This is a genomic window from Streptomyces sp. NPDC006923 (assembly GCF_040635655.1).
Taxonomy (GTDB): domain Bacteria; phylum Actinomycetota; class Actinomycetes; order Streptomycetales; family Streptomycetaceae; genus Streptomyces.
On the sequence record NZ_JBEYIF010000014.1, the window covers coordinates 57,672 to 115,342 of the forward strand.

A 57,671-nucleotide genomic window follows, 5' to 3' on the forward strand; every position below is an offset into this window, starting at 1 on the left:
GGAGGGCGATGACGTTCCCCAGTGGAAGGGCATCGATGTCGGCTCGCCCTTCGAATACCGCAAACAGGGCATCCTCTATGTCGCCCGCCACCTGAACACGCCCGGCCGGGAGGGCTCGCGCGGCGACATGATGGATGAGCTGGCGGAGCTGGTGGAGGCGGCGGGTGGCCGCACGCTCGGGCTCTTCTCCTCGATGCGGGCCGCCCAGGCCGCCGCCGAGGAGCTGCGCGGCAGGCTGGACGCCCCGATCCTGTTGCAGGGTGAGGAGACACTCGGTGAGCTGATCAAGGCCTTCGCCGCCGACCCGAAGACCTGCCTGTTCGGCACGCTCTCGCTGTGGCAGGGCGTCGATGTGCCCGGTCCGAGCTCGCAGCTCGTGGTGATGGACCGGATTCCCTTCCCGCGTCCGGACGACCCGCTGATGAGCGCGCGCCAGAAGGCGGTCGAGGAAGCGGGTGGCAACGGGTTCATGGCAGTGGCCGCGACGCACGCCGCGCTGCTGATGGCACAGGGTGCCGGACGGCTGGTGCGGGCGAGCGGCGACCGGGGTGTGGTGGCGGTCCTGGATCCGAGACTGGCCAACGCGCGGTACGGCAGTTTCCTGCGTGCCTCGCTGCCCGACTTCTGGTACACGACGGACGGTGACCAGGTACGACGGTCCCTGGCGGCGATCGACGAGGTGGCCAAGGCGGACGGTCGCTAGGGCCTTTCGTTTGGAGCTGCTGGCAAGATCCAAACGAGAGGCCCTAGGCCCGGCCACTGGGTGGGATTCGCCGGGATTCGCCGGACAGGGCCCCCGTCCTGTCCGGGCCGGGCGCCGTGGTCCCCGACGGCGCGACGCGCAGCGCGGTGCCGTGTGGAGGAGCGGACCCGTGGGCACAAGAGAGCCCCGGGACCGGCGCAGTAGGTCCCGGGGCCCGGTCGGAGCCGGCGGAGTCGTCACACCCGGCGCAGGACCGCCACCACCTTGCCGAGGATCGTCGCCTCGTCGCCGGGGATCGGCTGGTACGCCGCGTTGTGCGGCAGCAGCCAGACATGGCCGTCCTCGCGCCGGAAGCGCTTGACGGTCGCCTCGCCGTCCAGCATCGCGGCGACGATGTCGCCGTTCTCCGCGACCGGCTGGCGGCGCACCGTCACCCAGTCACCGTCGCAGATCGCCGCTTCGATCATCGAGTCACCGACGACCTTGAGGACGAACAGCTCTCCGTCACCCACCAACTGGCGGGGGAGCGGGAAGACGTCCTCGACGGATTCCTCCGCGAGGATCGGTCCTCCGGCCGCGATCCTGCCGACCAGCGGTACGTAGGAGGCGGCGGGCTTGCCTGTCGTGTCCGTCTGCTGGGTGCTCGGCTGGTCCGAACCCCGCACTTCGTATGCCCTCGGCCGGTGCGGGTCACGGCGCAGGAAACCCTTGCGTTCCAGGGCCATGAGCTGATGGGCCACCGAAGAGGTGCTGGAGAGACCCACGGCCTGGCCGATCTCCCGCATGGAGGGCGGATATCCACGCCGCTGCACGGAATCGCGGATAACCTCGATCACCCGCCGCTGCCGGTCCGTGAGACCGGAGCTGTCGGCCCTGATTCCTGGAGGTCGGCCGGGCAGCGAACGGCCGGGCTTGGACCCCTCCGGGTTCGTGGCTGCGTCATTCAGATTCATTGCATGCACCGGCTCGAGTCGGCTCTGGGAGCGGTCCTGCGCAGTGATGGTGGCACTGTCTGCGGTGGTGGTCACGTCGGCCCCTCTCGAAATGTTCTCCCTGGCTGGACAACGGTAGTAGCTTTCGAAAGGTTGCGCCAAACACACGTTCGAGTGAAAAATCGAAGAGCGTCTTACGTGAGCGTCTTAGTAGGTGTATGGCCGGGCTTTATGGGCGTCGTGGCCTGCCGTCGTCACGGTACCGTTCGCCGCTGAGCCGGGGCGATCCGGGGCGGTTCCCAGTCTTCCACCGGAGGGCCCGGAATCCGGTCCGCCGCGCCCCTCCCGTGCTCTCCGGGCCGGTCCGCCGGGCCGCCGGGCACCCGCCCCCGCGCACGACACGCGCTCGGGCTTAGGATGCGGGTAAACCCCAGATCTAGTGGTTGGATTGTCGCGGCCACCCAGAAGTTGTGGTCCCCCCGTCTCTTCGGGGCAAGGCCATCGCCTATGCTGGGGCTCGCTTCGAGGGGCTCTTTCCGGGCCCTGACGGGGCTATTCAGTCGCGCTGTGAAGGAGGGTTGAGAGCCATGTACTGTCCCTTCTGCAGGCACCCCGACAGCCGTGTCGTCGACAGCCGCACCACCGACGACGGGACGTCCATCCGGCGTCGTCGCCAGTGTCCGGACTGCTCCCGCCGTTTCACGACGGTGGAGACCGCCTCGCTGATGGTGATCAAGCGCAGCGGGGTGACCGAGCCCTTCAGTCGCACCAAGGTCATCTCGGGCGTGCGCAAGGCGTGCCAGGGGCGGCCGGTCACCGAGGACGCTCTCGCCAAGCTCGGCCAGCGGGTCGAGGAAGCGGTGCGCGCCACCGGGAGTGCCGAGCTCACCACTCATGACGTGGGACTCGCGATACTGGGCCCCCTCCAGGAACTCGACCTTGTCGCGTACCTGCGCTTCGCGTCCGTGTACCGGGCGTTTGACTCACTCGAGGACTTCGAGACGGCCATCGTGGAATTGCGCGAGCGGCCGCCCTCGGAGGAATGCGGCGTCGGCCAGGGCCACGAGCCCCCCGTGCCCGCCACCGCCGCGGACTGACCGGCCGGCCCTCGCTGGGCCGCTCCGTGGCGACAAAGACCTGTCGCGGTGCTCCGAGGGGCATCCGAGGCATCAGACACACACCCCGTGCCATGGGAAGAACACGGCACTTCAGGGCGTTTTTGTACGTATATGGGAGGCGGCATGACAGAGACGACGAGCGGCCCGGCACGAGGCTCCCGAGCCAAGGGAACCAGGGTCAGCAAGGGTCTGCGTATCGAGCGAATCCACACCACGCCCGGCGTGCATCCGTACGACGAGGTGGTCTGGGAGCGCCGTGACGTCGTCATGACCAATTGGCGCGACGGCTCGGTCAATTTCGAGCAGCGTGGCGTCGAGTTCCCCGACTTCTGGTCGCTGAACGCGGTCAACATCGTTACCAGCAAGTATTTCCGCGGAGCCGTCGGCACTCCGCAGCGTGAAACCGGGCTCAAGCAGCTCATCGACCGAATCGTCAAGACGTACCGCAAGGCCGGTGAGGACTACCACTACTTCTCCTCGCCCGCCGACGCCGAGATCTTCGAGCACGAACTGGCCTACGCCCTCCTGCACCAGATCTTCAGCTTCAACTCACCGGTGTGGTTCAACGTCGGAACGCCCCAGCCGCAGCAGGTCTCGGCCTGCTTCATCCTGTCCGTGGACGACTCCATGGACTCGATCCTCGACTGGTACAAGGAAGAGGGGATGATCTTCAAGGGCGGCTCCGGCGCCGGCCTGAACCTCTCCCGGATCCGGTCTTCCAAGGAACTGCTCTCCTCCGGCGGCAATGCCTCGGGGCCGGTCTCCTTCATGCGCGGCGCCGACGCCTCCGCCGGGACGATCAAGTCCGGTGGCGCGACCCGTCGCGCGGCCAAGATGGTCATCCTCGACGTCGACCACCCCGACATCGAGGACTTCATCGAGACCAAGGTGAAGGAGGAGGAGAAGATCCGCGCCCTGCGCGACGCGGGCTTCGACATGGACCTGGGCGGGGACGACATCACCTCCGTCCAGTACCAGAACGCCAACAACTCGGTCCGGGTGAACGACGAGTTCATGAAGGCCGTCGAGGCCGGAGGCAAGTTCGGGCTGCGTGCCCGGATGACCGGTGACGTGATCGAAGAGGTCGAGGCCAAGTCCCTCTTCCGCAAGATGGCCGAGGCCGCGTGGGCCTGTGCCGACCCGGGCATCCAGTACGACGACACGATCAACCGCTGGCACACCTGCCCCGAGTCCGGCCGGATCAACGGCTCGAACCCGTGCAGTGAGTACATGCACCTGGACAACACCTCGTGCAACCTGGCCTCGCTGAACCTCATGAAGTTCCTCAAGGAGGACGGCGAGGGCAAGCAGACCTTCGAGTCCGAGCGCTTCGCCAAGGTCGTCGAGCTGGTCATCACCGCGATGGACATCTCCATCTGCTTCGCGGACTTCCCGACGCAGAAGATCGGTGAGAACACCCGGGCCTTCCGGCAGCTCGGCATCGGATACGCCAACCTCGGCGCCCTGCTGATGGCGACGGGCCACGCGTACGACTCCGACGGCGGCCGCGCTCTGGCCGGCGCCATCACCTCGCTGATGACGGGCACGTCGTACCGCCGCTCCGCCGAACTGGCCGCGGTCGTCGGTCCGTACGACGGCTACGCCCGTAACGCCGAGCCCCACAAGCGCGTCATGAGGCAGCACTCCGACGCCAACGCGGTCGCCGTCCGCGTCGACGACCTGGACAGCCCGATCTGGGCCGCCGCCACGGAGGCATGGCAGGACGTTCTCCGCCTCGGCGAGAAGAACGGCTTCCGCAACGCCCAGGCGTCGGTCATCGCGCCCACCGGCACCATCGGGCTGGCGATGTCCTGCGACACCACCGGCCTGGAGCCCGACCTCGCCCTGGTCAAGTTCAAGAAGCTGGTCGGCGGCGGCTCCATGCAGATCGTCAACGGCACTGTCCCGCAGGCGCTGCGCCGCCTCGGATACCAGCCGGAGCAGATCGAGGCGATCGTGGCCCACATCGCCGAGAACGGCAATGTGATCGACGCGCCCGGCCTGAAGACCGAGCACTACGAGGTTTTCGACTGCGCGATGGGTGAGCGCTCCATCTCCGCCATGGGCCATGTCCGGATGATGGCGGCGATCCAGCCGTGGATCTCCGGAGCGCTGTCCAAGACGGTGAACCTCCCGGAGACCGCCACCGTCGAGGACGTCGAAGAGGTCTACTTCGAGGCCTGGAAGATGGGCATCAAGGCGCTCGCGATCTACCGCGACAACTGCAAGGTAGGCCAGCCGCTCTCCGCGAAGAAGAAGGAAGAGAAGGTCGCGGAGCAGGTCACGGAGAAGGCCGAGGACACCATCCGCCAGGCGGTGGAGAAGGTCATCGAGTACCGTCCCGTCCGCAAGCGCCTCCCCAAGGGCCGTCCGGGCCTCACCACCTCCTTCACGGTGGGCGGCGCCGAGGGCTACATGACCGCCAATTCCTATCCCGACGACGGTCTCGGCGAGGTCTTCCTCAAGATGTCCAAGCAGGGTTCGACCCTCGCGGGGATGATGGACGCCTTCTCGATCGCCGTCTCGGTCGGTCTGCAGTACGGCGTACCGCTGGAGACCTATGTCTCCAAGTTCACCAACATGCGCTTCGAGCCGGCCGGGATGACGGACGACCCGGACGTACGGATGGCGCAGTCGATCGTCGACTACATCTTCCGCCGTCTCGCGCTGGACTTCCTGCCCTTCGAGACCCGCTCGGCGCTCGGGATCCACTCGGCCGAGGAGCGCCAGCGGCACCTGGACACCGGTTCCTACGAGCCGTCCACCGGTGACGACGACCTGGACACCGAGATCCTGGCGCAGTCCGCACCGCGCCAGACGGAGACACTGAAGGCTGTGTCATCGGTGGCCTCGGCGGCCCCGGTGGCCGCGGCGGCGGTCCCGGCGCCCAAGGAGGCACACACCTCGGCCGAACTGGTCGAAATGCAGCTCGGAATCAGTGCCGACGCGCCGCTCTGCTTCTCCTGCGGTACGAAGATGCAGCGGGCGGGCTCCTGCTACATCTGCGAGGGATGCGGTTCCACGAGCGGCTGCAGCTGAGCCGTTCCGCGGTAGTCCACTCCGAGGGGCGGTGAGCCGATGAGGTTCACCGCCCCTCGGGGCTGTTGCCGCATACGGGAGCCGTCGGCGCGGCGCCCCGATCTGGATCAGGCGCCGCCCATCAGAGCGCCGAACGACTGCGGGTCGGCGTCGAATCCCCGGACGGCCACCTGGAAGCGCCATGCGCCCGAGCCGGCGTCCCTGGTGAACTCCGCGACCGTCGCGGCGGTGGAGGCGGCGACTCCGGAGAAGTCGTAGGCCGCCAGCTCGGTGTAGCCCTCCAGGACGCGGAAGCTGGGATTCACTATGTCGCCGAACGTCAGCCGCCCGTCCCGCTGCTGGATGGCCACGCCCACGACGACCCGGGTGTAGGCGGGTGCGAGCCGGTCCAGCTCCAGAGTCATCTCCTCGTCGGAGCCGAAGCCCTGTCCGGTCCGGCTCTCCCGGTCCAGGGTGATCGTGCCGTCCGGCGAACGGCTGCCGAAATGGACCAGATAGGCGGGCTTGCCCGTCGGGTCGTTTGATGTAAAGGTCGCGGCGACGACATCCAGGTCGTGTGCGGACTTGCCCAGGGGACTGGGGTCCCATTTGAGCGTGACCTCGACCTTCGCCACTCCTCTGTTGAGGCTGCTCACCAGTCTTCCCCCTTCACAGGCCGGGCTCGATCTCCGAGCCTTCCTCCGTAAGGCTAGACCGGGGCACCGACAACCCAGGGCGGGAGCAGTCCAGTTGGCGCCACCTTGGCTGATATTCGCCGCACCGTCGAGCCGGCGCGCTCCCGGACCGGCGTTGCGCGACGGGCTCTCCCCGCACCGGCATCCCCGCCTTGTCCCACCGCCGGTTGGCCGGTGCGGGATACGGGGAGACGAGCGTGCGGCGCACTGCACCGGAGCACGACCCCTGCCACGCCGCACGCCGTACGATGGCGCGGTGCTGGTCAAGTGGATTCGCTGCACCGTGATCGACCGCCGAGGCTTCGAACGCGGGCAGCGGAAATGGGCGGGGTTGCTCGGTGAGCCGGGGTTCCGGGGGCAGAGCGGGGGATGGAGCAGGACACGGCCGGGGGTGGCACATGTCTTCGCCTTCTGGGAGAGCCGCGCGTTCTACGACTCGTTCATGGCGCGCTCGTACGACCGGCTGGCCGCCGCGCAGTCCGGCTCGTACAAGGACATGCAGGTCAAGCTGTTCGACTACCGCTTCGATGTGAAGACCGGTTTCGAGCCGCGATTCACCGACGCCGATGTGGTCCGTATCGCGCACAGCAAGGTGCACGAGGACCGGGTCGAGCATTTCGCCCTGATGCAGGAGAAAGTGTGGAACCCCGCGATGGCGGGATCGCCGGGGATGGTGCGCGGACTCTTCGGAGAGGCGCCGGGCCACGAGTTCATAGTCCTGTCGATGTGGCAGTCGGCGGCCGAGCACGGAAAGTACCGGGTCGAACGCGTGGAGCGGCTGACGCTGCGCGCCCAGACGGCCGCGGACGTGGCCGCGCTGGCGGGAGACGTCGTCGACCTGGAACCGTCCTGGACGGTCTGAGGTACCGGCGGCCTCCCCGGCGGCCCCGCCGCGGCGGTGACCGCCGGCTGCGCGGCGTTGTCGCAGTCAGCCACGCACGTCCCGTACGAGCCTGCTCCTCCGCCTTGCGATGCGGCGCATCCGACGCCGCTCGCTGATCCACCAGGGATTACGGGACAGCCCTTAGGGTCATGGCATGGCACGACCGAGGCGCATTGTCCTTGTCCGGCACGGCGAGTCGGAAGGCAATTCCGATGACACGGTGTACGAACGTGAGCCCGATCACGCCCTGAGACTCACCGAGACGGGGCGCCGTCAGGCCGGGGCAACCGGTGCACGGCTGCGCGAGATGTTCGGCCAGGAGCAGGTCAGCGTCTATGTGTCCCCGTACCGCCGGGCCCATGAGACCCTCCGGGCCTTCGACCTCGACCTGGAGCGGGTCCGGATCCGGGAGGAGCCCCGGCTGCGCGAGCAGGACTGGGGGAACTGGCAGGACCGGGAGGACGTACGCCTGCAGAAGGCCTACCGCGACGCGTACGGGCACTTCTTCTACCGCTTCGCCCAGGGTGAGTCCGGCGCCGATGTGTACGACCGGGTCGGAGCTTTCCTGGAGTCGCTGTACCGGAGCTTCGAGGCGCCGGACTCGCCGGAGAATGTGCTGCTGGTGACGCATGGACTCACCATGCGGCTGTTCTGCATGCGATGGTTCCACTGGTCGGTGGCGGAATTCGAATCGTTGTCGAATCCCAACAACGGAGAGATACGCGTCCTGGAACTCGGCGCGGACGGCAAATACACCCTGGACAGGCCTTTCGACCGCTGGCGCATCCCTGAGTCGTATGGAATCACCGGATAGAGTGACAGGGCGATGACCGCTGACTCCACAACCGACCGGCGCTTCGACCGCGCCCTGGCCAGCCTGCTCGGGCTGTCCGTGGGAGACGCCCTGGGCTCCCAGTTCTTCGTACCCTCCAACTATCCACTGCTGAAGCGGCGAGAACTGCCGCCGGGCCCCTGGCAGTGGACCGACGACACCGAGATGGCCGCCTCGGTCCTGGCGGTGCTGGCCGGGCACGGCCGTATCGACCAGGACGCCCTGGCGCACTCCTTCGCCCGCCGTCATGATTTCGACCGCGGTTACGGTCCCGCCGTGAACCGGATGCTCCGGCTGATCCGTGAGGGCGGCGACTGGCGTGAGCTGGCGGCCGGACTCTTCGACGGTCAGGGCTCGTGGGGCAATGGCGCCGCGATGCGGATCGCCCCGCTCGGTGCCTGGTACGCCGATGATCCGGAACAGGCCACACATCAGGCCGAGGTCTCCGCGTACACCACGCATCAGCATCGTGAGGCCGTGGTGGGCGCCATGGCGGTGGCGGCCGCGGCCGCGCTCGCCGCGGACCCGGCGGGGCCGCCCACACCGGAGGCGCTGCTCGACGGCGTCGTGGCACTGGTGCCCCGCAGCGCGGTGGGAGCGGGGCTGCGCAGGGCGCGGGACATGCTCGACTACGACGACGCCGGTACCGTCGCCGCGGTCCTGGGGCGAGGGCGGCGGACGAGCGCGCACGACACCGTGCCGTTCGCCCTCTGGTCGGCGGCGCGTGCGCTCGGTGACTACGAGCGGGCTTTCTGGACGACGGCCCAGGTGGGCGGTGACGTCGATACGAACTGTGCCATCGTCGGGGGAGTGGTCTCCGTCACGGGGGCGGGCGCACCCCCCGGGCAGTGGCTGGAACGGACGGAGGCGTTGCCGGGATGGCTGCCGGACGCCGTGACCCGTTGAAAACGCCCGCCGACCGTCACGGTCCCGGCGGGCCCACCGCCACGGTCCCTGGAGGACCGGGCCCCGGGCCGAGCCGTCCGGCCACGCCCCGCGCGAGGATGTGACCGGACAGCTCGTACGGTCCCCGAAGGTGCCGCACCGCGGTGCGCGGCATGGGCTATGCCACCGGCCCCGCCGCCTCCGCTTTGCCGCTGAGGGCCTCCAGGTCGCTCTTTCGCACCCGGATCACCAGCGCCGCGGTCAGCAGCGCGAGGGCGACCATGGCGACCGCTGCGAGGAACGAGGTCGAGATGCCCTGTGTCAGGACTTCGTGTCCCCAGCGCCCGGGCAGTTCCTGGGTCTTGGCGAGCTGTGCCCGCTGCTCGGGACTCGCCTCAGCCATGAAGGACGGCAGTTGTTTCTCCGCCTCGTCGCGGCTCGCCGTACCGAATACGGTGACCAGGATCGACAGCCCCAGCGAACCGCCCACCTGCTGGCTCGCGTTGAGCAGGCCGGAGGCCGCGCCCGCCTCGTGCTGGGCGACCCCGGAGACGGCCGTCAGGGTGAGGGTCACGAAGTTCAGCCCCATGCCGAAGCCGAAGAGGGTCAGCGGGCCGAGCACCCCGCCGAGATACGAGCTTTCGGGCCCGATGAGAGTCAGCCAGAACAGCCCCAGACCGGTGATGACCGAGCCGGTCACCATGAACGGCTTGGGGCCGAGGACCGGCAGGAACCGCTGCGAAAGACCCGCTCCCACGATGATCGCGACCGTCACGGGCATAAACGCCAGACCGGATGTGATCGGGCTGTACCCGAGGACGTTCTGCACGAACAGCACGATGAAGAAGAACATCCCGAACATCGCGGCGGAGAGGCTCAGCATGATGACGTATGTGCCCGAGCGGTTCCGGTCGGCGAACATCCTGAGCGGGGTGATGGGTTCCCTGGCCCGCGACTCGATCAGCGCGAACATGGCGAGCAGTACCACCGCGGCGACGAACGAGCCGATGGTGAGCGAGTCCCGCCAGCCCTCCTCGGAGGCGCGGATGAATCCGTACACGAGTGACGCCATACCGAGTGTGGAGGTGGCGGCGCCCGATATGTCGAAGCGTCCCGGGTGCCGCCGGGACTCGTTGATGTACATCGGCGCGAGAACCGCGATCAGGACACCGATGGGTACGTTGACGAAGAACACCCAGCGCCAGTCGAGCCATTCGGTGAGCATTCCGCCCGCCAGCAGGCCGATGGCACCGCCGCCCGCCGAGACGGCGGCGAAGACTCCGAAGGCCCTGTTCCGTTCGGGCCCCTCGGGGAACGTGGTGGTGATCAGGGCGAGCGAGGTGGGTGACGCGATCGCGCCGCCGACGCCCTGGAGCGCACGGGCGGCGAGGAGCTGCCAGGGCTCCTGGGCGAAACCGCCCAGCAGGGACGCCAGGGTGAAGAGCAGGATGCCCGCCATGAAGACCCGGCGGCGGCCCAGGATGTCGCCGGCCCGGCCGCCGAGCAGCAGCAGACCGCCGAAGGTGAGCGTGTAGGCACTCAGGACCCAGGAGAGGTCGGTCGTCGAGAAGCTGAGCGCGTTCTGGATATGCGGAAGGGCGATGTTCACAATCGTCGCGTCGAGTACGACCATGAGCTGACAGGCCGCGATAACGGCGAGGGCGATCCCCGGGCGCCCGCTCCGCCGGGCCGCGCCCGGTTGCCCGCCATGTGTGTCGAGTTGAGAGGTTGTCACTGTTGAATCCCCCACAAGTGAATTAGTGAACGCATCCGTTCACTGTCTCGTCTACGGTAGTGATTCCCCGTCAGTGAACGCAAGCGTTCACTGAGGCTGCCGCTCGGAGTTTCGCCCCCCGATGGAGAGTTACTGATGGTTTCTTCGCGCTCTGCGGCCACCGCTCGGTCGCAGCCGGTGCAGTTGCGCCGCCGCGGGCCCGTGCTGGAACGGGCGATCCTCGACGCCGCGCTGGAGCAGTTGAGTACGGTCGGCTGGAACGGCCTGACGATGGAAGGCGTCGCCGCCGCGGCCCAGACCGGCAAGGCCGCGGTCTACCGCCGCTGGCCGTCCAAGGAGGAACTCGTCGAGGACGCCCTGCGGGCCGGACTGCCGGCGCTCGGCGAGGCGCCCGATCGAGGGAGCGTCCGGGAGGACCTGCACCACCTGTGCAAGCTGATGAGGGACGCGATGTACTCGCGGCCCGGCTTCGCGCTCAGGGCGGTCCTGCATGAATGCGATTCGCTGACCGCCGAGCGGTTCCACGAACTGATCCTCAGCGGGGTCATCGAACCGTCCAGGCGGCTCTTCGGAGAGGTCGTGAGCAGAGGGGTCCGCCGTGGTGACGTACGCCCGGACGCCACCGGTGAGCTGCTCTTCGACGTGATTCCGGCCCTGATGATGTACCGCTCCAAGGTGTGCGCGAGCGACTGGAGCGACGACGAGATCGCGATGGTGATCGATCAGGTCGTGGTGCCTCTGCTGCGCCCGCGCACCGGCTGAGCCCATACGCGGAGGCCCGGCCGGACGCCGCGGTGCGGGAGGGGCGGTACCCGGTCTGTCGCGTGGCGCCCGGTCGGCGTAATCTTGCTGGCGCCATGCCGTATGAACCACCCACGCACACCGTCGAGCGCTCGCTCCGCGCGACCACCGGCGCCAGGATCATCGCTGGCGTCGACGAAGTCGGACGCGGAGCGTGGGCCGGACCGGTCACGGTATGCGCGGCCATAACCGGCCTGCGCAGACCCCCGGTCGGCCTCACCGACTCCAAACTGCTCAGCCCCAAGCGCCGTACGGAGCTGGCCGGTGAGCTGTCGGAGTGGGTCACCTCGCACGCCCTCGGGCACGCGTCCCCGGAGGAGATCGACGCCCTCGGGATGACCGCGTCGCTCAGGCTCGCCGCCGTACGCGCCCTGGAGGCGCTGCCGGTGCGGCCCGACGCCGTGATTCTCGACGGCAAGCACGATTATCTGGGAGGGCCCTGGCAGGTGCGCACGGTCATCAAGGGCGATCAGTCCTGTGTCTCGGTGGCGGCGGCCTCGGTACTCGCCAAGGTTCGCAGGGACGCGATGATGGCCGAACTGGGCGCGGCGACCGAGGTGTGCGTCCCGTTCGCCTTCGGTGCCAACGCCGGCTATCCCTCGCCGGTGCACAAGGCGGCGCTGGAGGAGTGGGGGCCGACACCGCACCACCGGCTCTCGTGGTCGTATCTCGACGCACTGCCCCGGTGGCGGCACCTCAAGAAGGTCCGAGTCTCCGCGGAGGCCGTCGCGATGGAAAACGGGGGCCAACTCGGCTTCGATTTCTGAAACTTCCGGTGAACCCTCCGGCCTGTGCGCCTCCCGGCCTCAGGGATGGGTACAAATGCACCAACCCGCCGATGTATTTCGCATCGGTGTTTGATAGACATCCAGTCATGCCTCTCATCCCCCAGGAGCCTCAGATTCACGAGAGAGCCCAGGGTCCCAGCGCTACTCCGGCCACCGGCCGTACCGCGCCGACCCCCCGTCCTGTACCCGGTCCGCGTCCCGTGCCCGGGCCGCGCTCCGCGTCCACACCGCGTCCCGGACGTCCGGGGCCCGGTCCCGCGAGGCCCGCGCCGCCGGCGCAGCGCTCGCACAGCTCGGCCGGGCAGCCGCAGAAGCCCGGGGCCACGCCGTCGGCACCCCAGATCCAGTTGGTCCCCGCCCCGGTGGACGGAGCGCTGGACGCTGCCGAGGAGACAGTCGACCTGCTGCTCGAGTCCGGCCGGGCACCGGGCGACATCCTGGTGCTCACCACCGGTGAGCAACACCCGTGGGCGACGCATGAACTGTCCTTCGGGGAAACCGCGTACTGGGCTCAGCACGACGCCCGCGAGGACGTGTTCTTCGCCGACGCCGGATCTGTCGCCCGCGCGCAGTCCCGGCCCGTTGTGGTCGTGGCTGTGAACGGCGGCGGTGCGGACGCCGCTGCCCGGGTGCTGCCCCTGGCCCGGGAACGGGCCTCCGCCCTGCTTGTTGTGTGTGGTGACGCCGAGCGGATCAACGCCGTGCTCGGCGCGGGCGTCTGAACCGTACGACGCCTGGTGCGCCGCCGCGGTCGCACGTCGTACGTCCCGGTGGTGACCCGGCTGCCCGTGCGGGGGCGGCCGGGCCGCTGTGGCGTACGTGTGCGCGGCGGCCGTTCAGCGAGCGGCGGTACGCCGCAGCGCTTCCACCGCGCCGCCGCCGCTGCGCAGCGGTGACGGTTGCGGATCGGCCGTCGTCTCCGCCAGATCGGCGGGCGGGGACTCGGAGTTGGGCCGACGGCCCCCACGGCCCTCGCCCAGCACCTGCCAGCCGCCGCGCGTCAGTGTGATGTACGCGCCGCACCGCAGCCCGTGCAGGGTGCAGGCGTCCCGGAGTCCCCACATCCAGGCCCCGTCCACCTCCGTCCAGCGCTCGTCACCCTCGCGGCAGTAGAGCAGCACGGCGGTGCGTACGGGCGTACGGCGGCGGAGATCGTGCGGGATGACCCGGCGGAGATGGGCCAGGAGGGCGTTACGGAACTCCCAGCCGTCCACCGATGCGGCGCGGGGGACGAAGGAGGCGCTGGCGGCGAGCCGTTCCTCATGGTCGAGGACGGCCACGACGGCGGTCGAGGGAGTCGGCCGGTGGCGGCTGTGCAGACCGCTGACGACTTCCCGGGGATCGCGCAGCAGCGGTATCCCCGCCGCTGCCCATTCGGCTGGTTCCAGCATCCGGGCGAGGCGGCTGACGGAATCGGCCGGTGTGGTGATCGAAGTGGCTGCGGACGGAGCGAATCCGAAGGTCACGTTCCTCCCTTCGCATACGCGCCCACAGAGCGGGCGGGGTCGGGTGGGATGCACCGCGACACAGCCCTTGCGGACCGCGATCGGGCCGTGCGGGGGGCAGTTCCAATTCTCTCTGGCGTATGGGCGTGCGGCAACGAGCAATTGGCATCGCTGACGGGAATGCGGTGGAATGACTGTCATATCCCTGCCCACTAGGACGGCACCTGATGCCTCCTGGCATGCCTGAACGGCAAGGACCAGCGGAAATGTCCTCTGTGTCGCCGCTCCGCGGACAGCCGTGTCATCACCGCGAGGGCTCCGCGCTCACCCCGGCCGCCCGGCTCGCCCTTCCTGGCGTCGCGCGCCGGCGGCCATGTTGTCCGTGAACCGCGCGCCTGTGTGGTTCACGGCGTGTATGGATACCTGACCTGCGAAAGCGGGTCGGAGACCGACCGCGGCGGAGATGTTTCGTGCCGACCGCCCCCGAGGGGGAGTGCGGGCGCGTGCGCACACCGTCACGCGGGGTGAGGTGGCCGATTGTCCTTGCCATCGGGTTGCATGGGGGCATGGACAACCTGGAGCTCCGCACTGAAGCCGATGCCATCCTCGCTGAGCTCGTCGGTGCCCCGGAGGGTTCGGCGCGGCTGCGGGAGGACCAGTGGCAGGCGGTGGCGGCCCTGGTGGAGGAGCGCCGACGCGCGCTGGTGGTGCAGCGCACCGGCTGGGGCAAGTCGGCGGTGTACTTCGTCGCCACAGCGCTGCTGCGGCGGCGTGGCTCCGGCCCCACGGTGATCGTCTCGCCGCTGCTGGCGCTGATGCGCAACCAGGTGGAATCGGCGGCGCGGGCCGGCATCCGGGCGCGCACCATCAACTCGGCCAATCCTGAGGAGTGGGACGCCATCTACGAGGAGGTCGAGCGCGGCGAGACCGATGTCCTTCTCGTAAGTCCCGAACGGCTCAATTCCGTGGATTTCCGCGATCAGGTGCTGCCCAAGCTCGCGGCCACGACCGGTCTGCTGGTGGTCGACGAGGCGCACTGTATTTCCGACTGGGGACACGACTTCCGGCCCGACTACCGCCGGTTGCGGGCGATGCTCGCCGAGCTCGCCCCCGGCGTGCCGGTGCTGGCCACCACCGCGACCGCCAATGCCCGGGTCACCGCGGATGTGGCCGAGCAACTGGGCACCGGAGCCGGCGAGGCCCTGGTGCTGCGCGGCCCGCTGGAGAGGGAGAGCCTGCGGCTGGGTGTGGTCAAACTGCCCGACGCGGCGCACCGTCTGGCCTGGCTCGCCGAGCATCTGGACGAGCTGACGGGCTCCGGGATCATTTACACCCTCACCGTCGCCGCGGCCGAGGAGGCCACCGCCTTTCTGCGGCAGCGCGGCTTCCGGGTGGCCTCCTACACGGGGCGCACGGAGAACGCCGACCGACTGCAGGCCGAGGTCGACCTGCAGGAGAACCGGGTCAAGGCGCTGGTCGCGACGTCGGCGCTGGGGATGGGCTTCGACAAGCCGGACCTGGGCTTTGTGGTCCATCTCGGCTCGCCGTCCTCGCCGATCGCCTACTACCAGCAGGTGGGCCGTGCGGGACGCGGTGTGGCCCACGCCGATGTGCTGCTGCTGCCGGGCAAGGAGGACGAGGCCATCTGGCGTTACTTCGCCGATACGGCCTTCCCGCCCGAGGCGCAGGTCCGCCAGACCCTCTCGGCGCTCGCCGACGCGGGACGGCCCCTGTCCGTCCCCGCTCTGGAGGCGGCGGTGGACCTTCGGCGCAGCCGGCTGGAGTCGATGCTGAAGGTGCTGGATGTCGACGGCGCCGTCAAGCGCGTGAAGGGCGGCTGGACGGCGACAGGCGCCGAGTGGGTGTACGAGGCTGAGCGCTATGCGTGGGTGGCCCGGCAGCGGGCGGCCGAGCAGCAGGCCATGCGTGATTACGTGAGCACCTCCCAGTGCCGGATGGAGTTCCTGCGCCGGCAGCTCGACGACGAGGGTGCGGCCCCGTGCGGCCGTTGCGACAACTGCGCGGGATCCTGGGCCGATCCCACTGTCTCGGCGGAGACGCTGACCGGCGCCACGAAGGAGCTGGACCGGCCCGGGGTGGAGGTTGAGCCGCGCCGGATGTGGCCGACGGGCATGCCCGCCCTCGGTATCGACCTCAAGGGGCGCATCCCGGCCAAGGAACAGTGTTCCACCGGGCGTGCCCTGGGACGGCTCTCGGACATCGGCTGGGGCAACCGGCTGCGCCCGCTGCTGGCTGAGAACGCGCCCGACGGGCCGGTGCCCGACGACGTCCTGCGGGCGGCGGTGGCGGTCCTCGCCGACTGGGCGCGCTCTCCGGGCGGCTGGGCGGCGCATGTCCCGGACGCCGCCGCCCGGCCGGTGGGAGTCGTCGCCGTACCGTCCCTGGCCCGGCCGCAACTGGTCGGCTCTCTCGCCGAGGGAATCGCGGCCATCGGCCGCCTCCCCTTTCTGGGCGCCCTCGCATACACCGGGCCGAGCGGCGCACACGCCGTACGCCGCAGCAACTCCGCCCAACGCGTCAGGGCGCTGTCCGGCGCCTTCGCCGTCCCCGAGGAGCTGGCCGGTGGGCTGACCAGCTCTCCTGGACCCGTCCTGCTCGTGGACGACTCCACCGACTCCGGCTGGACCCTCGCGGTCGCCGCCCGGCTGCTCCGCCGGGCGGGCGCCGAACAGGTCCTTCCCCTGGTGCTCGCCGCGGCGGGCTGAGCCACTCGCCCTCGCTCCGCCCTGCCCCGAAGCCGGCCAGACTTCGGTCCCTGTGACGCCCCCCTGGGTGCCGTTTGACAGCGGCACGGCCTCTAGGTTAACACTATTCACCAGAGGTGAATGTCGTTCACCAAGGGGCTGGTCGGCAGTCGTGGCCTGTCGCGCGTGCCCGATCAGTGGACCGGAGGAATCATGCCCACACGCACGGACAAACAGTGGACCGCCCAGCACGTCCCCGACCAGAGCGGCCGTACCGCTGTGATCACAGGTGCCAACACGGGCATCGGCTTCGAAACCGCACTCGTACTGGCGCGGCGGGGCGCACGCGTCGTACTCGCCGTGCGTGACGCGGCCAAGGGCGCACAGGCCAAGGAACGGATCGTCCAGGCTGTGCCCGGAGCCCGGATCACCGTGCAGAGCCTCGATCTTTCCTCCCTGGCGTCCATACGCGCGGCGGCGGAGGCACTTCGAGCCGCCGACTTCCGTATCGATCTGCTGATCAACAACGCCGGAATCATGTTCGCCAAACAGCTTCAGCGCACCGCCGACGGGTTCGAGGCGCAGCTCGGCACCAACCACCTCGGTCACTTCGCGCTCACCGGTCTCCTGCTGGATCGGATGATCGACGTGCCGGGATCCCGGGTTGTCACCGTGAGCAGCATGGGGCACCGCCAGGGCGGGCCCATGGACCTGAGTGACATCAACTGGACGACACGTGCCTACAGTCCCACCGCGGCCTACGGGCACTCCAAGCGAGCCAATCTGATGTTCACGTACGAGCTGCAGCGCAGGCTTGCGCAGGGCGCTCGGACAATCGCGGTGGCCGCTCACCCCGGCGGCGCGGACACCGGGGGATCCCGGCGCGGCACCGCCGAGCGCGGCCCCATTGGACGGGCCCTGTTCGCCGGTCTTGTGCGGCCCCTGCTCATTCAGGGCGCCGACCGCGGTGCGTGGCCGATTCTGCGCGCGGCGACCGATCCCGGCGTGGAGGGCGGGCAGTACTACGGGCCCAGCGGTTTTCTGGAGAGCACGGGACACCCGAAAGTAGTGCGGTCCAACGCTCAGTCCTACGACAAGGCGGCGCAGGACCGGCTGTGGAAGATCTCGGAAGAGCTGACCAAGGTGGGCTTCCCCGTCTAAAGAGGCGCGGCAGCGCCGACGAGGCATGCGCGTACGGAGTCGGCCGGGGCTGAGAGCTGTGCGATCTGTGTGGGTCATGGCCCCATGCAACCCGATGGATCGGACAGACCGCGACCGCGGTCAGCAGCCTGTGGATAACGTTATCCACAGGGGTCGCGGGATCCGGCTCGCTGCGGGACGGTCGTGCCATGACCAAGCAGCCCGAGAACAAGCACCGCGACCACACCCGTCCCGCCGACGCTCAGCAGATCACCCTGCGCAGTCCTGCGGAACTCGCCGACGCCGTCCCGTATTTGCTGGGTTTCCACCCCACTGACTCCGTCGTCATGGTGGCTCTCCACGGTGATCGCGGACGCTTCGGCGGGAGACTCAGGCTGGGCATTCCGCGCTCCCCGAAGGAATGGCCGCCGGTCGCCGAGTAACTGGCCGAATGCCTGATCGAGGGGAGTGAGCGGCGTGGCTCCCGCCCCGAAGGCATCGTCGTCTTCCTCTGCCAGGATCCGGCGGCCGGTGAGACGGGCCGTCAGGTGATGGAGCGGCTACGCCCCTTGGCGCAGCGGCTCCGCACCGCGTGCGGAGCTCTCGATGTGCCCGTGTACGAAGCGCTCTGTCTCTCCGACGGCCGCTTCTGGTCCTACTGCTGTCCCGATGTCCGCTGCTGTCCGCCCGAGGGTACGGGGCTGGCGCTGCCCGGCACCTCGGTGATGGCCGCGGCAGCCGCCTACGCCGGAGTCCGGCTGCGGGGATCGCTGAAGGAGATGGAGGCCCGCCTGGAGCCCTGGCGGACCCCGGCCGCCAAGGAGCAGGAGCGTGCGCTGGACGAAGCCGGCGCCGCCCTTGTGCCCAGAATCATTGTCGGGGGCAGCCGTGAACAGGTCGGAGAAGAGACTCTGCGACTGGCGCGCGGGCTGATGAAACGACTCGACGGGACTCCGCGTGTTGGCCGGGGCGACCCGGACACCGAGGACGACCGCCTCATCACCCACGAGGAGGCGGCCGCCGTCATCGTCGGACTGCAGGACCGGGAGACCCGGGACCGGGCCGCGGAGTGGATGGAGGGCCCCGAGGCGCTCTCCGCGTTGAGGCTCTGGCGCGCGCTGTCCCGCCGTTGTGTCGGTCCGTACGCCGAGCACGCGACCGCTCCGCTGACCCTGGCGGGCTGGGTCGCCTGGTCCACCGGTGACGAGCCCGGCGCCCGTGTCGCCCTCGGGCTCGCCCTACGGCTCGACCCTCACTATGTCTTCGCTCAACTGCTGCATCAGGCATGCAACGAAGGGCTCGACCCCGAGGCGCTGCGCCGCTGTCTGCGCGACGAGCGCGGTACGCGCACCCGTCCCGGTGCGCGGGGGACGAGGCGCCGGCCCAAGCCCCGCGCCCCGCGGCAGGCCGCCGCGCCAAAGGCCCCGGAGGCCCCGGCGTCTCGCCCCGACCCGGCGGCGGCGCGTGGCCGCGGCGACCGCCGCGGTGGGCGGCGAGGTACGAGGAGCGGGCGATGACGGCCCCGCCCCGGCAGCTCGCCCGGGGGTGGACGGGGGTGGCGCAGCCGTGCGGGCACCACTGGCCGGCGGGCTGCCCCGGTGCGCCGTGCGTTCCGGGCGCCGGTGTGCTCCCCGCGCGGTGGGAGGCCGGAGCACGGCGATCGCGGAGACGGCGCGGAAGAAGGGAGCGATGATGTTGGAAGGAGTGTTTATCGTCAGGCAGACGACTATGATCGCGGCATGTCGCCCTACGACCCGTCGGCCTACCCGCCTTTCGCTGTCACCGTCGATCTGGTCGTGCTCACCGTGCGCGGTCACGCGCTCTGCGCGCTGGTCGTACGGCGCGGGGAGCCGCCGTACCAGGGCCGGTGGGCACTGCCCGGCGGCTTTGTGCGGGGCGACGAGGATCTCGCGGTCGCGGCGGCACGTGAACTCGTCGAGGAGACCGGGCTCTGCGCGCACGATCCGGCCTCCCCCACGCCCGGGAACGCGGCCCATCTCGAACAGCTCGCGACCTATGGGGCACCCGGACGGGACCCCAGGATGCGAGTGGTCAGCGTGGCCCATCTGGCGCTCTCGCCCGATCTTCCGGCACCGCGCGCCGGCGGTGACGCCAACAGTGCGCGCTGGGCCCCGGTCGAAACCCTGCTCAACCAGGAGAGTGGTTTCGCCCGCGAGGACGAGCACCCCGCCCAGCTCGCCTTCGATCACGGGCGGATCCTGGCCGACGGCGTGGAGCGGGCCCGTTCCAAGATTGAGTACTCCTCGCTCGCCACGGCGTTCTGCCCGTCCGAGTTCACCGTGGGGGAGCTGCGCAGGGTCTACGAGGCGGTGTGGGGCGTGGCGCTCGATCCCCGCAACTTCCACCGCAAGGTGACGGGAACTCCGGGGTTCCTGGTGCCGTCAGGTGGAACGACCACCCGGCAGGGAGGCCGTCCGGCCCAGCTTTTCCGGGCCGGCGGAGCGACCGTTCTCAATCCGCCGATGCTGCGCCCCGAGGCCTGACGCCACCTCAGAGCGGAGCCTTCCACCTGGCCTGATGGGCCGTGAGATCTGATGGGGCGTAAGGCGGCGCCCGGGGAGGCGACGTCCCGGTCCGGGGCTGCCATGAGGTCCGCCGCGGAGCCCGCAGTGGCCGGTTTCCGCAGGATCCTGCTTCGACGGTGCCCGGGTTTCCCGGTGTCCCGACGTCAGACACCCAGTCAGCCACCCTGCGCCACAAGTCGGACATGTCGCGTTATCTTGCTGCGGTACCCGCCCTGCCGCCGAGCGGTCTCACCTCCCCGCGAGAGAAGCGATGCTCCAGGCCATCGGACTGACCAGCGCCCCCCGTCGAGACCTCACACCCGCCGTGGACGATCTGACCTTCGAAGCCCGGTCGGGCTCGGTCACGGCGCTGCTCGGTGCCCCCGGAGCGGGAAAGACCACCGCGCTGCGGCTGATGCTCGAACTCGAATCCGGCCGGGGGATCACATACTTCCGTGGCCGCCCGCTGCACCGCATCGCCCATCCCGCCCGCGAGATCGGCGTACTCCTCGGGGATGTGCCAGGCCACCCGGCACGCACCGCGCGGGGCCAGCTCCGGATGCTCTGCGCCGCGGCCGGCGTTCCCGCCTCGCGCGCCGACGAACTCCTCGAAGTCGTCGGTCTCGGCGGTCTGTCCGGGCAACGCCTCGGCACCCTCCCGGTCGGTATGGACCGCAGACTCGGGCTTGCCTCGGCATTGTTGGGCGATCCGCACACTCTCCTGCTCGACGCGCCGTCCGCGGGCCTTTCGCCACGTGAGAGCGACTGGCTGTTCGGCCTGCTGCGCGCCCACGCCGCCAAGGGCGGCACCGTCCTGTACACGACCGGCGACCCCAAGGAAGCCGCACGCACCGCCGATCGGGTAGTCACCATCGACGAGGGCCGCCTCGTCGCGGACCAGGACACCCTCTCCTTCGCCCGTACCCGGCTCCGTCCCCGGGTCGCCGTCAGGACACCGCACGCCGCCCGCCTTGCCGAAGCGCTCAGCCGTGAGGCCCGCGTCGACCGGCGCTCCGTCGAAGTCGTGTCCGAGGCGGGCAGCAGGCTCAGCGTCTACGGAAGCAGCTGCCCCGAGGTCGGCGAGACGGCTTTCCGGCACGGCGTCCTTGTCCACCAGCTCGCCGACGAGATCGGAGACGCGGGCCCGGTGCCGGGCCCCGTCGCCGGGCCCCGGCAGCCCGGCCCGGCGGTACACGAACCGGTGGCGCTCGACCCGGAACGGCTTCCGCCGCCGCTGCTGTCGCAGCCGGTCCGCAGCCCGCTCCGACCGGTGCGTTACGAACTCCGCCGCATGTTCGGAGTCCGCCTCACGCCCCTGATCGCGGCCGCCGTCCTCGTCGTGTCCCTGGCCCTCGCCGTGCCTCTCGCCCGTACCGGCAGGACCTCGGTTCCCGCACTGCTCGCGGGCTGGCCCGGAATCCTTCCCCTGCCGCCCACGGCCCTCGGGGCGGGGCTCATCGGAGCGTTCTCCTTCGGTGACGAGTTCCGTTATCCCGCGCTCGCCGGGGCACTGGGCACCGTTCCCCGGCGGCTCGGGCTGCTTCTGGCGAAGCTCGCCGTGACCGGGGGCGCCGGACTGCTGCTCGCGTTGCTCGTGGTGATCGCCGACTACGAGGCCCTGCGCCTCGTGTACGGCGCCGATGCCGTGCCCGTGCCGTCCAACTGGCTTGCCCTGGGAGCCGGTTGGGCCGGACTGGCGGTGGGCTGTGGCTGGGCGGGGCTGCTGGCGACCGGGGTCTTCCGGCGCACGGCCGCCGGAGTGGCCGCGGTCATCGCCGTACCAGCCCTGTTGGGCCCGCTGGCCCAGAAGGCGCTTGCCGGCCCGTCCGCACGTTCGATCGCCGGACTCCCGGACAGAATGCGTGAGCTGGCATGGGTGGCATGGCCCCGCGAGGTCGACCGCTGGGTGATGGCCACAGTTCGGCTTGTCGCACAACCGGTCGGTGCCGCGCTGACGTTGTCGCTGTCGGCCCTGCTCTGCGCGTATCTGCTCACCGGCCTTCGCCGTGGGGCCCGTTGGTGACCGGGGAACGACCGGAGCGTAGCTTCCTGCTCACAACTCCCCTGATAACGTCCGCTTCTTTCCGATAAGGCGTCAATCGAGGGGCGGGCGCCGATCACCCTTTCGTGTGCTTTTCACCAAAGACCTCAAGGGTCGTGGAATCAACGCCGACAAAGGATGCGTGAGTACCCTTGCGCACACCATGATGACCGCCGCCCGCTCCGCCGAATCCGGCCTCGCCGGTCCGGGTGAACTCGACCGCTACCCCTTCGCGGAGGCGCCAGGCGCCGCTGACCGCGCGGGCGCTCCCGTCTGGGACAGCGCCGACACCGATTTGGGCCGGGTGGGACGGCGTACGACCAGCAGCCGTGGCCGCGGACTGCACGGCCAACTCGTCCAACAACTGGGCCAGATGATCGTCTCCGGCGACCTCGGCGCCGACCGGCCCCTCGTCCCTGAGGAGATCGGCCAGCGTTTCGAGGTCTCCCGCACGGTGGTGCGGGAGTCGCTGCGCGTTCTTGAGGCCAAGGGTCTTGTGAGCGCCCGTCCCAATGTCGGAACCCGTGTCCGGCCGGTGAGCGACTGGAATCTGCTGGACCCCGACATCATCGAATGGCGGGCATTCGGACCGCAGCGTGACGATCAGCGCCGCGAGCTGAGCGAGTTGCGCTGGACGATCGAGCCGCTTGCCGCGCGCCTGGCGGCCGGCCATGGCCGGGCGGACGTCCAGCAGCGGCTTTCCGACATGATGGAGATCATGGGTCATGCCCTCACGCAGAGTGATTCGATCACCTTTGCCCGGGCTGACGCGGAATTCCACTCCCTCCTGATCCAGCTCGCGGGCAACCGCATGCTGGAGCACCTTTCGGGGATCGTCTCCGCGGCCCTTCAGGTCTCCGGGGGGCCGGTCACCGGTTGTGACCGCCCCACCGAGACCTCGCTCGCCCACCATGGGCGGATCGTCGAGGCGCTCGCCGCGGGCGACGCGGGGGCCGCGGAATCGGCCATGCGTCAACTGCTCACCGTTCACCCGGAAGTGGAGCGTGTCGTTCCAGCACCGCGCGAGCACTGAGCGCGGACCCGGGCCAGAGGTGTGCGGGGATGTGCGCATCGTGTGTCGTCGGGCCCCGGAGGTCCGACGACACGGTTGCGGGGAGCTAATCCCCCTTCTGGCCTCTATGTCGTAAATGGGGTGTGACTCGGGCCACGTGGAATGGGCGTAACACTCCTCGAGACAGTGCGATGACCTAAGAGGTGACAGTCGAAGAGGGAATACGACCGCCGCGCATGGCGCTGTATTCACCTCTGAGGTTCAAGCCCGCGTCGTCGGCAACATCCCCAGCCGGCGGTCGTCGGCTCCGGCCCGATCATGGGCGGGGCCGGAAGCCGTTTCCATCGTTCCGAGAGGTTGTTCGTGTCGGCCAGCACATCCCGTACGCTCCCGCCGGAGATCGCCGAGTCCGAGTCTGTGATGGCGCTCATCGAGCGGGGAAAGGCTGATGGGCAGATCGCCGGCGATGACGTGCGTCGGGCCTTCGAGGCTGACCAGATTCCGCCAACCCAGTGGAAGAATGTTCTGCGCAGCCTCAATCAGATCCTCGAGGAAGAGGGTGTGACGCTGATGGTCAGTGCCGCGGAGTCGCCGAAGCGCGCCCGCAAGAGCGTCGCAGTGAAGAGCCCGGTCAAGCGCACCGCCACCAAGACCGTCGCGGCCAAGACGACCACGACGAAGACCGTCGCGGCCGCGAGTGCCGCTCCGATGTCGGAGGCCGTGGACGCCGCGGCCGACGAGCCAGGCACCACCGCCAGGAAAACGGCCGCGAAGAAGACCGTGGCCAAGAAGGCAACGGTCAAGAAGACAGCGGCCAAGAAGACAACAGCCAAGAAGGCCACCGGCAAGAAGGACGCCGACGAGGCAGTCGACGGCGAAGAGCTTGTCGATGAGGTCCAGGCCGGCAAGGGCGAGGAGGAGGAGACCGAGGGCGAGAACAAGGGCTTCGTACTCTCCGACGACGACGAGGACGACGCGCCGGCCCAGCAGGTCGCCGTCGCCGGTGCCACCGCCGACCCGGTCAAGGACTATCTGAAGCAGATCGGAAAGGTTCCGCTCCTCAACGCGGAGCAGGAGGTCGAGCTCGCCAAGCGCATCGAGGCCGGTCTCTTCGCCGAGGACAAGCTGGCCAACTCCGACAAGCTCGCACCGAAGCTCAAGCGCGAACTGGAGATCATCGCCGAGGACGGCCGCCGCGCCAAGAACCACCTGCTGGAGGCCAACCTCCGGCTCGTGGTCTCGCTGGCCAAGCGCTACACCGGCCGCGGCATGCTCTTCCTGGACCTGATCCAGGAGGGCAACCTCGGCCTGATCCGCGCGGTCGAGAAGTTCGACTACACCAAGGGTTACAAGTTCTCCACGTACGCCACCTGGTGGATTCGCCAGGCGATCACCCGCGCGATGGCCGACCAGGCCCGCACCATCCGTATCCCGGTGCACATGGTCGAGGTCATCAACAAGCTCGCGCGGGTGCAGCGCCAGATGCTCCAGGACCTGGGCCGTGAGCCGACCCCGGAGGAGCTGGCCAAGGAGCTCGACATGACCCCTGAAAAGGTCATCGAGGTCCAGAAGTACGGCCGGGAGCCAATCTCGCTGCACACTCCGCTGGGTGAGGACGGTGACAGCGAGTTCGGAGACCTCATCGAGGACTCCGAGGCCGTCGTCCCGGCCGACGCCGTGAGCTTCACGCTCCTCCAGGAGCAACTGCACTCGGTGCTCGACACGCTCTCCGAGCGTGAGGCCGGCGTGGTCTCCATGCGCTTCGGCCTCACCGACGGCCAGCCCAAGACGCTGGACGAGATCGGCAAGGTGTACGGCGTGACGCGCGAGCGTATTCGTCAGATCGAGTCGAAGACGATGTCGAAGCTGCGTCATCCGTCCCGCTCGCAGGTGTTGCGCGACTACCTCGACTGACAGCCCCGGGGGCGCACGGAAGCACATCGGCGCGAGGGCCCGGATTCCTTCGGGGATCCGGGCCCTCGCGCTGTGCGCGGGGTGCGAGACTCGGCCGGTTGGATGACTCTGTGTAGAGCAGAGTCAACCGGAGAGTCAGGAGCCTGTATGCGTCGTCGTTCCCTTGCCCGAGCGCTGACGGGAGGAATGGCCGTGATGACGGCAGGGGTCGCGCCGACGCTCGCCTCGCCCGTTTCCGCCGCCGCGGACAGTGTGGTCATCGGAGGTCAGCCGGTACGGGCCGCGGACAATCCCTGGGTCGTCGCCCTGTCCAGTCGTGACCGCTTCGGCGGTGCGCGGGCGGGACAATTCTGCGGAGGCGTGGTGGTGGCGCCGACGAAAGTCCTGACGGCGGCCCACTGTGTGAGCCGGGACGTCCTCGGGGTGACTCCGGCCGAGGTGCCGGACCTGCGGGTCATCGCCGGCCGTGAGGGGCTGCTCGGCCGCGGCGGCCGGGAGGTCGCGGTGCGGACGGTCCGTGTCGACCCGGCGTACAACCCCGACACCAACGCGTCGGACCTCGCCGTGCTGACGCTGGCGAAGGCACTGCCCAAGTCGTACGCGATCCGGCCCGCGAAACCGGGTGATCGCGCCTCCGCGCCCGGCACCGCGGCGGCGGTCTTCGGCTGGGGTGACACCACCGGTGGTGGCTCCTACGCCGCCACGCTGCGCTCAGCGCCCGTGCGGGTGCTGCCGGACAACGACTGCCGACGCGCTTACCCGGGGGACTCAGGAGGCCGCTACGAGCCCTCCACGATGCTCTGTGCGGGAGATCCCCGCGGCGGCCACGACGCGTGCCAGGGCGACAGCGGGGGACCGCTGGTGGCCCAGGGGCGGCTCATCGGGCTCGTCTCCTGGGGGAGTGGCTGCGGGCGGGCGGACAGCCCCGGGGTGTACACCCGGATCACTACGGCCGTACGGTCGGTCGCCGAGGCGATGGGAGCGGGCGCCGCGCGATGAACGAGAACGGGCGGTCGACCCTGCTCAGCAGGGTCGACCGCCCGTCGACCGGTTCCCGGTCCTGTCCGACACATGGCCCCGTTCGCCCTCAAGGGCGGGCTCATGACATCCGGTGCGCGCCCCCCGTCAGGCCGGAAATTCAGCCCCGTACACGGCGTACGCGGTTGACTCCGAACAGTGCGATGAGCGCCCGTGTGGGCATCGTGAGCCGGGTGAATGTGTCGGGCAGGGCCTGGCCGGCCCTTTGCTCGTCGTGGATGTGAGGCGTCAGTGGTCCTCTTCACCGCCGGCGGCCTGCACAGCCGTCAGCCGGTCGGTCTCATCCTGTATTTCCGCGGCGATCTTCTTGAGTTCCGGCTCGAACTTACGTCCGTGGTGGGCGCAGAAGAGCAGTTCACCACCGCTGGACAGGACGACGCGCAGATATGCCTGGGCGCCGCAGCGGTCACAGCGGTCAGCCGCCGTCAGCGGGCTCGCGGGGGTCAGAACAGTAGTCACGTCGCCTCTTCTCTAGCTCGACGAGCTGTCGTACCAGGGTCAACATCCAACCAGGCCGGAAACGTTCCCGCTTACGGCAATTCCTCGAAACTTCTTTCCGTGGTCGGTCGGCTGCTGGCGGTTGGCGGCGAATGGGCCGTATTGCTTCACTTGGGCTCCGCGCTACGGGTTTCGCGTTGCTTGACAGTGCTTGTCAGGGGAGTGCGCCCTCCCGGCCGGCTTGCCGGTTGTAGATGAGGACGTGCCCGGAGCCTAAATGGTTCATGCCTGGAAGGGAACGTGATGTGTGCTTCACTCCGGCGAGGGATCGAACACCTATGCGACCTTGGACTAGCATGAGGATTCGCGTGGGTGGCGTGACAACGGCTCTACCTGGCCTCTGTACCCTCTGACCGGTGACAGACGCCGGGCCCTTACCCCACGGGGCCCCATCTCAAATTCAGCGAGGAGCGAACCGCGTGACCGCCGAGACGTCCGTGCCGTCCACTGCGCTGCTGACCGCAGACCGTGACGGCTCCAACTACACCGCGCGGCACCTGCTCGTCCTTGAGGGGCTCGAAGCGGTCCGCAAGCGCCCCGGTATGTACATCGGCTCCACCGACAGCCGCGGCTTGATGCACTGTCTCTGGGAGATCATCGACAACTCCGTCGACGAGGCCCTCGGCGGCTACTGCGACCACATCGAGGTGATCCTCCACGAGGACGGCTCGGTCGAGGTCAAGGACAACGGCCGGGGCATCCCCGTCGACGTCGAGCCCAAGACCGGCCTGTCCGGCATCGAGGTCGTGATGACCAAGCTGCACGCGGGCGGCAAGTTCGGCGGCGGCTCGTACGCGGCGTCGGGCGGTCTGCACGGCGTGGGGGCCTCCGTCGTCAACGCCCTCTCCGCCCGGCTGGACGTCGAGGTCGACCGCAACAGCTCCACCCACTCGATCAGCTTCCGGCGCGGTGTCCCCGGCATTTTCACGGAGCAGGGCCCCGACGCGCCCTTCGACCCGGCGAACGGGCTGCTCAAGGGGAAGCGGGTGCCCAAGACCCGCACCGGCACCCGCGTGCGTTACTGGGCCGACCGGCAGATCTTCCTCAAGGACGCCAAGCTCTCCCTGGAGACACTCCACCAGCGCGCCCGCCAGACCGCCTTCCTCGTGCCCGGGCTGACGATCGTCGTCAGGGACGAGCGGGGCACCGGTGAGAGCGAGGGCAACGGCACGGTCGAGGAGACCTTCCGCTTCGACGGCGGCATCAGCGAGTTCTGCGAGTACCTGGCGCAGGACAAGGCCGTCTGTGACGTGCTGCGGCTCACCGGCCAGGGCAGCTTCAAGGAGACCGTGCCCGTCCTGGACGAGCGCGGTCATATGACCCCCACCGAGGTCACCCGCGAGCTGGGCGTCGATGTCGCGATGCGCTGGGGCACCGGATACGACACGACGGTCAAGTCATTCGTGAACATCATCGCCACCCCCAAGGGCGGCACCCATGTGAGCGGATTCGAACGGTCCCTGACCAAGACGGTCAATGAGGTGCTGCGCTCGGCCAAAATGCTGCGCGTCGCCGAGGACGACATCGTCAAGGACGACGCCCTGGAGGGCCTCACGGCCGTGGTCACGGTGCGGCTCGCCGAGCCGCAGTTCGAGGGCCAGACCAAGGAGGTCCTCGGCACGTCCGCGGCCAACCGCATCGTCGCCAATGTCATCGCCAAGGAACTCAAGGAGTTCCTGACGTCGACGAAGCGCGACGCCAAGGCGCAGGCCCGAGCCGTCCTGGAGAAGGCCGTCGCGGCCGCCCGTACGCGTATCGCGGCCCGTCAGCACAAGGACGCGCAGCGCAGGAAGACGGCGCTGGAATCCTCCTCGCTGCCGGCCAAGCTCGCCGACTGCCGCAGCGACGACGTGGAGCGCAGCGAGCTGTTCATCGTGGAGGGCGACTCCGCGCTGGGTACGGCCAAGCTCGCCCGCAACAGTGAGTTCCAGGCGCTGCTGCCGATCCGCGGCAAGATCCTCAATGTCCAGAAGTCATCCGTCTCGGACATGCTGAAGAACGCCGAGTGCGGAGCGATCATCCAGGTCATAGGGGCGGGCTCGGGCCGGACCTTCGACATCGACGCCGCCCGCTACGGCAAGATCGTGCTCCTGGTCGACGCCGATGTCGACGGCGCGCACATCCGCTGTCTGCTGCTCACGCTCTTCCAGCGCTACATGCGGCCGATGGTGGAGGCGGGCCGGGTCTTCGCCGCCGTACCGCCGCTGCACCGGATCGAGCTGGTCCAGCCCAAGAAGGGCCAGGACAAATACGTCTACACGTACTCGGACGGCGAGCTGCGGCAGACATTGCTGCAGTTCCAGCGCAAGAACATCCGGATCAAGGACTCCATCCAGCGCTACAAGGGTCTCGGTGAGATGGACGCGGACCAGCTCGCGGAGACCACCATGGACCCGCGCCACCGCACTCTGCGCCGGATCAACATAGGAGACCTCGAGTCGTCCGAGCAGATCTTCGATCTGCTGATGGGCAACGAGGTCGCGCCCCGCAAGGAGTTCATCACCAGCTCGGCGGCGACGCTGGACCGCTCCCGCATCGACGCCTGAGCCCGTACGGACGAGCGTCTCCACCCCTGGGCGGAGGCCCCGGCTCCACCCGCGGTCAACCTCGGCGCCGATGCCCTGGCCAGGGGTTTCTCCCTAACGTCGAAGTCGTTGAACTTCTTCGTTCCGGAGGCCCCGCATGTCCTCGTTCATCGACGTCCTGCTGACCGCGGGTGTGGTCGCGCTGGTCGCCGTACGCCAGTTCCGGCCACAGCGGATCACCGTCGAGGGCCGGGGCCGGCTGGTGGTGCCCGCCGTGCTGGTGTTTCTCGCCCTGCGCCGGCCGGGACTCCTCGACGCGCACCGGCCCATCCTGTCCGCCCTGCTGCTCGGCGCGGAGCTGGTGGTGGGCCTGCTGCTGGGCGCGGGCTGGGCCAGGACCAGCCGTGTCTGGACGGCCGGGGACGGCTCGGCGTGGGCCAGGGGCACCAGGGCGACCGCTGTGGTCTGGATCGGGGGACTGGCCGCCCGCGCCGCGCTCATGGGGCTCGGCGCGCCGGCCGGTGTGCACCAGGGCACCGGAGTGCTGCTGCTGGCGCTCGCGGCCTCCGTCCTGGTGCGCAGAGGCATGCTGGGGTGGCGGGTCCGTGCGGACCGGCCGTCGCCCGTCGGCGACGCAGCCCCGGCCTGGAAGGACCGTGTGTGACGCCCGAGGCCTGGACGAACTGGCCCTCCCGGGAGGCACTCTCCCGCGAGGGCCGCGGCGGAGCCCGGCGCTGGCCGGCCCGGTCCATTCGCACGCTCGTCCTGGGCGCCCTGCTGTGGTCCACCTTCAGCCAGCGCCAGGTGTACGGCTGGGCGGCCGTCGCGGCCGTCGCCGGGGTGTTCGCCGTCGCCGCCTGCGTCTGGGCCTTCTACCGCACCACCCTGCGGCACCGTCTCTGGCCGTCGGTGGGGCTGCTGTTGCTGCTCATGGGCGGCGCCGTGGCGGTGCAGCAGGCGGGGTTCGGGGTCCCCGCGGTCGTGCTGTGGTGCGGCTGCGCCATCGTCGGCATGGAGCGGCTGCCGCTCGCCGCGGCCCTGCCCGCCACCCTTGTCGCCCTGGCCGGTTACACGCTGGTCGACAGCGGCACCTGGCTGACCACGGCGATCACCACCGGAGGGCTGGTCCTCGGCGGATATGTGCTGCGGCTGGACGCCGAGGCACGCGGCAACGCCCAGCGGCTGCTGGCCCAGGAGCGGGCCGCCCGGGCCGCCGAGGCCGAGTCCGCCGCTCTCGCGGAGCGCGCCAGGATCGCCCGGGACATCCATGACGTCCTGGCGCACAGCCTCTCCGCGCAGCTCGTGCATCTGGAGGCGGCGCGGCTGCGGATCGAGCGGGAACCGCAGGGCCCGTTCCGCGACCAGATCCTGGAACGCGTCGTCGCCGCGCGCTCCATGGCGAGCGAGGGACTCGCCGAGACCCGTCAGGCGCTCTCCGCGCTGCGCGGGGAGATGGCGCCTCTCGGGGAGTATCTACGCGAGCTGGCCACGGTGGACGCGGCGGAGGTGGAGATCGCCGGGGAGCCGCGGCCGCTGCCCGCGGAGGCCTCCCAGACCGTGCGCCGGGTGGTGCAGGAGGCGCTGACCAACGTACGCAAGCACGCGCCCGGCGCCCGCGTGCGGATCCGGCTCACCTACGGCACCGACGAGGTGGCTCTGGACGTGTGCGACTCCGGCGGCAGCGGGCCGGGGCCGGCCGGGCTCGGGGCGTCCGGCTCCGGGTACGGTCTGCTGGGGATGCGGGAGCGTGCCGAACTGCTGGGCGGCACCCTGGAGGCCGGCCCCGGGAGCCCCGACGAGAAGGGTTTCACTGTGCGTCTGCGAGTGCCCGCGTGACGGCCAGGGTGGTGGTGGCCGACGACCAGGCGGTGGTGCGGGAGGGCATCGTCATGCTGCTCGGGCTGCTGCCGGGCATCAAGGTCGTCGGCGCGGCCAAGGACGGCGAGGAGGCCGTTGCCCTCGTCGCCGAGTTCGCCCCCGACGTCGTCCTGATGGATCTGCGCATGCCGCGCTGCGACGGCGTCGAGGCGACCCGCCGGATCCGTACCGAACATCCGGCGACCCAGGTCGTGGTGCTCACGACGTACGCCGACGACGACTCGCTGTTCGCCGCGCTCCGGGCGGGCGCCCGGGGTTATCTCACCAAGGACGCCCGGGGCGAGGAGATCGTCCGGGCCGTCGAGGACGTGCTGGCCGGACAGGCCGGGCTGGCACCGTCGGTGCAGCGCAGGCTCCTTGAACGGGTCACGGCCCCGCCCGCCGTACCGGCGCCCGCGGAACTGCCCGACGGGCTCACGGCCCGCGAGGCCGAGGTGCTGACCCTGGTCGCCGAGGGACTCTCCAACAAGGAGATCGCGGGACGCCTCCACATCGGAGCGGCCACGGTCAAGACGCACATCAACAATCTCTTCGCCAAAACCGGTGTGCGCGACCGGGCCCAGGCGGTGCGATACGCATATCAGCGGGGACTTATCGCACCACCCGGGACAACCATCACCTGATGGGGTGAAGTCGGCGCAGAGAGGAAACGCGATCTTCCCGCTCTGCCCATCCTTGAGTCGCGGCCGAAAAGGTTCGCTGACAAGGAGAGCTGCCGGTGGAGAAGCACGAAGGGCGTGACGCCGCAGCGGTGCGGCTCGACGACCCGTGGTACGACGCGCTGGACAACGGCTGGGGCGGGCTGGACAGTACGGTCACGCCCGCGACGCCGGCCGCGCCGGACGGGACAACGGCCCCGGGACAGGGCCACAGCGCCGCCGACATCTATGTGGAGGTGCAGCGCAGCGCCGCCTTCCAGGAGGTGCGGCGCCGCTATCGGAGGTTTGTCGTCCCCGCCACGATCGCCTTCTTCGCCTGGTACCTCGCCTATGTCGTGGCGGCGACCACGGCACCGGAGCTGATGGCCCGGCCGGTGGCGGGCGCGGTCAATGTGGCGATGGCGGCCGGGCTGGGCCAGTTCCTCTCCACCTTCCTGCTGGCCTGGGCGTACGCGCGCCACGCCCGCCTGCGCCGGGACCACGCGGCCCTCGAACTGCGGTGGGACACCCAGGAGATGACGCGGGGGATCGACCGGTGAGCGGCGACCACCAGACCCTGGCGCTGCTTCTCTTCAGCGGATTCGTCCTGCTGACCCTGGTGATCACCACCTGGGCGGGCCGCAAGCGCCATGGCTCCGCGGAGGAGTTCTACGCGGGCGGCAGACTCTTCTCGCCGTTGGAGAACGGCTTCGCCATCGCCGGTGACTACATGTCCGCCGCGTCCTTCCTCGGGATCTCGGGTCTGATCGCCCTCTTCGGTTACGACGGCATGCTCTACTCGGTTGGCTTTCTGGTCGCCTGGCTCGTCGTGCTGTTCCTGGTCGCCGAACTCGTCCGTAACTGCGGCCGGTTCACCCTGGCCGACGTGGTCGCCGCCCGGATGAGGGAGCGGCCGGTCAGGATCGCGGCGGGCACCTCCTCGGTCGCCGTGTCGGTGCTCTATCTGGTGGCGCAGATGGTCGGGGCGGGCAGCCTGGTCGCGCTGCTGCTCGGCGGCACCAGCGAAGCGGCGCGCACCTGGACGGTGATCGGAGTGGGCGCGCTGATGGTCGTCTATGTCTCCCTCGGCGGGATGCGCGCCACCACCTGGATCCAGATCGTCAAGGCCGTCCTGCTGATGGCCGGTGCGATCGCGCTGACCGTCCTGGTCCTGATCCGCTTCCAGGGCGATGTCAATCATCTGCTGAACACCGCCGTCGCACAGAGCGGCCACGGAGCGGAATTCCTCTCACCCGGCCTGAAGTACGGCGGGGACTGGACCGCGCGCTTCGACTTCATCAGCCTGGGCCTGGCCCTGGTGCTGGGCACGGCCGGACTGCCGCACATCCTGTCCCGCTTCTACACCGTGCCCACCGCGCGCGCCGCCCGCCGGTCGGTCGTCTGGTCCATCGGACTCATCGGCGGGTTCTACCTGATGACGATCGTGCTCGGCTTCGGCGCGGCCGCACTGGTCGGCTCCGACGCCGTGCGGGCCTCGAACGCCGCCGGGAACACGGCGGTGCCGCTGCTCGCGCTCGATCTCGGCGGCGGAGCGGGATCAACCGGTGGCACCGTCCTCTTCGCGGTGGTCGCGGCGATCGCGTTCGCGACCATCCTGGCCGTGGTCGCGGGCATCACGCTCGCCTCCTCCGCTTCCGTCGCCCATGATCTGTACGCCTCGCTCAGGCGAAAGCACGCCAAGCAGCGGAGCGAGGTGGCCGTGGCCCGGGTGGCCGCGGCCGGCATCGGTGCCGTGGCCATCGCCCTCAGCCTGCTGGCCCAGGATCTGAACGTGGCCTTCCTGGTGGGTCTCGCCTTCGCCGTCGCGGCCTCCGCCAATCTGCCCGTGCTGCTGTACTCGCTGTTCTGGCGGAAGTTCACCACCCGGGGCGCGGTCTGGTCCGTGTACGGAGGGCTGATCCCGGCGATTGTGCTGGTGGCGCTCTCACCCGTGGTCTCCGGCAGCCCCGACGCGATCATCCCCGGGGCCGATTTCCATGTCTTCCCGCTCCAGAACCCGGGCGTGGTCTCCATCCCGCTGGGTTTCCTCGCCGGCTGGATCGGGACGGTCCTCTCCTCCGAGCCGCCGGACGCGGCCAAGCACGCGGAGACCGAGGTCCGTTCGCTGACCGGCGCGGGGGCCGTATGAGAGGTAGTTCACCGGGGGCCTGAACCCCAGGCCCTACGGGCGGGCGCCCGTCATCCAGGTGTAGCGGTGTTCCGGGCGTCCCGTCTCGCCGTACCGGAGGCTGAGCCGCACCTGGCCCGTCCGCTCCAGCAGTTTCAGGTAGCGCTGCGCGGTCTGCCGGCTCATCCCCGCGTGCTCCGCGATGTCGTGCGCCGACAGCGGTTCCTCAGCACCCAGCAGCACCTGGCGCACCAGTTCGGCGGTGGTGGGCGAGTGGCCCTTGGGCAGATGTGGCGCGGCTGAGGCGGACAGCGCCCCGAACATCCGGTCCACCTCGGACTGTTCGGTCTCCCCGCCGCTGTCGAGGGTGCGGCGCAGTGTCGCGTACGCCTCCAACTTGGCCCGCAGTCCGGCGAAGTCGAAAGGTTTGATCAGGTACTGGAACGCGCCGTGGCGCATCGCGGCCTGGATGGTGGCCACATCGCGCGCGGCGGTCACCATGATCACATCGGTCGGATGGCCGAGGCGGCGCAACTCCCGCACCACGGTGAGCCCGTCCTCGTCCGGCAGCCAGTGGTCCAGGAGGACGAGGTCGATGGAACGCTCGGAGAGCCTGGCGAGTGCCTCGGCGGCCGAGTGTGCCCGCGCGACGACCCGGAAGCCCGCCACCTTCGCCACATAGGCCGTGTTGATCTCCGCGACCCGGATGTCGTCGTCCACGACCAGTACGTCGATCACTCTGTCCCCTCCACTGTGCCGGGCCCGGCGGCAGTCGCCCGCTCCGACACCGGTCCGCCCGCTCCCGGCAGTGCCTCCGGAAGGACCACCGTGAACTCCGCGCCGCCGTCCGCCGACCGGCCGACCCGTGCGCTGCCGCCCTGCCGCTCGGCGAGTCTGCGCACCAGGGCCAGGCCGAGGCCGCGTTTGCCGTGGGCCGGCGGTTTCTTTGTCGACCAGCCCTCCGAGAAGACCAGCTCGCGCTGGTCCACCGGCACACCGGGACCGCTGTCGGATATCCGGACGACCACCGTACGGCCCTCGGTACGCAGCTCCACCTCGATCCGCGGATCCCCGGAGCCGGCCGCGGCGTCCAGCGCGTTGTCGACCAGGTTTCCCACCACCGTGACCAGGCCCTGCGGATCCACCAGCCGGTCCGGCAGCAGGGAGCCGGGCGACAGCCGCAGCGAGACACCCCGCTCGGCGGCGACCGTCGCCTTGCCGACCAGCAGCGCCGCCGTCAGCGGGTCGTGAATCCGCTCGGTGATCTGCTCGGCGGTGGCCCGGTGCACTCCGACGACCTCGGTCACGAACTCCGCCGCCTCCTCGTGCATCTCCAGTTCCAGCAGCCCGAGCAGCGTATGCATCCGGTTCGCGTGCTCGTGGTCCTGGGCGCGCAGGGCGTCGATCAGGCCCCGGGTGGCGTCCAGCTCCCTGCCCAGCCGCTCCAGCTCCGTACGGTCCCGGAGTGTGACGACGGCGCCTCCGTCGTCGGTGGGCATCCGGTTGGCGACCAGCACGCGGCTGCCCTGGACGGCGAGCAGATCCTCGCCCCGCACCCGTCCCGTCAGCACATCGGTGGTACGTCCGCCGTCGAGCAGCTCGTCCAGCGGCCGGCCGGTGGCGTCGGGCCCGAGCCCCAGCAGCCGCTGCGCCTCGTCGTTCATCAGCCGGATCCGGCCGGCCCCGTCCAGCGCGACGACTCCTTCGCGCAAGCTGTGCAGCATGGCCTCCCGCTCGGTGAGCAGTGCCGAGATGTCGGAGAAGGCCAGGTCATGGGTCTGCCGCTGAAGGCGTCTGGAGATCAGATAGGCGGCGAGCGCCCCGGCCGCCAGGGCTCCGCCCGCGTATGCCAGCAGCCCCGGGATCGCGGCGAGCAGCCGGTCCCTGACGCTGTCGTACGCGATACCGACCGAGACGGCTCCGACGATCCTTCTCGTCTCGTCGCGCAGCGGGACCTTGCCCCGGGCGGAGCGGCCCAGAGTGCCGTTGTCGATGCCCATGACGTGCTCGCCCGCGAGGGCCTCGCTGGGATCGGTCGAGACGACCCGGCCGATCTGCCGGACGTCGGTGTGGGTCCAGCGCACCCCGCGCCGGTCCATGATCACCACATACTCGGCGCCGGTGGCCTTTCTGATGCGTTCGGCCTCGGCCTGCAGTGGCCCGTCGGCCGCAGGCCGCGATGCCAGCAGTTCGCCGGCGACCCGGGGGGAGGCGGTGGTCTCGGCGATGGCGAGCGCGCGGCGCATCGCCTGGTCGTCCAGCTCGGAGCTGAAGGGCGCCAGGAACAGCCCGGTGGCCAGCACGGTGACGCCCGCGGCGATGGCGAGTTGCATCAGCAGCACCTGGGAGAAGACCCGGCGTGGCCAGCCGAATCGCCGTCGTTTTCCCGCGCTGCTCGGTCGGGCGCTCATGCGTACGAACGGTAGAGGGCCGGGCTTCCTTTCTGAAATTTCCACTCTGCCGCAACTGGCTTGCAAGTTTTGCAGGTTGCTTACGTTTGCCTGATAGGCGGCCAGAAAGGGCGTGGTGTGGACCTACGGGTGCCAACTCGTGAGGCCGGCCACGCGATTTGGTTCTGTCCGAGCTGTGGACGGACTCGCATTTCTCTGCAACTCTCTGACCGCAAAACGCAAAAGACTCCGTTCATTAGTGCAGAAACGCTTGCCGGACAGGCACGCAGCCAGAGCCGCGCCCTCGCCGCCCCCCGCGCCGAGGCCGAAGATCGGGGATCCATGAGATCGCTACGCCGGAGATGGCGGGTCCTCTCGACCGCCGTAGCCACCAGTCTTTTGATGGTCGGTTGGCCGTCACTCGCCGCTTCGGCGGCCGACGGCCCCAACATCGCCGCGGGGCGGACCGCGGCGGCGAGCGCCACCACGGGCGGCGCGACTGCCCGTAATGTCACGGACGGCAACCAGTCGACGTACTGGGAGGGCGGTGGCAAGAAGTTCCCCCAGTGGGTGCAGTCGGACCTCGGGTCCAGCAAGCGCGTCGACCAGGTGACACTGAAGCTCCCCGCGGGATGGGAGAGCCGTCGGCAGACCCTGTCGCTGCAGGGCAGCGAGGACGGCACCAGCTTCACGACGCTCAAGAGCTCGGCCACCTACACCTTCAGCAAGGGCGCGGGCAACAAGGTCACCGTCTCGTTCCCGGCCACCAGGACGCGGTTTGTACGGGCCGACATCACCGCCAACTCGGCCGGCAAGAAGGCCCAGCTCTCCGAGCTCGAGGTGCGCACCGCCGCCGCGGCGTCGGTGAATCTGGCCCTCGGCAAGACCCTCACGGCAAGCAGCTTCACCGAGGTCTACGGCCCCGGAAACGCCAACGACGGCAACAAGGCCACCTACTGGGAGAGCAGGAACAACGCCTTCCCGCAGTGGATCCAGGCCGACCTCGCCTCCTCGGTCCGCGTCAACCAGGTGGTGCTGCGGCTGCCGGACGGCTGGGGCGCCAGGGACCAGACCCTGAAGGTCCAGGGCTCCACCAACAACGTCGACTTCGCGGATCTGACGGCGTCCAAGGCGTACACGTTCAACTCAGCGGGCGCGAACACGGTGACGATCCCCTTCGACGCCACCACCCAGCGCTATGTCCGGGTGCTGATCACGGCCAACACCGGGCAGCCCGGCGGCCAGCTCTCCGAGCTGGAGGTCTACGGCCCCGAGACCGGTGACACCACGGCTCCGACCGCGCCGGCCGAGCTGACGTACACCCAGCCGGCGTCCGGCCAGATCAGGCTGTCCTGGCGGCCGTCGACGGACAACACGGGCGTGACCGGTTACGACATCTACGCCAACAACCAGCTCCGGACGAGCGTCACGGGCAATGTCACGACCTTCACGGACAACCAGCCCAACAGCGCCACTGTCTCGTACTACGTACGGGCCAGGGACGCGGCCGGCAATGTGTCGTCCAACAGCAACACCGTCACCCGTCAGGGAGACACGGGCGACACCCAGGCGCCGACCGTCCCCGCCAACCTCGCCTTCACCGAGCCGTCCTCCGGCCAGATCAGGCTGACCTGGGGCGCGTCGACGGACAACACGGGCGTGACCGGTTACGACATCTACGCCAACAACACGCTGCGGGGCAGTGTCGCGGGCAATGTCCTGACCTACACGGACACGCAGTCCGCGGGCGCCACGGTCTCGTACTACGTGCGGGCCAAGGACGCGGCGGGCAACCAGTCCGGCAACAGCAACGCGGTGACCAGGAACGGCAGCGGCGGTTCGGCGTCGAACCTCGCCGTCGGCAAGCCGATCACCGCGTCCTCCTCCGTCTTCACGTTTGTCGCGGAGAACGCCAACGACAACAGCACCAGCACCTACTGGGAGGGCGCGGGCGGCAGCTACCCCAACACCCTCACGGTGAAGCTGGGCGCCAACGCCGACACCCAGAGCGTGGTCGTCAAGCTCAACCCGGACAGCAGCTGGGGCGCGCGGACGCAGAACATCCAGGTCCTCGGCCGTGAGCAGAGCGCTTCCGGCTACACCAGCCTGGTGGCCGCCAAGGACTACGCGTTCAGTCCGGCGAGCGGCAACTCGGTGACCATCCCGGTCAGTTCCCGGGTCGCCGACGTCCAGCTCAGGTTCAACTCCAACACCGGCTCCGGCGCGGGCCAGGTGGCGGAGTTCCAGATCCTCGGGGACCCGGCGCCCAACCCGGACCTCCAGGTCACCGGCCTGACCGCGGCTCCCGCCTCGCCGGTCGAGTCCGACGCGATCACCTTGTCGGCGACCGTGCGCAACGCCGGAGCGGTCGCCGCGCCGGCCGGTTCGGTCGAATTCCGGCTCGGCGGCACCAAGGTCGGCACCGGTTCGGTGAGCGCCCTGGCGGCCGGAGCCTCGGCCACGGTCACCGCGAACATCGGTGCGCGTGACGCCGGTACGTACCAGCTCAGCGCGGTGGCGGACCCGGCCGACGCGATCATCGAGCAGAACGAGACCAACAACACCTACACCAGTGCCACCTCTCTGGTGGTGCGCCCGGTCGCGAGCTCGGACCTGGTCGCCACCTCGGTCAGCACGTCGCCGTCCGCTCCGGCGGCCGGGAACACGGTCTCCTTCTCCGTGGCCATCAAGAACCAGGGCACGGTGGCGTCCGCCGCGGGCAGCCACGGCATCACGCTGACCGTGGTGAACTCCTCGGGCGCCACGGTCAGGACACTGACCGGCACGTACAACGGCACCATCGCCGCCGGTGCCACCTCCGCGCCGGTGGGCCTCGGCACCTGGACGGCCGCCAACGGCTCGTACACGGTGAAGGTGGTCCTCGCCGACGACGCCAACGAGCTGCCGGTGAAGCGGGCCAACAACACCAGCTCGCAGCCGCTCTTCGTGGGCCGCGGCGCCAACATGCCGTACGACATGTACGAGGCGGAGGACGGTGTCGCGGGCGGTGGCGCGCAGGTCGTTGGTCCGAACCGGACCGTCGGCGACGTCGCGGGCGAGGCGTCCGGCCGTAAGGCCGTCACCCTCAACGACACCGGCAACTACGTCGAGTTCACCACCAGGGCCAGCACCAACACCCTGGTCACGCGCTTCTCCATCCCGGACGCCGCAGGCGGCGGTGGCATCAACTCCAATCTGAACATCTACGTCGACGGCACGTTCCTCAAGGCCATCGACCTCACCTCGAAGTACGCCTGGCTGTACGGGGCGGAGACCGGCCCCGGCAACTCGCCCGGTGCCGGCGGTCCCCGTCACATCTATGACGAGGCCAACGTCATGCTGGGCAGGACCGTCCCGGCGGGCAGCAAGATCAGGCTGCAGAAGGACACCGCCAACACCTCCAGGTACGCGATCGACTTCATCAACCTGGAGCAGGTCTCCCAGATCGCCAACCCGGACCCGGCCACTTACACGGCCCCGACCGGCTTCACCCACCAGGACGTGCAGAACGCCCTGGACCGGGTCCGGATGGACACCACTGGCACGCTCGTCGGTGTCTACCTGCCGCCGGGCGACTACCAGACGTCCAGCAAGTTCCAGGTGTACGGCAAGCCGGTCAAGGTCCTCGGCGCGGGCCCCTGGTACACCAGGTTCTTCGCTCCGTCCGGCCAGGAGAACACCGATGTCGGCTTCCGCGTGGAGGCCGCCGCGAAGGGCTCTTCCTTCACCGGCTTCGCGTACTTCGGCAACTACACCTCGCGCATCGACGGACCCGGCAAGGTCTTCGACCTCTCCAACGTCAGCGACATCACCATCGACAACATCTGGAACGAGCACACGGTCTGCCTCTACTGGGGCGCCAACGCGGACCGGATCACCATTAAGAACTCCCGGATCCGCAACACCTTCGCCGACGGTGTGAACATGACCAACGGCAGCACGGACAACCATGTCGTCAACAACGAGGCGCGAGCCACCGGTGACGACAGCTTCGCGCTCTTCTCGGCGATCGACGCCGGTGGCGCGGACATGTACAACAACGTCTACGAGAACCTGACCTCGCTCCTCACCTGGCGTGCGGCGGGCCTCGCCGTATACGGCGGCTACCACAACACCTTCCGCAACATCACCATCGCGGACACGCTCGTGTACTCGGGCATTACGGTCAGCTCGCTGGACTTCGGCTACGCGATGAACGGCTTCGGGACGGATCCGACAACGATCGAGAATGTGTCGGTCGTCCGGTCCGGCGGTCACTTCTGGGGCTCGCAGACCTTCCCCGGGATCTGGCTGTTCTCCGCGTCCAAGGTGTTCCAGGGGATCCGGATCAACAACGTCGACATCGTCGATCCGACCTACAGCGGGATCATGTTCCAGACGAACTACGTGGGCGGTCAGCCGCAGTTCCCGATCAAGGACACCATCCTCAGCGACATCTCGATCACCGGCGCCCGCAAGAGCGGTGACGCGTTCGACGCCAAGTCCGGCTTCGGACTGTGGGCGAACGAGATGCCCGAGGCGGGTCAGGGACCGGCGGTCGGTGAGGTGACCTTCAACCGCCTGACGCTCAACAACAACGCCGTGGACATCAAGAACACGACCCCCGGCTTCAGGATCATCATCAATCCGTAGGGAGGGCCGCGGACGGGCCCGGTGACGGGTCCACGGGGCGATGCCGGCCGGATTCTTCCGGCCGGCATCGCGCCTGTTGCCCTCTTTACGCTCCAGAGCAAGTAGCTTGCATCCCTTGCGATAGTCTTGCGTGTATGACGCGACGACTTGCTCAGGTGGCGAAGAAGGTTGGGGTCAGTGAGGCCACGGTCAGCCGGGTGCTCAACGGCAAACCCGGAGTCTCACAGGCCACACGGCAGTCGGTGCTGACCGCGCTGGACGTGCTCGGCTACGAGCGCCCGACACAGCTTCGGGGGGAGCGCGCCAGGCTCGTCGGGCTGGTCCTGCCGGAGCTGCAGAATCCCATCTTCCCCGCGTTCGCCGAGGTGATCGGCGGAGCGCTGGCCCAGCAGGGCCTCACACCCGTGCTCTGTACCCAGACCAAGGGCGGTGTCTCCGAGGCCGACTATGTGGAGCTGCTGCTCCAGCAGCAGGTGTCCGGGGTGGTCTTCGCGGGTGGCCTGTTCGCGCAGGCGGACGCGCCACACGACCATTACCGGCAGCTCGCCGAGCGCAAGATCCCGGTCGTCCTGATCAACGCGCCGATAGAGAACCTCGACTTCCCCTGCATCTCCTGCGACGACGCCGTCGCCGTCGAGCAGGCGTGGCGCCATCTCGCCTCTCTCGGCCACGAGCGCATCGGTCTGGTGCTCGGTCCCTCCGACCATGTGCCGTCCCGGCGCAAGCTGGCCGCGGCGCTCGCGGCGGCGAAGGCCGCGAAGGCGAAGCTGCCCGACGAGTACATCGAGCGCACCATGTTCTCGCTGGAGGGCGGCCAGGCGGCGGCCTCGCGGCTGCTGGACCGGGGGGTCACCGGGATCATTTGCGCCAGCGACCCGCTGGCGCTGGGCGCGGTACGGGCGGCCCGCCGGCGCGGCCTCGACGTACCGCGCGAGGTGTCCGTGGTCGGCTTCGACGACTCCGCCTTCATGAACTGCACCGAGCCCCCGCTGACCACGGTCCGCCAGCCCATCGAGGCCATGGGGCGAGCCGCCGTCGAGATGCTGAGTGCCCAGATCCAGGGCGGTGCGGTCCCGCCCGGCGAGCTGCTCTTCGAGCCGGAGCTGGTGGTACGGGGCTCCACGGCGCAGGCTCCCCGGCAGGCGGTGGGCGCCGAGGCGGCGGCGCGCGGCTGACAGCCGACCGGTTGTCAAACTTTTTCGAAACGCACGCGAAATATTACGGACATCTGCCGGGACGAAGTGCCACCGGGGCCCGCTCATGGGCCCCGGGGCCGTCTCCGGGACCCGGAAACGGTTCCCTCAGGTCCGCAGGATGCCGTCCAGCCGGCGTGAAGCCACCGCCAGGCCGAGCGCGCCGAGCGCGAGCAGATAGAGGACCGGGACGATCAGCCCGGGACCGGGGGACCCCAGGAACGGGCCGCGCAGCAGTTCGATGCTCTGGTAGAGCGGCAGGCACTCGACCGCGATGCGCAACGGCCGCGGATAGACGTCCAGCGGATAGAAGGTCGTCGCGAACAGGAACATCGGCAACATCGCGAGCTGGATGATCTGGAAGTCCTGCCAGTCGCGCAGGAACGTGACGACCGCGAGGCCGACCGAGGCGAAGGCGAAGCCGATCGGCCCGTAGTGGCCTTCGGGTCCGGTCGACTCGTACACCGGTCCCGCCGAGTCGACAAACGCGGTCTGCATGCTCGCCGCGGCCAGCAGACCCGGCGTCAGGAACGCCAGATACGGGCCGTTCTGCAGTGAGGGGTCGGCGTTGTCACTGATCGGCTTGCCCAGGCCGACGCCGATCCCGGTCAGGAACAGCAGCGGATTGGCGACGCTGATCACCACGGTGCCGCGCCAGGTGCGCCGGTACCGGTGCGGCCAGTACGAGAGCTCCCGGAGCGCCGGGTGGCGCGGGCGCGGTCCGGCGCCGGTGCCGGTGCCGGGCCGGGCGGCCGGGGGGAGCGGGTGTCGGGGATGAGGTGTCGTCCTCCCTGGCGGTTCAGTCGACCAGGCTGCGGCCGGTGAGGGTCAGAAAGACGTCCTCCAGGCTCGCCCGGCGAACGAGAGCGGTGACGGGCGTGATCCCCCGGGCGTGCGCGGCGGCCAGCGTGGCCTCCCCGTCGTCCGTGTAGAGCAGCAGCCGGTCCGAGAGCGCCTCGGTACGGCCCGCCTTGATCGCCGCCTCGGGCGTCGTGGAGGTGGCGCCGGGCGCGGGCAAGCGGCTTGCGGTATCTGCGTAAGAATTGCGCTCCCTCTTCGCGGAGTTCGCAAGAAAGCGATAACGCCGGGGTCGGCACTGCCTGGCCGAAAGTGTCTTCCCCGGCGCCGGGTGTTCCGGTGGTCCGCGGTGGAACCCCGCCCTCCGTGTCGAGCGTGCCGACCGCTCGTCCGCGCGGCGCGCGCAGGCCGGACTGGGCATCGGGAAGCGGCGGCACGCCCCGGTGCGGTTGGTCCGAAAGCATAGGGTACGGACGCCTCTTCGACCCCCGCTCATGCAGGTTGCTGTCAAGTATTTGCGAAATCGGAGCGACATATTGCGGACATCCGTAGTTAGTGGTTGAGTGAGCGCCGCCACACAGCGAGCAGCTGTGGGTTTCCCACGCTCCTGCCCAAGAGGGGTCCCACCGATGAGAAGCTCCGGGTTCCGCCGCACCTGTACCGCCGCCATAGCCTCCGCACTGGCCCTGACTGGACTGGCCGCCTGCGGCTCGGACAGCGAGGACACCGCGGGCGGCAAGACGCAGATCACCGTGAACTGCATGCCGCCCAAGAGTGCCAAGATCGACCGGAAGAGCTTCGAGGACGACATCAAGACGTTCGAGAAGGCGAACCCGGACATCGACGTGGTCGGCCGCGATGCCTTCCCCTGCCAGGACCCCAAGACCTTCGACGCCAAGCTCGCCGGCGGCCAGATGGAGAACGTCTTCTACACGTACTTCACGGACGCCAAGCACGTCGTCGACATCAACCAGGCCGCGGACATCACGTCGTACGTGAAGGACATGGCGGGCTACGCCGACATCCAGCAGTCGCTCCGCGACGTCTACACGGTGGACGGCAAGATCTACGGCGTCCCGCGCACCAACTACTCGATGGGCCTCCTCTACAACAAGAAGCTCTTCCAGCAGGCCGGCCTCGACCCCAACAAGCCGCCGGCCACCTGGGAAGAGGTACGCGCGGCCGCCAAGAAGATCGCGGGCCTCGGCAAGGGCTATGTGGGATACGCCGACTACAGCGCCCAGAACCAGGGCGGCTGGCACTTCACCGCCGAGATGTACTCGCAGGGCGGCGACGTCGTCACTCCCGACGGCAAGAAGAGCGCCGTCGACAGCCCCGAGGGCAAGGCGGTCCTGCAGACCCTGCAGGACATGCGCTGGACCGACAACTCCATGGGCACCAAGCAGCTCCTCATCCTCAACGACGTCCAGCAGATGATGGGCTCCGGCAAGCTCGGCATGTACATCTCGGCGCCGGACAATGTCCCGATCCTGGTGAAGGAGAAGGGCGGCAAGTACGAGGACCTGGCGCTCGCGCCGATGCCGGGCGGCAAGGGCACGCTCGCGGGCGGCGACGGCTACATGTTCAACAAGAAGAACACCCCGGCGCAGATCAAGGCCGGTCTGAAGTGGCTCGCGTTCCAGACGAACACCCCGGGCAGCGGCCTGAACGACTGGAAGCGCGCGGCGGACCTCAAGGCCCCGGTCGGTCTCCCCGAGCCCCGTCTGTGGACCGGCGCGACCGACGCCAAGGACCTGGCGCTGAAGAAGCAGTACGCCAACGTCCCGGTCGAGAACTACCAGCCCTTCCTTGACGGCAGCCAGCAGCTCACGCTCAAGCTGGAGCCGCCGAAGGCCCAGCAGATCTACTCGGTCCTCGACGGAGCGGTGTCCTCGGTCCTCACCAAGAAGGACGCCGACATCGACAATCTCCTGAAGGACGCGCAGTCCAAGATCGACGGAATTCTGGCTCGGGGCTGACGCACCGATGAAAACTGCCCAGGCCGTCCAGCGGTCCGCCGCCGTGCCGCCCGCCACAACGGGGCAGCGGCCGGCGGGCCGCGGGGCCCCCAGCCCCTTCCGCCGCAAGCTCTCCCATCAGGCGCGCGCCTACGCGTTCCTGATCGGCGGCTTGATCTGCTTCGCGCTGTTCTCCTGGTATCCGGCGATCCGCGCGGTGATCATCGCCTTCCAGAAGTTCACCCCCGGATCAGCTCCGGAATGGGTGGGGACCGCCAACTTCACTCAGGTCTTCGCCGACCCGGAGTTCGGAGCGGCCTGGCGCAACACGCTCACGTTCACGGTGCTCGCGCTGCTGCTCGGCTTCGCGGTGCCGTTCCTGATGGCGCTCGTGCTCAATGAACTGCGCCACGCGAAGTCGTTCTTCCGGGTGGTCGTCTACCTTCCGGTGATGATCCCGCCGGTGGTCAGCGCCCTGCTGTGGAAGTGGTTCTACGATCCGGGCGCCGGCCTCGCCAACGAGGCGCTCGGCTTCCTCCACCTGCCGACGTCGAACTGGACCAACGGCGCGGACACCGCGCTGCTCTCCCTGGTCATCGTCGCCACCTGGGCGAACATGGGCGGCACGGTCCTCATCTACCTCGCCGCCCTCCAGGGAATCCCGGGAGAGCTCTACGAGGCGGCGGAACTGGACGGCGCCAACATCTTCCAGCGCGTGCGCCATGTGACGATCCCGCAGACCCGCTTCATCATCCTGATGCTGATGCTGCTCCAGATCATCGCCACGATGCAGGTCTTCACGGAACCCTTCGTGATCACCGGCGGCGGTCCGGAGAACTCCACCGTCACGATCCTCTACCTCATCTACAAGTACGCGTTCCTCTACAACGACTTCGGCGGGGCCTGCGCCCTGAGCGTGCTGCTGCTGCTCGCGCTCAGCCTCTTCTCCGCCCTCTACCTGCGGCTCACCCGCACCGACGACTGAGAGGAGCGCAGCGCCATGACCCAGATCGCGCCGCCTCCCCGGCAGGCACCCCCCGCGCCCGGTGAGCCCACCGGCGGAAAAACGGACAGCCAGGCCGTACGCACCCTGGTCTCGCCGCTCGCGCTCGCGAGCACCCGCGGCAAGACGCTCTACTGGATCGTCTTCAGCGCCGTCGTCCTGGCTTTCGCGGTGGCCTTCCTGTTCCCCGTGTACTGGATGGCGTCCGGCGCCATGAAGTCCCCGGACGAACTGGTGCAGACCCCGCCGACCCTCATCCCCAAGACCTGGCACGTCAGCGCCTACACCGACGCGTGGGACCTGATGCAGCTTCCGCAGCATCTCTGGAACACGGTGGTGCAGGCCGCAGGTGCCTGGATCCTCCAGCTCGTCTTCTGCACGGCGGCGGCCTACGCCCTGTCCAAGCTGAAGCCGGCGTTCGGCAAGGTGATCCTGGGCGGCATCCTGGCCACACTGATGGTCCCGGCCCAGGCCCTCCTCGTACCGAAGTACCTGACCATCGCCGATCTGCCGCTGATCCACACCAGCCTGCTCAACGATCCGCTGGGCATCTGGCTGCCCGCTGTCGCCAACGCCTTCAACCTCTATCTGCTCAAGCGGTTCTTCGACCAGATCCCGCGAGACGTACTGGAGGCGGCCGAGATCGACGGCGCCGGGAAGCTCCGTACGCTCTGGTCAATCCTGCTGCCGATGTCCCGGCCGGTGCTCGGCGTTGTGTCGATCTTCGCGCTGGTCGCCGTCTGGCAGGATTTCCTCTGGCCGCTGATGGTCTTCCCGGACACCGACAAACAACCCATCAGTGTCGCGCTCGTCCAGCTTTCGCAGAACATCCCGCTCTCGGTGCTGATCGCCGCCATGGTGATCGCCAGCATCCCGATGGTCGCGATGTTCCTCGTCTTCCAGCGCCACATCATCGCCGGCATCAGCGCCGGCAGCACCAAGGGCTGACCGCTTCGGATCCCGCCCGCGACCGGCCCGCATCACCTCGACCACTCCGCACCGGACCGACCTCCCTCACCTTCAATGCCGAAGGCCCGTACGGCGAGACAGCTCTCCCCTGCCTCAGCAGCCGTCCACGCCTCTGGCGTCGACGGTGTCGCGGCACCACCACCGCAGCAGGGACCGAGCCGGCCCCAGGGCCGGCCGACCGTCCTGCGCACCGCCGTCACCCATCCCAGTCCCCGCTGTGGGGCGGCGGTGCGCAGCTTTCGAACCACCCTCGCCTCGTCACGGAAGGCACCGCCGTGAGGGCCACCGCACCAGCCCGAAAGGAACATCGCATGGAAGGCAGCCCTCTGGAGCCCGCCGACACGAATTGGTGGCGGGACGCCGCCATCTATCAGATCTACGTACGCAGCTTCGCCGACGGTGACGGCGACGGCACCGGCGATCTCGCGGGTGTCCGGGCGAGGCTGCCGTATCTCGTGGAACTGGGCGTGGAGGCCCTCTGGTTCACCCCGTGGTATCTCTCGCCGCTCGCGGACGGCGGCTACGACGTGGCGGACTACCGCACCATCGACCCGGCCTTCGGCACTCTGGCCGAGGCCGAGAAACTCATCGCCGAGGCCCGTGAGCTGGGCATCCGCACGATCATTGATGTCGTGCCCAACCATGTCTCCGACCGGCACGCCTGGTTCAGGGCCGCGCTGGCGGCCGGCCCCGGCAGCCCCGAGCGCGAGCTGTTCCACTTCAGGACCGGGCGCGGCGAGAACGGCGAGATCCCGCCTAACGACTGGATCTCCGAGTTCGGCGGCACCCCCTGGACCCGCCTCGACGACGGCGAGTGGTACCTCCATCTCTTCGCCCCGGAGCAGCCCGACCTCAACTGGGCCCACCCGGCGGTGCGCCAGGAACACGAGGACGTGCTGCGCTTCTGGTTCGAGCGCGGGGTCGCCGGCGTACGGATCGACTCCGCCGCGCTGCTGGCCAAGGATCCCGCGCTGCCGGACTTCACGCCCGGCCGCGACCCGCATCCGTATGTGGACCTCGACGAGCTGCACGACGTCTATCGCTCCTGGCGTGCCATCGCCAACGAGTACGACGCCATTTTCGTCGGTGAGGTGTGGCTGCCCGACACCGAGCGGTTCGTGCGCTATCTGCGCCCGGACGAGTTGCACACCGCGTTCAACTTCAAGTTCCTGGCCTGCCCCTGGGACACGGACCTGCTGCGGAGCGCGATCGACGAGACCCTGGCCGAGCACGCGCCGGTCGGCGCCCCGGCCACCTGGGTGCTCTGCAACCACGACGTCACGCGTACGGTCACCCGCTACGGCCGGGCGGAGACCGGCTTCGAATTCGCGGCGAAGGTCTTCGGCACACCGACCGATCTGGCGCTCGGCACCCGTCGCGCCCGCGCCGCCGCGCTGCTCTCGCTCGCGCTTCCCGGCGCCGTCTATCTCTACCAGGGCGAGGAGCTCGGCCTCCCGGAGGCCGACATTCCGCTCGACCGGATCCAGGACCCGATGCACTTCCGCTCCGGCGGTACGGACCCGGGCCGGGACGGCTGCCGGGTGCCCCTGCCCTGGACGGCGGACGCGCCGTACGCCGGGTTCGGCTCCGACACCGAGCCGTGGCTCCCGCAGCCGGAGTCCTGGTCCTCCTATGCCGCCGATCTCCAGTCCGGCGACCCGGACTCGATGCTCAGCCTCTACCGCGAGGCGCTGCGGCTGCGCCGCACCGAGCCCGGCTTCGGGGACGGGCCGATGAACTGGCTGGAGGCCGCTCCCGGCGTGCTGTCCTTCACCCGGAGCGGCGGTCTGATCTGTGTCGTCAATCTCGCCGCCGAACCGGCGGAGCTGCCCGGCCGGGGACAGGTCCTGCTCACCAGTGGTCCGCTGGACGGCGACGGACGTCTCCCGCGCGACACGGCGGCCTGGCTGCGGAGCTGACCCGGGGGCCGGCGCCACCGGCCTTCCCGCGCACGCCCCGGCTGCGCGACAGCGCTCCTGACAACGCTGTCGGGTACGCCGGGGCATCCGGACGGGGGCCGTCCGCCCCGGCGCTCCGCCCCTCGGGGCGGGGCCCCGGGCGGGCGGAGCCGGGCGCCAATATCCTGGAGCGCGGGCGGAGGACCTGGACCGTCCGCCCACGCCGCCCGGGCCATGGACGGAGTGGGCCCCGGACGGACCCGACGCGGCACGGAGGCGCACCCTTGAGCGGCAAGCAGATCCCGGTGGTTGTCCTCACGGGCTTTCTGGGATCCGGCAAGACGACCCTGCTCAACCATCTGCTCCGGCGCCGCGCGGGACGAAGGATCGCGGTCGTCGTCAATGACTTCGGCGCCATCGAGATCGACGCCATGACCGTCGCCGGCCAGGTCGGCTCCACGGTCTCGCTCGGCGACGGCTGTCTGTGCTGCGCCGTCGACGCGAGCGAACTCGACGGGTATCTGGAGCGGCTCTCCCGGCCCGCCGCCAGGATCGACGTCATCGTCATCGAGGCGAGCGGACTGGCCGAGCCCCAGGAACTGGTCCGGATGATCCTCGCCGGGGACAATCCGCGCACCGTGTACGGCGGACTCGTCGGGGTCGTCGACGCCGCCGAGTTCGACGCCACCCGGCAGCGGCACCCCGAGATCGACCGCCATCTCGCCCTCGCCGATCTCGTGGTCCTCAACAAGACCGACCGGGTCGCCGAGCCGGAGCGGCAGCGCATCCTGTCCGTCCTCGGCGGACTCGGACCCGGCACCCCGGTGGTCCCGGCCGTGTACGGACGGATCGACCCGGAGCTGCTTCTCGACCCCGCCGTCCGGCCGGCCGAGGAGACGAAGGCGCGGCAGCTCAGCTTCGAGGATCTGCGCGAGGACGAGCACACGGAGCACGACGGCCACCCGCACACGGCCTATGAGAGCGTCTCGTACACCGCGCGGACGCCGATGAACCCGCGGCGGCTCATGGACTTCCTCGACTCCAGGACCGAAGGGCTCTACCGGATCAAGGGCTTTGTGGACTTCGGAGCGGCCGACCCGGCCAACCGCTATGCCGTGCACGCGGTCGGCCGGTTTCTCCGCTTCTATCCGGAACCCTGGCCGCGCGGCGAGGAGCGTCTCACCCAGGTGGTGCTGATCGGCTCGGGCATCGACGGGGACGCGCTGCGCAAGGAACTCGAAGCGTGCCGGGAGCCCTCCGACGCGGCCGGGACCCGGGAGGACGCGTCGCGGGACCCCGCCGACGACCGGAGCATGTGGGGCGTCCTGCGCTATGTACCCGACCTGTCCGGGCCCGGGAGCCCGGACAGGTCGCCGTAGCGTCCGGTCAGAGCGCCGGGCCGGCCAGGGCCTCGATCTCCGAGGTGAAGGGCGTACCCGAACCGTCCCGGCGCGGGTCCGGTGCCGGCAGCTCCACCGGGGTGCCGTTCTGCTGCGCCGCGTGCGCCGGGCTCGCTCCCGCCCAGGCCAGGGCCAGCTTGTCCTCGCCCTTCAGGAAGCGGTGACAGCGCACTCCGCCGGTCGCCCGGCCCTTGCGCGGATACTGGTCGAACGGGGTGAGCTTCGCCGTACGCACCGAGTCGTCCAGCGTGCCGTCCGAGCCGGTGACCGTGAAGACCACCGCGTCCCCGGCCGGGTCCACCGCCGTGAAGGAGATCACCGCGGCGCCCTCGGCCAGCTTGACACCCGCCATACCGCCCGCGGGCCGGCCCTGCGGCCGTACCTGTGCGGCCTGATAGCGCAGCAGTTGGGCGTCGGAGGTGATGAAGACGAGATCCTCCTCGCCCGTCCGCAACTCCGCGCCACCGACGATCCGGTCACCCTCCTTGAGCGCGATGACCTCCAACTCGTCCTTGTTGGCCGGGTAGTCGGGCACGACCCGCTTGACGACGCCCTGAAGCGTGCCCAGCGCCAGCCCCGGTGACGATTCGTCCAGCGTGGTCAGGCAGACGACCGTCTCGTCGTCCTCCAGCGCGAGGAACTCGGAGATCGGCGCGCCGCCCGAGACACTGGGTGCCGAGGCGGTGTCCGGGAGCTGGGGCAGGTCGATCACCGCGATCCGCAGCAGACGTCCGGCGGAGGTCACCGCGCCGACATCGCCGCGGGCCGTCGCCGGGACGGCCGAGACGATCACATCGTGCTTGACCCGCCTGCCGCCGCCGCCCTCCAGCGGCTCGCCGTTGACCGTACGGGCCAGCAGGCCGGTCGAGGAGAGCAGCACCCGGCACGGATCGTCCGCCACCTCCAGCGGCACCGAGGCGACAGAGGAAGCGGCGGACTCCAGCAGCACCGTGCGCCGCGGAGTGCCGAACTTCTTGGCCACCGCCGCCAGTTCGCCCGAGACCAGCTTGCGCAGCTCGTTGTCCGAGTCGAGGATGCCGGTGAGTTCGTCGATCTCGCCGTTGAGCCGGTCGCGCTCGCTCTCCAGCTCGATCCGGTCGAACCGGGTGAGCCGGCGCAGCGGAGTGTCCAGGATGTACTGCGTCTGGATGTCGCTCAGCGAGAAGTGCTCGATGAGCCGCTCCTTCGCCTGCGCGGAGTTGTCGCTCGACCGGATCAGCCGGATGACCTCGTCGATGTCGATGAGCGCGACAAGCAGCCCCTCGACGAGATGCAGCCGGTCGCGCCGCTTGGTCCGCCGGAACTCGCTGCGCCGGCGCACCACCGTGAACCGGTGGTCCAGATAGACCTCCAGCAGCTCCTTCAGCCCCAGCGTCAGCGGCTGGCCGTCCACCAGCGCCACATTGTTGATGCCGAAGGACTCCTCCATCGGCGTCAGCTTGTAGAGCTGCTCCAGCACCGCCTCGGGCACGAAGCCGTTCTTGATCTCGATCACCAGACGCAGGCCGTGCGCGCGGTCCGTGAGGTCCTTGACGTCCGCGATGCCCTGGAGCTTCTTGGCCGAGACCAGGTCCTTGATCTTCGCGATGACCTTTTCGGGACCGACCGTGAAGGGCAGTTCCGTGATCACCAGGCCCTTGCGGCGGGCGGTGACGTCCTCGACCGTCGCGGTGGCCCGGATCTTGAAGGTGCCCCGGCCGTTCTCGTACGCGTCCTTGATCCCCGTCAGGCCGACGATCCGGCCACCGGTCGGCAGATCCGGGCCCGGCACGAAACGCATCAGCGTCTCCAGGTCCGCGCTCGGGTGCCTGATCAGATGGCGTGCCGCCGCCACGACCTCGCCCAGGTTGTGCGGCGGCATGTTCGTCGCCATCCCGACCGCGATCCCGGAGGCGCCGTTGACCAGCAGATTCGGATACGCGGCCGGAAGTGTGACCGGTTCTCGCTCCTGGCCGTCGTAATTCGGCTCGAAATCGACGGTGTCCTCGTCGATCGATTCCGTCATCAGTGACGTGGCGTCGGCCATCCGGCACTCTGTGTAGCGCATGGCGGCCGGCGGGTCGTCATTGCCGAGCGAGCCGAAGTTGCCGTGTCCGTCGACGAGCGGCAGCCGCATCGAGAACGGCTGCGCCATCCTGACGAGCGCGTCGTAGATCGACGCGTCTCCGTGCGGGTGAAGCTTTCCCATCACCTCGCCGACGACGCGGGCGCACTTCACATAGCCGCGATCCGGGCGCAGGCCCATCTCGTTCATCTGGTAGACGATGCGGCGGTGCACCGGTTTCATGCCGTCCCGGGCGTCCGGCAGGGCCCGGGAGTAGATCACCGAGTAGGCGTACTCGAGGAAGGAGCCCTGCATTTCATCGACCACGTCGATGTCGAGGATCTTCTCCTCGAAGTCCTCCGGCGGCGGGGTCTTCGTGCTGCGGCGGGCCATCGCTGCTGCGGCTCCTTCACAGGTTCTGTGCGGCAACTTCTTGAACTGACGCGGACCATTGTGGACCGCGCCTCTGACAACGCCGACCTCGACCCGTCGTTGAACGTACCGGCCACGGGAACTTCGCCAGGTGGCAGCACGCTTGCATACAGTGGCAGGACTTCTCCATATCGCGATCGAAGGGACGTACATGCCCATGGGTCACACGGCCACAGCGCAGGCCGGTTCCGGCGGCCTGACAGCGACTGAGCACCGGCTGGCCAACGGCCTGCGCGTGGTGCTCTCCGAGGACCACCTGACCCCGGTCGCCGCGGTCTGCCTCTGGTACGACGTCGGCTCACGCCACGAGGTCAAGGGTCGTACCGGACTCGCCCACCTCTTCGAGCACCTGATGTTCCAGGGCTCGGCGCAGGTGAAGGGAAACGGGCACTTCGAGCTGGTGCAGGGGGCCGGTGGTTCGCTGAACGGCACCACCAGCTTCGAGCGCACCAACTATTTCGAGACCATGCCCACCCACCAGCTCGAACTGGCGCTCTGGCTGGAAGCCGACCGGATGGGCTCCCTGCTCGCCGCGCTCGACGACGAGTCCATGGAGAACCAGCGGGACGTCGTCAAGAACGAGCGTCGCCAGCGGTACGACAATGTGCCCTACGGTACGGCCTTCGAGCGGCTGACCGCGCTCGCCTACCCCGAGGGTCATCCGTACCACCACACCCCGATCGGCTCGATGGCCGACCTGGACGCGGCGACGCTGGAGGACGCCCGCGCGTTCTTCCGGACGAACTACGCGCCGAACAACGCCGTACTCTCCGTCGTCGGTGACATCGACCCCGAGCAGACGCTCGCCTGGGTCGAGAAGTACTTCGGCTCGATCCCCTCCCACGACGGCAAGAAGCCGCCACGCGACGGCTCCCTTCCCGAGATCATCGGTGAAGAGCTGCGCGAGGAGATCCACGAGGAGGTCCCGGCGCGCGCGCTGATGGCCGCCTACCGGCTGCCGCACGACGGCACCCGCGAGTGCGACGCCGCCGATCTGGCGCTCACCGTCCTCGGCGGCGGCGAGTCCTCCCGGCTGCACAACCGGCTGGTGCGCCGGGACCGGACCGCGGTCGCCGCGGGCTTCGGCCTGCTGCGTCTGGCCGGCGCGCCCTCGCTCGGCTGGCTGGACGTGAAGGCGTCCGGCGGCGTGGAGATCCCGAGCATCGAGGCCGCCGTCGACGAGGAGCTGGCCCGGCTCGCGGACGAGGGCCCGACCGCGGAGGAGATGGAGCGGGCGCAGGCCCAGCTCGAGCGCGAATGGCTGGACAGGCTGGGCACGGTCGCGGGCCGCGCCGACGAACTGTGCAGGTTCGCCGTGCTGTTCGGTGACCCGCAGCTCGCACTGACCGCCGTGACCCGGGTGCTGGACATCACCGCGGACGAGGTGCGGACGGTCGCCGCGGCGCGGCTGCGCCCGGACAACAGGGCGGTGCTGGTGTACGAGCCGCTCACCGCCGACGACGCCGACGCCGCCGACGAGAACGAGACCGACGAGCACGAGGGGGCGGACCAGTGAGCGACGCTGCCGTGACCATGGACTTCCATCCGCAGCCGGCCCCGGGCGAGGCCAGGCCCTGGGCCTTCCCGGCCCCCGAGCGCGGCACGCTCGACAACGGTCTGACGGTGCTGCGCTGCCACCGCCCGGGTCAGCAGGTGGTGGCGGTCGAGATCAATCTGGACGCGCCGCTGGACGCCGAGCCAGAGGGGCTCGACGGCATCGCCACGATCATGGCGCGGGCGTTCTCCGAGGGCACCGACAAGCACAGCGCGGAGGAGTTCGCCGCCGAGCTGGAGCGCTGCGGCGCCACGCTCGACGCGCACGCCGACCACCCGGGCGTACGGCTCTCCCTGGAGGTCCCCGTCTCCCGGCTGCCCAAGGCGCTGAGCTTGCTGGCCGAGGCGCTGCGCGCGCCCGCCTTCGCCGACAGCGAGGTCGAGCGGCTCGTCCGCAACCGCCTGGACGAGATCCCGCACGAGACCGCCAACCCGGGCCGCCGGGCGGCCAAGCAGCTCTCCAAGGAGCTGTTCCCGGCCTCCTCGCGCATGTCCCGGCCGCGCCAGGGCACCGAGGAGACCGTGGCGGGCATCGACGCCGCGGGCGTACGGGCCTTCTACGAGGCGTATGTGCGCCCCGCCACGGCCACCGCGGTGATCGTCGGTGATCTCACCGGCGTCGATGTCGACGAGGTGCTCGCCGACACGCTGGGCTCCTGGACCGGTGACACCGCCGCTCCCCGCCCGGTGCCGCCCGTGACCGCCGACGACACGGGCCGTGTGGTGATCGTGGACCGCCCCGGCGCCGTACAGACCCAGCTCCTGATCGGCCGTATCGGCGCCGACCGGCACGACCGGGTCTGGCCGGCCCAGGTGCTGGGCACGTACTGCCTGGGCGGCACCCTCACCTCCCGGCTCGACCGGGTGCTGCGCGAGGAGAAGGGCTACACCTACGGCGTGCGGGCCTTCGGGCAGGTGCTGCGCTCCTCGGCGCCCTCCGAGCCGGGCGGGGCGACCGGCGCCGCGATGCTCGCCATCAGCGGCTCGGTGGACACCGCGTCCACGGGACCGGCGCTGGAGGACCTCTGGCAGGTGCTCCGCACCCTGGCCGCCGAAGGACTCACTGACGCGGAGCGCGATGTCGCCGTCCAGAATCTGGTGGGGGTGGCACCGCTCAAGTACGAGACGGCGGCCACGGTCGCCGGCACGCTGGCCGACCAGGTCGAGCAGCATCTCCCGGACGACTTCCAGGCGCAGCTCTACGCGCGGCTGGCGGAGACCGGCACCGTCGAGGCGACCGCCGCCGCGGTCAACGCCTTCCCGGTGGACCGGCTGGTCACCGTGCTCGTCGGTGACGCCGCCCAGATCAAGGAGCCGGTCACGGCTCTGGGAATCGGTGAGGTGACGGTGGTCACCGGCTGATCCGGCCGGTGAGAGGCACCCCGGCGACCTGGTTCGCCGGGGTTTGTCTTTATGTCCCCTTTGTTGGAGAGACCGCCTGTCTGCCCTGTGGTGTGCGCTACAAATGGGCCCTTCTGTTTGGTATTTGAAAGATGACCCGCTTAGCGTCGGTCCGGCTGTTCGCCAGTGCCCGCCGCGACCGCGGCGCCGGACAGCCATCGCCGAGTCCCCGTCAGGCGCGAGCCTGGGGAGCCGGGGACCCACACGCAGTCCCCGGGGTGAATCGGACGCCTTCGCACCAACTCGTGCGGAGGGGCCCGTAGGAGACCTTCCTGCTCCGAACCCGTCAGCTAACCCGGTAGGCGAGAAGGAAGGAAAGGACCAGCCTCTTCATGGCGTTCACCCGTGCCACCGGGAAGCATCGTGCCCGCCACCGCAGGATCCGCAGGGGCGTGGGCTTCGCCGGTGTCGCGACGCTCACCGCGGGCGGCGCCATCGGCACCCTCGCCTCCCCGGCGCTCGCCGCCGACACGGACGCTCCGTCGGCCCGGCTGACCGGCCTGGTCCAGGCGGTCGCCATCGACGATTCCCTGGCCGGCGCGATCGACGACCAGGCCGAGGCCCAGCGCGCCGCCGCCGAGCGGGCCGCGGCGATGGCCAGGGCGGAGCGCGCGGCGGAGGCCCGCGCCAAGGAGGTCCGTGCCGCCGAGGAGCGTGCCGCCCGCGCGGCCGAGCGCAAGCGGCTGAACGCCTTCCGGCTTCCCGTCGCCGGTTCGTATGTCACCACTGGCTACCGGTCCGGTGGGTCTCTGTGGTCTTCGGGAAGCCACTCGGGCGTCGACTTCCGCGCCGCGTCCGGCACGCCGGTCGTCGCCGTGGGCGCGGGCACCGTCGTCGAGGCCGGCTGGGGCGGCTCGTACGGCTACAACGTCGTCCTCCGGATGAACGACGGCTCCTACACGCAGTACGGCCATCTCTCGTCGATCGGCGTCTCGGCCGGTCAGACTGTCACAGCGGGCCTGCGGATCGGACTCTCCGGCGCGACCGGGAACGCCACCGGACCGCACCTCCATTTCGAGGCCCGGACCGGCCCGGAGTACGGATCCGACATGGACCCCGTCGCCTATCTGCGCACCCACGGTGTGACCATCTGACCGAGGGGCGTGGCCCCCGGTACGCGGCTCCGGGTGGGCTCTGCGCAGGGTGTGACCCATGCTCAGCCCCCCGCTGAGCCGCCTATTGAGTGGGGAGTGGCCCGACGACGCTCGCGATCCAGGACCGGTATGCGGCGACCCTGGTGAAGACATCGGGATACACGGAGGCGCAGCCCTGCCCGTAGGAGACGATGCCTACGAGGTTCGTCCTGTCGTTGGCCGACTTCTGTGCGAGAGGGCCACCGGTGTCGCGCTGGCAGGTCCCCTTGTCGCGCTGATCCACCGTCCGACCGGGTAGAGCGCGGCGAAGGGGGTGTCCGAGCCGGCCGCGGTGTCGCGGTCACCGCTGTCGTCACTGGAAGCTACCGCCTGCGGTGGTGGTCCCGGGGCAGGACCGCAGGATCGCCCCGGCGTCCTCGTCCGCGCGCGTCGCTGTCCATCGCGGCCCGTCCGGCGGCCGGGCCCTCGGACCGGCCACCTGTTCGAGGGGTGACTCCGTGCTCGGTCAGTACCCCGCATTTGCCCGTCGGCGCACGATCTGGCAGAGATGTTCCCCGGCCGTCGGGCCAAAAGATATCCATCGATTCCGGGCACCCATCGGAATTTCTCGTTGATTGCAATAGAGTCACGGAACAGGAGCCGATCGGCAGCGTTTCGCGCGGATTAAAACGGAGGTTCGGACATGCGCATTCCCGCGCACTCGGTATGCACAGCGATCCGCGACGACATCATCTCCGGCGTATTCGAGCGCGGCGCCAGACTGACCGAGGAGCAACTCGCGCGGCGCTACGGCGTCTCCCGTGTCCCGGTGCGCGAGGCCCTGCGCACCCTGGAGTCCGAGGGGTTCGTGACCACGCGCCGCCATGTCGGCGCGTGCGTGGCCGAGCCCACGGAGCAGGAGGCGGCGGATCTCCTGGAAGTGCGGCTCCTGCTGGAGCCGCTGGGGGCGGCGCGCGCGGCCCAGCGCCGTACCGAAGCCCATCTCAAGGTGCTGCGCGGCCTGGTCAGGCTGGGGCAGGAGCGGGCCA

At 69.6% G+C, this 57,671-nt stretch carries 44 protein-coding genes, 1 pseudogene and 1 riboswitch (2 of these 46 cut by a window edge); of the genes and pseudogenes, 34 read left to right on the forward strand and 11 right to left on the reverse strand.

What is annotated here, in order from left to right; all coding sequences use genetic code 11:
• Positions 1-703: the end of an ATP-dependent DNA helicase gene (locus tag ABZ707_RS25350; protein WP_360179174.1), read on the forward strand. Its footprint begins 1,268 nt before the window's first position; only the last 703 of its 1,971 coding nucleotides appear in the window; the start codon falls outside the window, past its left edge; the stop codon is at positions 701-703.
• A 236-nt stretch (positions 704-939) separates the two neighbouring features.
• On the opposite strand, the gene lexA is transcribed toward ABZ707_RS25350, so the two are convergent.
• Positions 940-1,731, reverse strand: a complete 792-nt coding sequence (gene lexA, locus ABZ707_RS25355) for a transcriptional repressor LexA (RefSeq protein WP_360179176.1) — start codon at positions 1,729-1,731, stop codon at positions 940-942.
• Between the two features lie 491 nt (positions 1,732-2,222).
• On the opposite strand from lexA, the gene nrdR reads away from it, so the two are divergent.
• Together nrdR and ABZ707_RS25365 are read left to right on the forward strand one after the other, a co-directional pair.
• On the forward strand, positions 2,223-2,732 hold the full coding sequence (gene nrdR / locus ABZ707_RS25360) for a transcriptional regulator NrdR (RefSeq protein WP_360179178.1): 510 nt from the start codon (positions 2,223-2,225) through the stop codon (positions 2,730-2,732).
• A gap of 144 nt (positions 2,733-2,876) precedes the next feature.
• Positions 2,877-5,792, forward strand: a complete 2,916-nt coding sequence (locus tag ABZ707_RS25365; protein ID WP_360179180.1) for a vitamin B12-dependent ribonucleotide reductase — start codon at positions 2,877-2,879, stop codon at positions 5,790-5,792.
• A gap of 107 nt (positions 5,793-5,899) precedes the next feature.
• Here the strand turns inward: ABZ707_RS25365 and ABZ707_RS25370 are convergent, their stop codons facing one another.
• Positions 5,900-6,427: a TerD family protein gene (locus tag ABZ707_RS25370; protein WP_360179182.1), complete on the reverse strand. Its 528-nt coding sequence runs from the start codon at positions 6,425-6,427 to the stop codon at positions 5,900-5,902.
• Between the two features lie 295 nt (positions 6,428-6,722).
• Here ABZ707_RS25370 and ABZ707_RS25375 point away from each other — a divergent pair, with 295 nt between their 5' ends.
• The 3 genes from ABZ707_RS25375 to ABZ707_RS25385 all read left to right on the forward strand — a co-directional run bounded on the left by ABZ707_RS25375 (position 6,723) and on the right by ABZ707_RS25385 (position 9,087).
• The gene (locus ABZ707_RS25375; RefSeq protein WP_360179184.1) at positions 6,723-7,328 is read left to right on the forward strand and encodes a YdbC family protein; all 606 of its coding nucleotides are present in this window, start codon (positions 6,723-6,725) and stop codon (positions 7,326-7,328) included.
• A gap of 175 nt (positions 7,329-7,503) precedes the next feature.
• Complete coding sequence (locus ABZ707_RS25380; protein ID WP_360179186.1) at positions 7,504-8,163, forward strand: histidine phosphatase family protein; 660 nt, start codon at positions 7,504-7,506, stop codon at positions 8,161-8,163.
• Positions 8,164-8,175: 12 nt separating this feature from the next.
• Positions 8,176-9,087, forward strand: coding sequence for an ADP-ribosylglycohydrolase family protein (locus tag ABZ707_RS25385; protein ID WP_360179188.1), 912 nt, complete (start codon positions 8,176-8,178; stop codon positions 9,085-9,087).
• A gap of 157 nt (positions 9,088-9,244) precedes the next feature.
• Here ABZ707_RS25385 and ABZ707_RS25390 read toward each other — a convergent pair whose 3' ends face one another.
• Complete coding sequence (locus ABZ707_RS25390; RefSeq protein ID WP_360179190.1) at positions 9,245-10,801, reverse strand: MFS transporter; 1,557 nt, start codon at positions 10,799-10,801, stop codon at positions 9,245-9,247.
• Positions 10,802-10,936: 135 nt separating this feature from the next.
• Between ABZ707_RS25390 and ABZ707_RS25395 the strand changes: the two genes are divergently transcribed.
• From ABZ707_RS25395 to ABZ707_RS25405, 3 genes are all read left to right on the forward strand, one after another.
• Positions 10,937-11,563, forward strand: a complete 627-nt coding sequence (locus tag ABZ707_RS25395) for a TetR/AcrR family transcriptional regulator (RefSeq protein WP_360179192.1) — start codon at positions 10,937-10,939, stop codon at positions 11,561-11,563.
• A gap of 95 nt (positions 11,564-11,658) precedes the next feature.
• Positions 11,659-12,369, forward strand: coding sequence for a ribonuclease HII (locus ABZ707_RS25400; RefSeq protein WP_360179194.1), 711 nt, complete (start codon positions 11,659-11,661; stop codon positions 12,367-12,369).
• A 107-nt stretch (positions 12,370-12,476) separates the two neighbouring features.
• Positions 12,477-13,112, forward strand: a complete 636-nt coding sequence (locus tag ABZ707_RS25405; protein WP_360179196.1) for a hypothetical protein — start codon at positions 12,477-12,479, stop codon at positions 13,110-13,112.
• Positions 13,113-13,226: 114 nt separating this feature from the next.
• On the opposite strand, the gene ABZ707_RS25410 is transcribed toward ABZ707_RS25405, so the two are convergent.
• Positions 13,227-13,856, reverse strand: coding sequence for a hypothetical protein (locus ABZ707_RS25410; RefSeq protein ID WP_360179198.1), 630 nt, complete (start codon positions 13,854-13,856; stop codon positions 13,227-13,229).
• 545 nt (positions 13,857-14,401) lie between these two features.
• Here ABZ707_RS25410 and ABZ707_RS25415 point away from each other — a divergent pair.
• From ABZ707_RS25415 to ABZ707_RS25450, 8 genes and pseudogenes are all read left to right on the forward strand, one after another.
• Positions 14,402-16,561 carry a RecQ family ATP-dependent DNA helicase gene (locus tag ABZ707_RS25415; protein WP_360179200.1) on the forward strand — a complete coding sequence of 720 codons (2,160 nt, stop codon included), beginning with the start codon at positions 14,402-14,404 and terminating at the stop codon, positions 16,559-16,561.
• Positions 16,562-16,753: 192 nt separating this feature from the next.
• On the forward strand, positions 16,754-17,701 hold the full coding sequence (locus ABZ707_RS25420; protein ID WP_360179202.1) for an oxidoreductase: 948 nt from the start codon (positions 16,754-16,756) through the stop codon (positions 17,699-17,701).
• A 188-nt stretch (positions 17,702-17,889) separates the two neighbouring features.
• Positions 17,890-19,197, forward strand: a pseudogene (locus tag ABZ707_RS25425) (DUF4192 domain-containing protein).
• A gap of 222 nt (positions 19,198-19,419) precedes the next feature.
• Positions 19,420-20,184, forward strand: a complete 765-nt coding sequence (locus tag ABZ707_RS25430) for an NUDIX domain-containing protein (RefSeq protein ID WP_360179204.1) — start codon at positions 19,420-19,422, stop codon at positions 20,182-20,184.
• A 292-nt stretch (positions 20,185-20,476) separates the two neighbouring features.
• Positions 20,477-22,228, forward strand: a complete 1,752-nt coding sequence (locus ABZ707_RS25435; protein ID WP_360179206.1) for an ABC transporter ATP-binding protein — start codon at positions 20,477-20,479, stop codon at positions 22,226-22,228.
• A 160-nt stretch (positions 22,229-22,388) separates the two neighbouring features.
• Positions 22,389-23,279, forward strand: coding sequence for an FCD domain-containing protein (locus tag ABZ707_RS25440; RefSeq protein WP_360179208.1), 891 nt, complete (start codon positions 22,389-22,391; stop codon positions 23,277-23,279).
• Between the two features lie 342 nt (positions 23,280-23,621).
• On the forward strand, positions 23,622-25,172 hold the full coding sequence (locus ABZ707_RS25445) for an RNA polymerase sigma factor (protein ID WP_360179210.1): 1,551 nt from the start codon (positions 23,622-23,624) through the stop codon (positions 25,170-25,172).
• 195 nt (positions 25,173-25,367) lie between these two features.
• A complete protein-coding gene (locus tag ABZ707_RS25450) occupies positions 25,368-26,171 on the forward strand; it encodes a serine protease (protein WP_360179212.1) in 804 nt (267 codons plus the stop codon).
• A gap of 267 nt (positions 26,172-26,438) precedes the next feature.
• Here the strand turns inward: ABZ707_RS25450 and ABZ707_RS25455 are convergent, their stop codons facing one another.
• The gene (locus ABZ707_RS25455; protein ID WP_360179214.1) at positions 26,439-26,669 is read right to left on the reverse strand and encodes a hypothetical protein; all 231 of its coding nucleotides are present in this window, start codon (positions 26,667-26,669) and stop codon (positions 26,439-26,441) included.
• A gap of 458 nt (positions 26,670-27,127) precedes the next feature.
• On the opposite strand from ABZ707_RS25455, the gene ABZ707_RS25460 reads away from it, so the two are divergent.
• From ABZ707_RS25460 to ABZ707_RS25485, 6 genes are all read left to right on the forward strand, one after another.
• Complete coding sequence (locus ABZ707_RS25460) at positions 27,128-29,254, forward strand: DNA topoisomerase IV subunit B (protein WP_360179216.1); 2,127 nt, start codon at positions 27,128-27,130, stop codon at positions 29,252-29,254.
• Between the two features lie 136 nt (positions 29,255-29,390).
• On the forward strand, positions 29,391-29,897 hold the full coding sequence (locus ABZ707_RS25465; protein WP_360179218.1) for a DUF1453 domain-containing protein: 507 nt from the start codon (positions 29,391-29,393) through the stop codon (positions 29,895-29,897).
• Positions 29,894-31,069: a histidine kinase gene (locus ABZ707_RS25470; RefSeq protein ID WP_360179220.1), complete on the forward strand. Its 1,176-nt coding sequence runs from the start codon at positions 29,894-29,896 to the stop codon at positions 31,067-31,069. Before ABZ707_RS25465 ends, ABZ707_RS25470 begins: the two co-directional genes overlap by 4 nt.
• Before the next feature lie 53 nt (positions 31,070-31,122).
• Positions 31,123-31,734 carry a response regulator transcription factor gene (locus ABZ707_RS25475; RefSeq protein WP_360179339.1) on the forward strand — a complete coding sequence of 204 codons (612 nt, stop codon included), beginning with the start codon at positions 31,123-31,125 and terminating at the stop codon, positions 31,732-31,734.
• A 95-nt stretch (positions 31,735-31,829) separates the two neighbouring features.
• Positions 31,830-32,309 carry a DUF485 domain-containing protein gene (locus tag ABZ707_RS25480; RefSeq protein WP_360179222.1) on the forward strand — a complete coding sequence of 160 codons (480 nt, stop codon included), beginning with the start codon at positions 31,830-31,832 and terminating at the stop codon, positions 32,307-32,309.
• Entirely contained in the window at positions 32,306-33,898 is a 1,593-nt protein-coding gene (locus ABZ707_RS25485) for a cation acetate symporter (protein ID WP_360179224.1), read from the forward strand. The genes ABZ707_RS25480 and ABZ707_RS25485 overlap by 4 nt, the downstream gene beginning before the upstream one ends.
• 33 nt (positions 33,899-33,931) lie before the next feature.
• On the opposite strand, the gene ABZ707_RS25490 is transcribed toward ABZ707_RS25485, so the two are convergent.
• Both ABZ707_RS25490 and ABZ707_RS25495 read right to left on the reverse strand, forming a co-directional pair.
• Entirely contained in the window at positions 33,932-34,615 is a 684-nt protein-coding gene (locus ABZ707_RS25490; protein WP_360179226.1) for a response regulator, read from the reverse strand.
• Positions 34,612-36,288, reverse strand: coding sequence for a sensor histidine kinase (locus tag ABZ707_RS25495; protein ID WP_360179228.1), 1,677 nt, complete (start codon positions 36,286-36,288; stop codon positions 34,612-34,614). The genes ABZ707_RS25490 and ABZ707_RS25495 overlap by 4 nt, the downstream gene beginning before the upstream one ends.
• Positions 36,289-36,609: 321 nt before the next feature.
• On the opposite strand from ABZ707_RS25495, the gene ABZ707_RS25500 reads away from it, so the two are divergent.
• Both ABZ707_RS25500 and ABZ707_RS25505 read left to right on the forward strand, forming a co-directional pair.
• Entirely contained in the window at positions 36,610-40,899 is a 4,290-nt protein-coding gene (locus tag ABZ707_RS25500; protein WP_360179230.1) for a discoidin domain-containing protein, read from the forward strand.
• A gap of 134 nt (positions 40,900-41,033) precedes the next feature.
• A complete protein-coding gene (locus ABZ707_RS25505; protein WP_360179232.1) occupies positions 41,034-42,074 on the forward strand; it encodes a LacI family DNA-binding transcriptional regulator in 1,041 nt (346 codons plus the stop codon).
• A 126-nt stretch (positions 42,075-42,200) separates the two neighbouring features.
• Here ABZ707_RS25505 and ABZ707_RS25510 read toward each other — a convergent pair whose 3' ends face one another.
• Positions 42,201-42,737 (reverse strand): ABC transporter permease, encoded by a 537-nt coding sequence (locus tag ABZ707_RS25510; protein ID WP_360179234.1) that lies wholly within the window; start codon positions 42,735-42,737, stop codon positions 42,201-42,203.
• Positions 42,738-42,891: 154 nt separating this feature from the next.
• A complete protein-coding gene (locus ABZ707_RS25515; protein ID WP_360179236.1) occupies positions 42,892-43,110 on the reverse strand; it encodes a hypothetical protein in 219 nt (72 codons plus the stop codon).
• A 409-nt stretch (positions 43,111-43,519) separates the two neighbouring features.
• On the opposite strand from ABZ707_RS25515, the gene ABZ707_RS25520 reads away from it, so the two are divergent.
• From ABZ707_RS25520 to ABZ707_RS25540, 5 genes are all read left to right on the forward strand, one after another.
• Positions 43,520-44,869, forward strand: a complete 1,350-nt coding sequence (locus tag ABZ707_RS25520) for an extracellular solute-binding protein (protein ID WP_360179238.1) — start codon at positions 43,520-43,522, stop codon at positions 44,867-44,869.
• A gap of 7 nt (positions 44,870-44,876) precedes the next feature.
• Positions 44,877-45,833, forward strand: coding sequence for a sugar ABC transporter permease (locus tag ABZ707_RS25525; RefSeq protein ID WP_360179240.1), 957 nt, complete (start codon positions 44,877-44,879; stop codon positions 45,831-45,833).
• Positions 45,834-45,848: 15 nt separating this feature from the next.
• The gene (locus tag ABZ707_RS25530; RefSeq protein WP_360179242.1) at positions 45,849-46,799 is read left to right on the forward strand and encodes a carbohydrate ABC transporter permease; all 951 of its coding nucleotides are present in this window, start codon (positions 45,849-45,851) and stop codon (positions 46,797-46,799) included.
• 332 nt (positions 46,800-47,131) lie between these two features.
• On the forward strand, positions 47,132-48,739 hold the full coding sequence (locus ABZ707_RS25535; protein WP_360179244.1) for a glycoside hydrolase family 13 protein: 1,608 nt from the start codon (positions 47,132-47,134) through the stop codon (positions 48,737-48,739).
• Between the two features lie 263 nt (positions 48,740-49,002).
• Positions 49,003-50,097, forward strand: a complete 1,095-nt coding sequence (locus ABZ707_RS25540) for a GTP-binding protein (RefSeq protein WP_360179246.1) — start codon at positions 49,003-49,005, stop codon at positions 50,095-50,097.
• Positions 50,098-50,104: 7 nt separating this feature from the next.
• On the opposite strand, the gene ABZ707_RS25545 is transcribed toward ABZ707_RS25540, so the two are convergent.
• On the reverse strand, positions 50,105-52,555 hold the full coding sequence (locus ABZ707_RS25545) for a DNA topoisomerase IV subunit A (protein WP_360179248.1): 2,451 nt from the start codon (positions 52,553-52,555) through the stop codon (positions 50,105-50,107).
• Between the two features lie 196 nt (positions 52,556-52,751).
• On the opposite strand from ABZ707_RS25545, the gene ABZ707_RS25550 reads away from it, so the two are divergent.
• The 3 genes from ABZ707_RS25550 (at position 52,752) to ABZ707_RS25560 (ending at position 56,643) form a co-directional block, all read left to right on the forward strand.
• Positions 52,752-54,110, forward strand: coding sequence for a pitrilysin family protein (locus tag ABZ707_RS25550; RefSeq protein ID WP_360179341.1), 1,359 nt, complete (start codon positions 52,752-52,754; stop codon positions 54,108-54,110).
• A gap of 17 nt (positions 54,111-54,127) precedes the next feature.
• Complete coding sequence (locus tag ABZ707_RS25555; RefSeq protein WP_360179343.1) at positions 54,128-55,510, forward strand: pitrilysin family protein; 1,383 nt, start codon at positions 54,128-54,130, stop codon at positions 55,508-55,510.
• A 188-nt stretch (positions 55,511-55,698) separates the two neighbouring features.
• A riboswitch (cyclic di-AMP (ydaO/yuaA leader) is annotated at positions 55,699-55,868 on the forward strand.
• Positions 55,869-55,881: 13 nt separating this feature from the next.
• Complete coding sequence (locus tag ABZ707_RS25560) at positions 55,882-56,643, forward strand: M23 family metallopeptidase (RefSeq protein WP_360179250.1); 762 nt, start codon at positions 55,882-55,884, stop codon at positions 56,641-56,643.
• Between the two features lie 82 nt (positions 56,644-56,725).
• On the opposite strand, the gene ABZ707_RS25565 is transcribed toward ABZ707_RS25560, so the two are convergent.
• On the reverse strand, positions 56,726-56,926 hold the full coding sequence (locus tag ABZ707_RS25565; protein WP_360179252.1) for a trypsin-like serine protease: 201 nt from the start codon (positions 56,924-56,926) through the stop codon (positions 56,726-56,728).
• Between the two features lie 399 nt (positions 56,927-57,325).
• On the opposite strand from ABZ707_RS25565, the gene ABZ707_RS25570 reads away from it, so the two are divergent.
• Positions 57,326-57,671 carry the 5' portion of a GntR family transcriptional regulator gene (locus ABZ707_RS25570; protein ID WP_360179254.1) on the forward strand. 344 nt of this gene lie beyond the right edge of the window, so the window shows 346 of its 690 coding nt (coding positions 1-346); the start codon lies at positions 57,326-57,328; its stop codon lies off the right edge, out of view.

Bases quoted from the DNA above. Each gene is read 5' to 3' on its own strand.
- nrdR (WP_360179178.1), top strand. From the start codon at position 2,223: ATGTACTGTCCCTTCTGCAGGCACCCCGACAGCCGTGTCGTCGACAGC.
- ABZ707_RS25365 (WP_360179180.1), top strand. From the start codon at position 2,877: ATGACAGAGACGACGAGCGGCCCGGCACGAGGCTCCCGAGCCAAGGGA.
- ABZ707_RS25380 (WP_360179186.1), top strand. From the start codon at position 7,504: ATGGCACGACCGAGGCGCATTGTCCTTGTCCGGCACGGCGAGTCGGAA.
- ABZ707_RS25385 (WP_360179188.1), top strand. From the start codon at position 8,176: ATGACCGCTGACTCCACAACCGACCGGCGCTTCGACCGCGCCCTGGCC.
- ABZ707_RS25395 (WP_360179192.1), top strand. From the start codon at position 10,937: ATGGTTTCTTCGCGCTCTGCGGCCACCGCTCGGTCGCAGCCGGTGCAG.
- ABZ707_RS25400 (WP_360179194.1), top strand. From the start codon at position 11,659: ATGCCGTATGAACCACCCACGCACACCGTCGAGCGCTCGCTCCGCGCG.
- ABZ707_RS25405 (WP_360179196.1), top strand. From the start codon at position 12,477: ATGCCTCTCATCCCCCAGGAGCCTCAGATTCACGAGAGAGCCCAGGGT.
- ABZ707_RS25415 (WP_360179200.1), top strand. From the start codon at position 14,402: ATGGACAACCTGGAGCTCCGCACTGAAGCCGATGCCATCCTCGCTGAG.
- ABZ707_RS25420 (WP_360179202.1), top strand. From the start codon at position 16,754: ATGCCCACACGCACGGACAAACAGTGGACCGCCCAGCACGTCCCCGAC.
- ABZ707_RS25430 (WP_360179204.1), top strand. From the start codon at position 19,420: ATGTCGCCCTACGACCCGTCGGCCTACCCGCCTTTCGCTGTCACCGTC.
- ABZ707_RS25435 (WP_360179206.1), top strand. From the start codon at position 20,477: ATGCTCCAGGCCATCGGACTGACCAGCGCCCCCCGTCGAGACCTCACA.
- ABZ707_RS25450 (WP_360179212.1), top strand. From the start codon at position 25,368: ATGACGGCAGGGGTCGCGCCGACGCTCGCCTCGCCCGTTTCCGCCGCC.
- ABZ707_RS25465 (WP_360179218.1), top strand. From the start codon at position 29,391: ATGTCCTCGTTCATCGACGTCCTGCTGACCGCGGGTGTGGTCGCGCTG.
- ABZ707_RS25475 (WP_360179339.1), top strand. From the start codon at position 31,123: ATGCTGCTCGGGCTGCTGCCGGGCATCAAGGTCGTCGGCGCGGCCAAG.
- ABZ707_RS25495 (WP_360179228.1), bottom strand. From the start codon at position 36,288: ATGAGCGCCCGACCGAGCAGCGCGGGAAAACGACGGCGATTCGGCTGG.
- ABZ707_RS25500 (WP_360179230.1), top strand. From the start codon at position 36,610: ATGAGATCGCTACGCCGGAGATGGCGGGTCCTCTCGACCGCCGTAGCC.
- ABZ707_RS25505 (WP_360179232.1), top strand. From the start codon at position 41,034: ATGACGCGACGACTTGCTCAGGTGGCGAAGAAGGTTGGGGTCAGTGAG.
- ABZ707_RS25520 (WP_360179238.1), top strand. From the start codon at position 43,520: ATGAGAAGCTCCGGGTTCCGCCGCACCTGTACCGCCGCCATAGCCTCC.
- ABZ707_RS25525 (WP_360179240.1), top strand. From the start codon at position 44,877: ATGAAAACTGCCCAGGCCGTCCAGCGGTCCGCCGCCGTGCCGCCCGCC.
- ABZ707_RS25530 (WP_360179242.1), top strand. From the start codon at position 45,849: ATGACCCAGATCGCGCCGCCTCCCCGGCAGGCACCCCCCGCGCCCGGT.
- ABZ707_RS25535 (WP_360179244.1), top strand. From the start codon at position 47,132: ATGGAAGGCAGCCCTCTGGAGCCCGCCGACACGAATTGGTGGCGGGAC.
- ABZ707_RS25545 (WP_360179248.1), bottom strand. From the start codon at position 52,555: ATGGCCCGCCGCAGCACGAAGACCCCGCCGCCGGAGGACTTCGAGGAG.
- ABZ707_RS25550 (WP_360179341.1), top strand. From the start codon at position 52,752: ATGGGTCACACGGCCACAGCGCAGGCCGGTTCCGGCGGCCTGACAGCG.
- ABZ707_RS25555 (WP_360179343.1), top strand. From the start codon at position 54,128: ATGGACTTCCATCCGCAGCCGGCCCCGGGCGAGGCCAGGCCCTGGGCC.
- ABZ707_RS25560 (WP_360179250.1), top strand. From the start codon at position 55,882: ATGGCGTTCACCCGTGCCACCGGGAAGCATCGTGCCCGCCACCGCAGG.